This is a genomic window from Nocardioides sp. W7, from assembly GCF_022919075.1.
Lineage (GTDB): Bacteria > Actinomycetota > Actinomycetes > Propionibacteriales > Nocardioidaceae > Nocardioides.
In genome coordinates this window covers 2097353-2153242 of record NZ_CP095078.1, presented here as the reverse complement: position 1 = coordinate 2153242, position 55890 = coordinate 2097353, and the positions used below count along the sequence as shown (strand labels likewise).

Here is a 55890-nt window from a genome sequence, read left to right as displayed (position 1 = left end):
GTTCCAGCGCATCAACAACCCGCGAGACCCGTCGTACGCCGTGGCGATGCGGCTCAACCTGCCCCCGCAGTACCTGCTCATCCACCGCACCTGGCTCGGCGGCATCGGGGTCCTGTGCCAGCTCGGCGCCGAGGCGCCGTTCCGGGCCATCCTGACCGAGATGCTGCCCGGATTCGCCGACTGACCCACGTCAACGGCAGCGCTCTGCCACGCTCCTCACGGGGAACGAAGGGAGTGCCATGACGCGTGGGGTCCGCACGGCCGTGATCGGCCTGCTCGGTGTGGCTGTGCTGCTCGTGCTGCTCGCCGGGGTGCTGGTCCTCCGTGCCCCCGACGACACCGTGCGGGGCGAGGTGGTCGCCTCGGGCGGCAACGTCGACGGCTGCTACCCGACGGCGGCGTACCGGGTGGACGGCACGACCTATCGCACCACCGCCCCCAAGCGGACTCGGTGGTGCGACCTCGCCCTGGACGGTCCGGCCACCGTCTTCTACGACCCGGACTCGCCGCAGGACGGCCGACTCGACCGGTACGGCACCGCGCCGACCCGGCTCGTCGCCGGCGCCGTCGGCGTGCTCGTGCTCGCCGGTCTGGCCCTGGTCCTGGGTCGCGCCGCCGCCCGGCGGAGGGCGGAGCCCCCTCTGGATCCGGGCCCGCTCCCCGTCTCCGCCTGGCTGCTCGCGCTCTCCTGCCTGCTCACGCAAGTCTGGGACCTGCTCGACCGTGGCCCGCGGACCGCAGACGACGTTTCCCTCTGGGGCAGCATGCTGCTCGGGGCCCTGGTCGTCGGCTGGCTCTCCCTCGGGGTGCTCCTGGCCCGCCCGCTCCGCAGCGCCCTCGTCGTGGTCGTGCTCCTCACCACCGTCCTCGTCCAGGTCGAGCCACTGCTGAAGGCGGTGACCGCCGCCGACCTGGCCCGGGCGCTCGCGGCGGTCACCGCCGCGCTGTTCCCGCTGGGTGCGCTCGCGTGGTACCGCACGACGAGCCGCTTCGCCTGGCATCGGCAGCACCCCCGGGCCAGGACCCACGACGTCGCGGCGCTGGCCATGGTCGGCGTGCTGGTCGGAGTCCTCGGTGGCTTGGCCACCCCGGACCCGACCGCCTCGTTCTCGGTGCAGCTGAACCTGTAGACGTCCGGGGGCTCAGCCCACCTGGCCGTCGATCGACTCGCGGATCAGGTCGGCATGGCCGTTGTGGCGGGCGTACTCCTCGACGAGGTGCACCAGGATCCAGCGCAGGTTGGCCCGGCCCGCGGCCGCATGGTGGTGCGTGCGCACCGCCAGGTCGTCGAGCCGCGCCGCCGCGTAGACCCGGTCGCCGGCCGCGACCTCGGCGTCGTACAGCGCCCAGAGCTGCTCGGGGCTGTCGTCCTTGGCGCTGTGCCAGTCCCAGTCGGCGTCGGCCCGCCAGTCGACGCTCGCCCAGGGCTCGCCCGGCTCCTGGCCCAGGAGCACCCCGACGCTCCACCAGTTCTCGACGTAGGCGAGATGCTTGATCATCCCGCCGAGGGTCATCGACGCCGGCGGGTGCGGCGTGTCGAGCTGCTCGGCGCTCAGGCCGGCGCACTTGCGGCGGAACGTCTCGCGGTGCCGCTGGAGGAAGAACAGCAGGGTGGCGCGCTCGTCGCCGGACTGGGTCATCCGGTGACCCTAGACGGGTCGCGATCGGTGATGCAGTACGGCGGACCTGCCGTCGGGCGCAGCACGGTCCACCGGTCGTGCACCGACAGCACCTCGGCCCCGAGCTCGACGTGCCGCTGCGTCTCGGCGGCCCGGTCGGTGCTGGCGAGGTCGAGGTGGCCGGTCACGCTCGGCTGCGGGTCGTCGAGGCGCTGGAGCAGGATCCGCACCGCCATCCCGGGCGGGCGCACCAGGCTCACGAACTCGGCGCCACCGCTCCGCGTCTCCCACCCGGTCAGGTCCCGCCAGAACGCGACCTCGGCGTCCCACCGGGCGGGCGGGACGTCGAGGCAGACCTGGTCGACCGAGGACCGGTGTCCACCCGGCCAGGTGGCCGGCTCGGCCAGGACCGCGCTCCGCTCGGTGACGAGGCAGAACACGAAGCCGCCCGGCGACGACAGCGCGGCGTACTCGCGCGTGGCCACGACCGTCGCCCCGAGCCGGACCGCGTCCTCGACCGCGGGCGCCAGCTCGGGCACGTGCAGGTCGAGGTGGACCTTCGACGGCCCGGCCGCGAGGCGCTGGACCTTGAAGTGGACGTCGCCGTCGGGCGGGAGGAACGACGCGAACTCGCCGTGGTCGCCGCGGGGCGTCGACAGCCCGTGGCCGGTGACACCGCGCCAGTGCTCGACGGCGCGCCCGTGGTCCTCGGGTGCGAGGTCGAGGAAGGCGGTCACCCAGGTGGGGACGGGTCCGGACATGGCGGAAGGCTAACTGGGCCCGGCGGTGAGCCGTCCACCACTTTTCGATCGCAGACGGTGGTTGTCGCACCGCCGGCTCGGCGAGTCGAGCCCGACACGCGAGTCGCCGGTGAGTGGTCCACCTCCGACCGCCCAGCAACGGTGGACCACTCACCGCTCCCCGCGCCGCCCCGGTCCGCCGAGGTCCTTAGGGCGGGGTGTCGTCCACCCACCGCTCACCGACCGGCACGAGCTCGCCGCGGCCCGAGGTCAGCTCGGCGACCAGCGCGTGCAGGCGCTCCTCGCGCTCGGGAGGTACGCCGAGCAGCAGCGTCGCGCGGACGTCGTACGACGTGCCGAGGACGCCGACGCCGCGGGTGCGGAGCTCGGTCTCGACCCGGCCGGCGTCGGCGTGGTCGACCTCCAGCAGGTGCTCGCGCACGAGCGAGCGGCGCAGCGTGCCGGCGGCGGCGAGGCCGGCGCGGACCGCGTCGCCGTACGCCCGGACCAGCCCGCCGACGCCGAGGAGGGTGCCGCCGAACCAGCGGGTGACGACCGCGACCGTGTCGCTGACCCCGGCACCGCGGAGCACCTCCAGCATGGGCGCGCCGGCGGTGCCGGCCGGCTCGCCGTCGTCGCTGGAGCGCTCGACGGGCATCGGCATCGGACCCGGGACGCTCTGCCGGATCCTGAAGGCCGTGCAGTGGTGCCGCGCGTCCCAGTGCTGGGAGCGGAGCCGCTCCACGACGGCGCGGGCCGCGGGCTCGTCCTCGACCCGCACCAGCGTCGCGAGGAACCGCGATCGCTTGACCTCGATCTCGGCCTCGGCGTCGCGTGCGAGCGTGAGGTAGGAGCTCACCAGATCCCCAGCACGTCGCCGCCGATCCGGACGACGAACGCGGAGACGACCACGATGAAGAACACCCGCACGAACCGGGCGCCGCGCGAGACGGCGACCCGGGCGCCGACGTACCCGCCCACGAGGTTGCAGAGGCCGAGGACCAGACCGGTCTTCCACAGCACCGCACCCTGCGGGACGAAGAGCAGCAGCGCGCCCAGGTTGGTCGCCCAGTTGGCGAGTCGGGCCTTGGCGGAGGCCTCGAGGAAGCCGTAGCCGAGCAGGCCGACCAGGGCGAAGACGAAGAAGCTGCCGGTGCCCGGGCCGAGCGCGCCGTCGTAGAACCCGATCGCCACGCCGACGACCATCGCCGCGAGCAGGTGGCGATGGCCCGAGAACCGCAGCGCGGTCGCCTCGCCGAGCCTCGGCTTGAGCAGGACGTAGACGCCGACCACGACCAGCACGACGAGCACGATCGGCTCGAACGCCGACCGCGGGATCCGGCTCGCGACCAGCGCACCCCCGAACGAGCCGACCAGCGCGAGCAGCATCATCGGGAGGAAGGTGCGCGGGTCGGGGCGGACGCGCCGGTAGTACGTCGCCGAGCTCACCGTCGTACCGCAGATGCTGGCGAGCTTGTTGGTGGCCAGGACCTGCACCGGGCTGGCGTGCGGCAGCCCGATCAGCAGCGCCGGCAGCTGGATCAGCCCGCCACCTCCGACCACGGCGTCCACGAACCCCGCCGTCACCGCCGCCAGCCCGAGCAGGGCGAGCACGGTCAGGGTCGGGTCGTCCACCCGACCGATTGTCCGCGAGTGGCGTCGTACGCCCGAACCGGGCCCGAGGTTGCCCGCGATCCGACTTGGTACGGCCCGGTCCGGGAATGTCCGAGCGAACCGGACCGGCCTGCGGTTACGGTCTGTTCCAACTATCCCCACCACTCGGAAACCGGAGCACCACCATGTCTTCTCGTCGGCTGACCCGCGCGCTCGTCGCGCTCGCCGTACCCGTCCTCACCGTCTCCGCCCTCAGCGCCCCCGCCAACGCGGCCGCCAAGGGCCCGGCTGTCCCGTCCGTCGCGAAGGTCGCGAAGATCTACCCGCACCTCGCGGGCGGCACGTCCGAGCCGACCAGCTCGAAGCTCAACTGGCCCGGCAAGAAGTGCAACAAGCCGGGCAAGGTCATCAAGGGCGCGAAGGCCACCTTCACGTCGTACGTCTCGGCCGACCCGGCGGACTACGCCGCCACCGCGGCCAAGCCGATGACCTACGTCTCGGCGATGAAGTTCCGCAACGCCAAGGACGCGATCAAGTACCTGCACGGCACCTCGAAGGGCGCCAAGTGCCCGGTCAAGGACCCCACGACCGGCGGGAACGTGAAGGTCAAGATGAAGAAGATCAAGTTCCGCCTCGGCGACGAGCGCTGGGGCTACACGATCACCGCGTCCATCGCGGGACAGAAGTCGGTCAGCCACTCGCTCCTGGTCCGGGACGGCAAGTACATCGTCTCCGCCGGTGCGATGTCGCTGGACGGCAAGGCGCCCAACACCAAGAAGGCGATCAAGCTCACCGCGCTGGTCCTGAAGACCGCCAGCTGACTCCTCGCTCGATCACGACCCCCGGAGCTCACCTGCTCCGGGGGTCGTGGCGCGTCCGGAGATGGGTACCGTCGTCCCGTGCGGATCGTGTCCCTGCTGCCGTCCACCACCGAGATCCTCTTCGCGCTCGGCGCGGGTGAGGACGTCGTCGGCGTGACCTTCGAGTGCGACACCCCCGCCGAGGCGCGGCAGCGGCAGATCGTGTCGACCTCCACCATCCCGGCGGGCCTCTCCCCCGCCGAGATCGACGAGTACGTCGGCGCCGCACTGGCCACCGGCGAGGACCTGTACCACCTCGCCGACGGCGCGCTCCGCGACCTCGACCCGACCCACGTGGTCACCCAGGACCTCTGTGCGGTCTGCGCGGTCGAGGTCTCGGCGGTCGACGACGCGCTCGAGCGCCTCGGCTGCAACGCCTCCGTGCTGACCTACGACCCGCACACCGTCGACGAGGTGCTCGCCTCGATCATCTCGCTGGGAGCCGCGATCGGCCGGACCGGACCCGCCGACGCGCTCGTGGCCTCGATGTGCGCGCGGCTGGACGCGGTCGCCGCCCGGGTCGACGGCCGGCCCCGGCCGCGGGTGGTGGTGCTGGAGTGGACCCACCCGCCGTACGCCCCCGGGCACTGGATCCCCGAGATGGTGCAGCTCGCCGGCGGCGAGCCGGTGCTCGGCACGGCCGGGGCGAAGTCCGTCCGCGTCGACTGGTCGGCCGTGCACGACGCCCGCCCCGACCTGGTCGTGGTCGCCCCGTGCGGCTACGACCGGGCCGGCGCGCAGGTCCAGGCCGACGAGCTGGTGGCTGCCGGCCTGCTACCCGGCGTACCCGTGCACGCCGTGGACGCCGACGGCTGCTGGGCCCGCCCCGGTCCGCGGATCGTGGACGGCGTCGAGGAGCTCGCCGGGGTCCTGCACGGCGTGGCCGTCGGTGGCTCGGCGGTCGGTGGCTCGGCGGTCGGTGGCTCGGCGTAGTTCTGCGTGCATCGGCGGGGGCGCATCAGCAGTCACTCAGGTCACACGGCTCGGGCAAAGCCGGACGTTCTGGGGGGAAATTTCGGCGCAGAACGTCCGAATTCACCGGTTAACCGGTGAATTCGCGCACCGGCCCCATCCCGACTCAGTCCCCCACCCAGAACCCGCGCCCGCCGAACCAGTCGCCGTACGCCGACCCGGCGGGACCCGAGCCCTGCTCGCGCGAGCCGAGGTAGGAGCCGACGACGGCCGCGCCGAGGTCGTCGAGCTCGGGCGCGACGACCCGGCCCTCGACCCGCTGCGCCATCGAGTCGACGAAGCGGGCCAGGCCCGGGTCCTCGCCGAGCCGGAAGAACGTCGTCTGGGCGCCCAGCCGGCGCGAGTTGTCGAGCTCGCGCACGGCGTGCGCGATGGTGAGCGGGTGCGGCGGGTAGCTGAAGAACACCTCGCCGTCGGCCTCCAGGTGCGAGGTCGGCTCCCCGTCGGTGACGACCAGCAGCACCGGCTGGGCGTTGGGGTGCTTGCGGAAGTGCCGGTTGGCGAGCAGCAGCCCGTGGTGCAGGTTGGTGCCCTTCTCCCACATCGCGTCGAGCGCGGTGAGCTGCTCGATGTCCATCACCTCGGCGTGCCGGCCGAAGCCGATCAGCTGCAGGTGGTCGCCGCGGAAGCGGGACTTGATCAGCGTGTGCAGCGCCAGCGCGGTGCGCTTCATCGGCACCCAGCGACCGTCCATGGCCATCGAGAACGACGTGTCGACGAGCAGCGCGACGGCGGCCTGGGTGCGGGCCTCGGTCTCCTGCACCTCGACGTCGCCGATCTCCATCAGCGGACCCCCGGGAGAACCGGCCCGGCGGAGGGTGCCGTTGAGGACGGTGCGCGGGATGTCCCACGGCTCGGTGTCGCCGAACGCCCACTCGCGGGTCGACCCCGACAGGTCGCCCGCGGCGCCGGCCCGGCGCAGGTCGCGCTGACCCTGCCGGCCCGACATCTTGTCGGCGACGTCCTTCAGCAGGGCCTTGCCGAGCTGACGCATCGCCTTCGGGGTCAGCTGCAGCTGGCCGGTGGAGTCGCGGCGCATCGTGCCCTGCTCGCGCAGCGCCTTCTCCAGCTGCTGCAGCGTCTTCGCGTCGACGGCCGCCTGGTCGCCCAGCTGGCGGGACAGCTTGTCGAGGTCGAGGTCGTCCATCCGCGCGCCGCCGTACGACTGGGAGAGCTGCTCGGACAGCTCGTCGAGGTCGGCCAGGTCCTGGAAGACGCCGGTGCCGTCGCCGAGGCCCAGCCCCTGATCGCCGTCCATCCGCTCCGAGCCGCCCCAGTCCTCGCCGGGGCGCAGTGACTGCAGGTTGCCGTCGAGCCGCGACAGTCCCTCCATCAGCTGCGGCGAGCCGAAGGCCTGCGCCGAGAGCTCCATCAGCTCCTGGCGCTGCTCGGGCGTCATCGAGTTCAGCATCCGCTGGGCGGCAGCCGCGCGCTGGGCCATGGCGTCGAGGAGCTCGTCGAGGTTCTGCGGGTTCTCGGGGAAGAAGTCGCCGTGCTTGTCCATGAAGGACGCGAAGTCCTCGGGGGTGTCGATCCCCTGCTGCCGCTTCTCCAGCAGCTCGTTGAGGTCGCCGAGCATCTCATTGATCGCCGCTCGGTCCTCGTCGGTGGCGTTCTCGAGCGCGCTCTTCATGCCCGCGAACCGCTGGTCGAGCAGCTCCCGGCCGAGGAGGTCCTTGATCTTCTCGTAGTCCTCGCGGGCCTGCCGGCTCTGCCAGTCGTACGACGACAGCTCGCTCACCGCCGCCGCGGGGCTCGGCGGCAGTCCCTCCAGCTGCATCTCGCGGAAGGCGCGGTCGGCGTCGTCCATCATCGCGTCGCGCGCCAGCTGCTTGCGCTCCTCCAGCACGGCGCGCTCCAGCAGCTCCTTGACCTCCTGGAGGGTGCCGTCGAGGTTGTGCCGCTGGAGCAGCTCCCGGCGCTTCTCGGCCACCCGGCGGGCCAGCTCGTCGAGGCCGGCCTGGTCGCGGCCGCCCCGGCGCAAGAACTCCCGCATCGCCCGCTCCGGGCTGTAGCCGGCCATCACGTCCTCGCCGATGGCGTCCAGGGCCTCGGCGAGGTCGACCGGCGGCGCGAGCGGGTCACCGCCCTCGTAGCGCTTGAAGCGGGATCTCGACAAGCTCGATCGACGGAATCGGTCAGCCATAGACGGTCTCCGTGCCGGCGGAGTCCTTGCCGATCTTGCGGGCGAGGTAGAGCCCCTCCAGCGCGAGCTCGATCGCGGCCGCGCGCTCGCCGTCGTTGGTGGCGCCGAGCCGGTCGCAGACCTCGTCGTACAGCTCCGACTCCCCGAGCACGGGCAGCCCGGTGAGGAAGTCGCGGGCCGTGACCCGCTCGCCGGTCGAGACCATCTGGCCGGACTCGAGCGCGTCGACCAGCAGCGCGAAGTCGATGCCGCGGAAGTGCTGGCGCACGGTCTCTGCCGTCGCCGTGCGGAGCAGGTGGGTGAGAATCTCGGTCTCGCGGCCCTCCTCGCCGGACTCGAACTCGATCTTGCCGCCGAGGACGTCGACCGCGGTCTCCAGGTCGACGACCCGGGCCACCGCCACGTCCTCGTGGCAGACGCTGGCGCGGTGGATGGCCGCGGCGGCGATGGTCTCGGCGCCGGCGATCGCGAACCGCGCCGAGACGCCGCTGCGCTGGTCGACCGAGCTCGACTCGCGCAGGTTGCGGGTGAACCGGGCCAGGACCTCGACCAGGAAGTCCGGGACCTCGGCGACCAGGTCGGCCTCCTGGCGGATCACCGCGACCTCGTCCTCGAGCTCGAGCGGGTAGTGGGTGCGGATCTCGGCGCCGAAGCGGTCCTTGAGCGGCGTGATGATCCGGCCGCGGTTGGTGTAGTCCTCGGGGTTGGCGCTGGCCACGACGAGCACGTCGAGCGGGAGGCGTACGACGTACCCGCGGATCTGGATGTCGCGCTCCTCCATCACGTTGAGCATCGCCACCTGGATGCGCTCCGCCAGGTCGGGCAGCTCGTTGATCGCGACGATGCCGCGGTGGCTGCGCGGGATCAGGCCGTAGTGGATGGTCTCCGGGTCGCCGAGCGAGCGCCCCTCGGCCACCTTCATCGGGTCGACGTCGCCGATCAGGTCGGCCACCGAGGTGTCGGGGGTGGCCAGCTTCTCGGCGTACCGCTCGTCACGGTGCCGCCACTCGACCGGCAGCGCGTCGCCGAGCTCGGTGGCCCGGCGTCGCGAGGCGTGGGTGATCGGCTCGAAGGGGTGCTCGCCGAGCTCGGAGCCGGCGATCACCGGCGTCCACTCGTCGAGCAGGCCGATCATGGTCCGCAGCAGCCGGGTCTTGCCCTGACCGCGCTCGCCGAGGAGTACGACGTCGTGGCCCGCGATCAGGGCACGCTCCAGCTGCGGGATCACCGTGCTCTCCAGGCCGTGCAGGCCCGGCCACGGGTCCACGCCCGCGCGGAGCATGGCGAGCAGGTTGTCACGGATCTCGGTGCGCAGCGGCTTCAGGACGTGGCCCGAGGCCCGGAGGTCGCCGACAGTGCTGATGGTGGGAGCGGAGGTCACCCGCCCAACGTACTCAGCATCTCAACCGATGGGTTACGCGTCCGTTTCGGCGTCGTGCGGCACGACGGCCACCGCGCCGTCGGCACGCTCCACGACGGTCGGTGCGACGGGCACCCGGATCAGGCTGCGCAGCGCGGTGGTGCGGCGCAGACCGATCACCGTGAGGTCGCGTCCACGGGAGGCCGCGACGAGCGCCTCGTCGACCAGCCCGCGCCACAGCGCACGCTCGACCTCTACGTCGGGGTACTTCTCCCGCAGCCCGCTCATCGACTCCGCGATCATCAGCTCGAGGTCGGCGTACGCGGCCATGCCGTCGGCGGGGACCCGGTGGGCCGGGAGGGTCGCGGACTGCGCGTCCCAGAAGCAGTGCACGACCGTGAGCGGCAGCCCCCGCAGCGAGGCCTCGCGGAAGGCCAGCTCCAGGGCCGGCTGCGACGCCGGGGTGCCGTCGACCCCGACCAGGATGCCGCCGGTCGCCTCCTCGGCGCCGGGCCGCACCACCACGACCGGGCAGTGCGACTGCCGGGACACGGCCACGCTCACCGACCCGAGCAGCAGGCTGCGGACCGGTCCGCGGCCGCGGGACCCGACGACGATCATGGTCGCCGTGCGGGACAGCTCCTCGAACGCCTCGCGCGCGTCGGCCTCCACCAACAGCCGGTGCACCTCGAGCCCGGGCCGTACGGCGAGCACCTCGTCGCGGACCGTGTTCAGCAGCTCGGCGGCCTCGTCCTGGATCGCGGTCGCGACGGCGCGGTGGTCGATGCCGGCCTGGTCCAGCCAGTTCCCGCCCTGCAGGGTCCAGGCGTGCACGAGGACGAGCGGTCGCTGACTCAGGCCCGCCTCGGTGGCGGCCCACCGCACGGCACGCTCGGCGCCCTCCGATCCGTCGACACCGACGACGACGGTGCCGGCAGGAACGGCGCTGATGCTGGTAAAAGTCTCCATGGCCCCATTGTGCCGTCGGCGGAATCCGCCCGTCAGAGGCGGTCGGCCTCCACGAGACCGGACCTTGGTCCTCGACCGATAGCGTCGCCGTCATGCAGCTCCAGCGACCCTGCCCGTGCGGCTCCGACACGACGTACGACGGCTGCTGCGGCCGCCTGCACCGAGGGTCCGCCCAGGCGGCCAGCGCCGAGGAGCTGATGCGCTCGCGGTACTCGGCGTACGCCGTCGGCGACCTCGATCACGTCTTCCGCACCTGGCACCCGCGGACCCGCCCGACCGACCTCGAGCCGGACCCGACCCTCACCTGGACCGGGCTGCGGATCCTCGGCGCGGGCGAGGACTGGGTGGAGTTCGTCGCCGCCTACGAGCGCGGCGGCGTGCCCGGCGAGCAGCACGAGCGCTCGCTGTTCGAGCGCCGGGCCGGCCGCTGGGTCTACGTCGCCGAGACCCCGACGGACGGTCCGTCGTGACGACGGTCCGCACCCGGACGGCCGCGGACCTGCCGGCGCTGGTGGACCTCCTCGCGCGGCAGCAGGCGGGGTCGCACTACCCGTTGCGGTGGCCGCTGCCGTTCCCGGTCGAGCAGTTCGTCGTCCGCGACACCGAGGAGGCCGCGTGGGTGGCCGAGGTCGACGGTGAGGTCGTCGGGCACGTCACCGTCGCGCGGGTGGCCGACCCCTCGGCCTTCCGGACCGAGGGGAAGCTGGCCGCGGTCTCGGTGCTCTTCGTCGCCGACGAGGTCCGGGGCGAAGGCGTCGGTGCCCGCCTGCTCGACACGGCGGTGGACTGGATCCGCGCGCGCGGGCGGGTCCCGGTGCTCGACGTCGTACCCCGCCACTCGCGGGCGGTCGAGGTCTACCGCCGGCGCGGATGGGTCGAGGTCGCGCGCCAGCGGCCGGACTGGCTGCCCGCCGCCGAGGCCGACCTGATCCTCATGGTGCTGCCGGCGCCCGCCGCGGGGTGAGCCGCACCGTCCTCAGACGCTGAGGATGACCGCCGAGCCGTGGCCGAAGAGACCCTGGTTGGCGGTGATGCCGACCCGCGCACCCTCGACCTGACGGCCGGTCGCCTGACCGCGCAGCTGCCAGGTGAGCTCGCACACCTGGGCCAGCGCCTGGGCGGGGACGGCCTCGCCGAAGCAGGCCAGCCCACCCGAGGGGTTGACCGGGATCCGCCCGCCGATGGTCGTGTCGCCGGCGCGGAGCAGCTGCTCGGCCTCGCCGCGCTTGCACAGCCCGAGGTCCTCGATCCAGTCCAGCTCCAGCGCGGTCGACAGGTCGTAGACCTCGGCCACGTCGACGTCCTCGGGGCTGATGCCGGCCTCCTCGTAGGCGGCGAACGCGATCGACTCCTTGAAGGTCCGCTCGGGGTCGCCGGTGGCCGCACTGGAGTCGGTGGACAGGTTGGGCATGTCCATCACGGTGTTCGGGAAGGTCGGGGTGACGGTCGAGACGGCGGCGACCCGCACCGACGAGTCCAGGCCGTGGCGTGCGGCGTAGTCGGCGCTGGTCAGGACCACCGCGGCCGCACCGTCGGAGGTCGCGCAGATGTCGAGCAGGTGCAGCGGGTCGCTCACGACCGCGCTCGACATGACGTTCTCGACGGTGACCTCCTTGCGGTACCGCGCGTTCGGGTTCTCCAGGCCGTGGCGGGCGTTCTTCACCTTGACCTGCGCGAAGTCCTCCTGCGTGGCGCCGTACAGGTCCATGCGGCGGCGGGCGTAGAGCGCGAAGTAGGCCGGGTTGGTCATCCCGAGCAGCCGGAACCGCAGCCAGTCCGGGTCGTCCCACCGCTCGCCGGCGTTCGGGGCGAGGAAGCCCTTCGGGGTGGTGTCCGCACCGACGACGAGCGCCACGTCGCACAGCCCCGCGAGGATCCGGGCGCGGGCGGTGTCGAGGGCCTGGGCGCCGGTGGCGCAGGCGGCGTACGACGTCGCGACCCGCGCGCCGTTCCAGCCGAGCGCCTGGGCGAACGTCGCGCCGGCGACGTACCCGCCGTAGCCGTTGCGGACGGTCTCGCCGCCCACGATGAAGTCGACGTCGCTCCACGCGACCCCGGCGTCGGCGAGCGCGGCGCGGGCGGCGTGCACGCCGTAGGTGACGAAGTTCTTGCCCCACTTGCCCCACGGGTGCATGCCCACCCCGAGGACGGCGACTGCGTTCGTGCTCACTGGTCGGCCTCCTGGCCCAACTCGACGACGGGCTTCCAACGCCAGATGCTGCGGTCGCCGCTGTCGTCGGCGTACAGCGTCTCGACCACCAGCTCGACCTCGGCGCCCACCTTCAGGTCCGCGACGCCGTAACCGGCCGCGACCTGGCCCAGCACCGTCAGCCCCTCGGCCAGCTCGACCGCCGCGAGGGCGAACGGCTCGAACGGGTCGGTGACGGGCACGTACGGCGGCGGCGGCTGGTACTGCGCGTCGGTGTAGGACCACACCCGACCGCGCCGCGACAGCTCGGTCTCGGCGAACTCCTCGCCGTCACAGGCCGGGTTGCGGCAGTACGCCCCGGCGGTCAGCGGCGGGAAGTACACCGTGGTGCAGGTCGTGCACCGCGACCCCACCAGCGCAGGCTCGGGCCCCGTCGTGAACCATCCCTCGACCGCGGGTGTCGCCGTCATCCGTCGCCTCCTGAGAGCTGCCGATTGAAACGCGTGTTGAGGATAGTCATCCTCCCCCGGGCCGAGTCCTCCTGGACGACCAGTCCCAGTGACTGGCAGTGGATTCGGCCTCGACCGACGCCGCCCCTCGACACACCGGGTTTCGAGGCTCCTCGCTGACGCTCGTCACACCTCAACCAACGTCAACCAACGCTGGTTGAGGCGCGAAGCCGCGCTAGCGGGTGAGCCTCGAAGCCCCGTACGCCGACCAGCAGCCGTCATCACCGACCGACTCCTGTCCACAGCCGCACGATCGCGCGGTTGCGACTCACGCAGCCCCGGGCGAGGCTCGCTCATGCCCTTCACCTACCTCCTCCGCTGTGCCGACGAGACCTTCTACGCCGGCAGCACCTGGGACCTGGACGCGCGGTTGTGGCAGCACAACCACAGTCCCGATGAAGGCGCGGCGTACACCCGCCGTCGCCGTCCGGTGCAGCTCGTGTGGAGCGCGTGGTTCGACTCCATCGAGCAGGCCTACGCCTTCGAGAAGCACATCCAGGGCTGGAGCCGCCGCAAGCGCGAGGCGCTGATCCGAGGTGAGTACGACGCGCTCCCCGACCTGTCGCGGAGGGCGTCCGTGCAGCGGCGGCTGCGCGAGCAGGGCGGCTGATCACCCGATCGATGCCGACGCTCGGCTCACCGGGTTTCGAGGCTCCTCGCTAGCGCTCGTCACACCTCAACCAGCGTCAGGGGCGGGCGTCGTACCTCGTCACAGCTCAACCAGCGTCCGGCGCGGGCGTCGTACCCCAGCCCCCCCGCACCCGACGCCGACGCTCGACTCACCGGGTTTCGAGGCTCCTCGCCAGCGCTCGTCACACCTCAACCAGCGTCTGGCGCGGGCGGTGTACCTCAACCAGCGTGGGTGTCAGGTGCCGGCGAGAAATCCGAGGAGGTCCTGGCGGGTGAGGACGCCGACGGGCTTGCCGTCCTCGTGGACGAGCACCGCGTCGGCGGTCTCGAGGAGGGCGACGGCGGCCGAGGCGTCCTCGCCGGACCCGATGGTCGGGAGCGGGGCCGACATGTGGTCGGAGACCGGGTCGGCCAGCTTGGCGGAGCCGGCGTACAGCGAGTCGAGCAGCGCCCGGTCGGAGACCGAGCCGACGACCTCGGCGGCCACGACCGGCGGCTCGGCGCGGACGACGGGCATCTGCGAGACGCCGTACTCCTGCAGGATCGCGACCGCCTCCGCGATGGTCTCGCCGGGGTGGGTGTGCACGAGGTCGGGCAGCCGACCGTCCTTGCCGCGCAGCACCTCGCCGACGGTGCGGACGGCGGGGGCGTGGCCGCTGGGGAAGCCGTACTGCGCGAGCCACCCGTCGTTGAAGATCTTGCCGAGGTAGCCGCGGCCGGAGTCGGGCAGCAGCACCACGATCACGGCGTCGGTGCGGCCCTCGGCGGCGAGCTCCTCGGCGAGCTGCTTCGCGGCGTACGCCGCCATCCCCGAGGACCCGCCCACCAGCAGCGCCTCCTCGCGGGCCAGCCGCCGGGTGTAGGCGAAGGAGTCGGCGTCGGAGACCTCGATGACCCGGTCGGCGATGTCGCGGTCGTAGGCCTCGGGCCAGAAGTCCTCCCCCACGCCCTCCACGAGGTACGGCCGCCCGCTGCCACCGGAGTAGACCGAGCCCTCCGGGTCGGCGCCGACCACCTTGATCTCGGGGTTCTGCTCCTTCAGGTAGCGCCCCACGCCGCTGATCGTGCCGCCGGTGCCCATGCCGGTGACGAAGTGCGTGATCCGCCCGTCGGTCTGCGCCCAGATCTCGGGCCCGGTGGTCTCGTAGTGCGAGCGCGGGTTGTGCGGGTTGGAGTACTGGTCGGGCTTCCAGGCACCGGGCTGCGAGGCGAGCCGGTCGCTGACGTTGTAGTAGGAGTCGGGGTGCTCGGGTTCGACCGCGGTCGGGCAGACGACGACCTCGGCGCCGTACGCCTTCAGGACGTTGCGCTTGTCCTCGCTGACCTTGTCGGGGCACACGAAGATGCACTTGTAGCCCTTGGCCTGGGCGACCATCGCGAGCCCGACGCCGGTGTTGCCGGACGTCGGCTCGACGATCGTGCCGCCCGGCTGCAGCGCCCCGGACGCCTCGGCGGCCTCGATCATCCGGGTGGCGATCCGGTCCTTCACGGAGCCGCCGGGATTGAGGTACTCGATCTTGGCCAGCACCAGCGGACCCTCGGCGCCCGCGAGCGCGTCGAGCGACCGCGAGAGCCGCAGCAGCGGGGTGTTGCCGATCAGGTCCAGGAGCGAGTTGGCGTACTGCACCCTCTCAACATAGGGCCGAACCACCGCCCCACGGCAAACCTCTCGGTGTGGGGCCCGTCGCGGTGACTCGTCAGTAGCCCTCCGTAGACTCGTGCCGTGGGCAAAGCGGGAGCAGCACGCAAGCTCGCCTCCGCTGCCGCGTACGGCGGAGGCGGCCTCTCCGTGCTCGGCGGAGCGCTGTACGGCGTCCTGACCGCCGAGGCGCGGCTGGCCCGCCGGACCATCGGCACCATCCGCAAGGACTCGGTCCCCGACCCCACCGGCTGGTACGGCCGCGGGCGCCCCGGCCCCGCGATCAAGCTGGTCGTGCTCGGTGACTCCAGTGCCGCAGGCTACGGCGTCGAGCGGGTCGAGCAGACGCCCGGGGCGATGCTGGCCAGCGGGATCGCCGAGCACGCCGACCGCCGCGTCTACCTGCGCGACTTCGCCGTCGTGGGCGCCAAGTCCTCCGACCTGGCCGAGCAGGTCGACCGCGCGCTGCCGATCGAGCCGGACATCGCGATCATCCTGATCGGCGGCAACGACGTCACCCACACCGTGGCCCCCTCCGCCTCGGTGCGCTATCTCCAGGAGGCCGTCCGGCGACTGCGCGGGACCGGCATCGAGGTCGTCGTCGGCACCTGCCCCGACCTCGGCACGATCAAGCCGATCGCCCCGCCGCTGAAGCAGGTCGCCCGCGCCTGGTCCCGCCGGCTCGCGGCCGGCCAGACCATCGGCGTCATCGAGGAGGGCGGGCGGACCGTCTCCATCGGCTCCATCCTGGGCCCGGAGTTCGCGGCGGCACCGGCGATCCTCTTCGGGCCGGACCAGTTCCACCCGTCTGCCCAGGGCTACCGCGCAGCGGCGGGCATCCTGCTGCCCTCGGCACTGGCTGCGCTCGGGGTGATCCCCGACGACGAGGAGCACCTGGAGGGCCTCCGCGGCGAGGCGATCATGCCGATCAGCGCCGCCGCCGTACGCGCCGTGAACACCCCCGGCACCGAGCTCGACGGTACCGAGGTCGGCGGCAACCGGCTCGGCGTCCGCGGCCTGTGGGTCGAGCTGCGACACCGCCGCCACCGGCCGCAGACCGAGGGCGAGTCGCCCGAGGAGTCCGACCAGCAGCCCGGAGAACACCCCGGAGAACGATCCGGCGACCAGCCGGACGAGCTCGAGCACGCGGAAGGGTAGGCCTAGACCCACCCCTCCTGGCGGTCCAGCACCATCGAGACCGCCGTCGCACGCTCCTAGCGTCGGGATCACCGAACCGATCCCACCCAGGAGCTCCCGATGAACCAGCACCCGCCCGCCCTCGAGGTCCACGACCTCGTGCACACCTACGGCGCGGGGGCCGCCGCCGTACGCGCCCTCGCCGGCGTCGACCTCACCTTCGAGCGGGGCACCTTCACCGCCGTGATGGGCCCCTCCGGCTCCGGCAAGTCGACCCTGCTGACCTGCGCGGCCGGCTTGGAGCGCCCGAGCGGCGGTCGGGTCGTCGTGGCCGGTCGCGACATCACCGGCTGGGACGAGGACGACCGCACCCGCTTCCGGCGCGAGCAGGTCGGCTTCGTCTTCCAGGGCTTCCACCTGATGCCCTACCTCACCGCCGAGCAGAACGTCGGGCTCCCCCAGCGCCTCGCCGGCGGCCGCCCCGACCGGGCCCGGGTGGCCGAGCTGCTGGAGCGGGTCGGACTGGCCGACCGCGCCGGCCATCTCCCGAGCGCACTCTCCGGCGGCCAGCAGCAGCGGGTCGCCATCGCCCGGGCGCTGCTCACCGACCCCGCCGTCGTACTGGCGGACGAGCCGACGGGCGCGCTCGACTCGCGTACCGCCGCCGACGTTCTCGACCTGCTCCGCTCCTGCGTGCGGGACCTGCGCCAGACGGTCGTGATGGTCACCCACGACCCGGTGGCGGCGTCGTACGCCGACCGCGTCGTGTTCCTCGTCGACGGCCGAGTGGCGGGCCACATGGACGCACCGACCGCGGACGCCGTCGCCGGCCAGCTGGCCCATCTCGACGAGCTGGTGGCGTGATGACCGCCCTCGCCCTGCGCTCGCTGCGCCACCGGGCACCCGCCTCGGCGGCGACCTTCCTGACCGTGCTGCTCGGCACCGCCCTGATGGGCTCCTTCGCCACCCTCCTGGAGACCTCCCGCGGAGCCGAGGTCTCCACCTCCGACGCCGAGGCCCTCGGCACCATGGCCGTGGTGGTCGGGGCGTGGGGCACGCTCATCGTGCTGTTCTCCGTGGCCTCCACGCTCGGGATCACCGTGCGGCAGCGGGTCGCCGAGATCGGGCTGCTGCGCACCATCGGCGCGACCCCACGACAGGCCCGGCGGCTCATCGGCCGCGAGGTCCTCGTGGTCGCCACCGTCGGCGCGCTGCTCGGCGCCCTGCTCGCCGCCGTCGGCGGTCGGGCCCTGCTCGCCCTGTTGACCGGTCCGCTGGTCGCCGACGACGTCGCGTACGACGCCGGACCGCTCTCCCTGGGCGTGACCGCGCTGGTGGTGGTCGGGACCAGCCTGCTCGCGGCGGCCGTCGCCGGGCGCCGCGCCACCCGTGCCCCGGCCGCGGTGGTGATCCGGGACAGCACGACCGAGACCGGCGGGATGCGGTGGTACCGGGTGCTCGCCGCCGTCGTCCTGATCGGCTACGGCATCGGCATGGGCGTCGTCACCGTGACGATCAGCGCCGACTCGGAGGACCCGATGACCGCGATGGCGACCTCCGGCTCCGCCTCCATCCTGGTCGCGGTGGGGCTCGCCCTGCTGGCCCCGCTGCTGCTGCGGTGGCTCGCACGCCCGGCGGCCCTGCTCCGCGGCCCGACCGGCCAGCTGGCGGCGTCGACCACCTCCCGCAGGTCGCACCTGCTCGCCGGCGTGCTCGCGCCGGTGATCGTGCTGACCGCGACGACGACCGGGGTCCTGATGCTGGTCGGCACCGACGGCCGGACCATCGACGACTTCGGCTACGTCAATCCGGAGGCCGACACGATCAACCTGCTCAACAACGTCGTGGTCGGGATGATCTCGCTGTTCGCGGCGATCATGGTGGTCAACGCCTTCGCCGCGGTGGTCAGTCACCGACGGACGGAGCTGCACCGGCTCTGGCTGCTGGGGGCGACGCCGCGTCAGGTCGAGCGCTCGATCCTGGTCGAGGCCGGCATCGTGGCAGCCGTCGGCGTCGTACTCGGGACGATCGCGGCACTCGCCACGGTGGTGCCGTTCGGCATCGCGCGCGACGAGGGTGTGCTCCCCGACGGCCAGCTGTGGCTGCCGCCGCTGGTGGTGCTCGGCGTCGTCGCCCTCACCCTGGCTGCGGCCCGCGGCGCGGTCGCCCGAGTGGCCCCGACTGCGGTCGTACGGTGACAGACTCGCTCGCGATGAAGCTCCCCGCGATCACCAGCATCCGGCCCGGGCCGGTCGACGAGCGCGGCCTCGTCGACCGGCTGCGGCTGACCCTGGTCGCGGCGGGGACGTTCTTCCTCGGCTTTCCGGCGTTGATCCTCGCCATCCTCACCCTGCTGTCGGTCGCGCTCGGCCCGCTGGGGGTCGGCTTCGTCCTCGCGAACGCCGTCGTCCCCGCGACCGAGGTGCTGGCCCGGCTGCACCGCCGGCTCAGCAGCGCGCTGCTGGGCGAGCAGGTCGAGGCGTCGTACGCCGCCACCGCAGACCGCGGGTTCCTCAGCCGGCCGCCGGTCTGGCTGCGCGACGGGAACCGCTGGCGCGACTTCGGCTTCCTCGCCTTCTCCGGCACCGGAGGGTTCGTGCTGTCGGGGGTGCCCGCGCTGCTGCTCGTCACCCCGTTCGTCCACCTCGGCGGCCTGATCATCGACGGCAGCCTGATCTGGCTGCTGACCCTCGTCATCAGCTCGGTCTGCCCGCTCGTCTGGTGGGTCGTCACCCCGCCGCTGGTCCGCGCCCGGGCGCGGACCGAGCGCGGACTGCTCGGCCACTCGCGGGTCGCTGACCTCGAGCGCCGGGTCGAGCAGGTCGAGGAGACCCGGGCCGAGACCCTGGACCACTCCGCGGCCGAGGTGCGCCGGATCGAGCGCGACCTGCACGACGGCGCCCAGGCCCGGATCGCGGCCGTCGGCATGAACGTCGGTCTCGCCGAGAAGCTGCTCGTCTCCGACCCCGCGGCCGCCGCCGAGCTGCTCCGCGAGGCGCGCGAGACCACGGTCTCGGCGCTGGAGGACCTGCGCTCGGTGGTCCGCGGCATCCATCCGCCGGTGCTCGCCGACCGCGGGCTCGCCGGGGCGCTCGAGGCGCTCGCGCTGCCGTTCCCGATCCCGGTCACCCTCCGGCTCCAGCTGCCGGCCGGGCTCCCGGCGCCGGTCGAGTCGGCGGCGTACTTCGCCGTCGCCGAGTGCCTGGCCAACACCGTGAAGCACTCCGGCGCCGCTCGCGCCTGGATCACCGGCGAGCACCGCGACGGAAGGCTGCGCCTTGTCGTCGGCGACGACGGCCGCGGCGGCGCCGATCCCACCTCCTCCGGTCTCGGCGGGGTGGGCCGGCGGCTCGCCGCCTTCGACGGCACGATGACGGTGCTCAGCCCCTCGGGCGGACCCACCGTGGTGACGATGGAGGTGCCGTGCCGGACGACCTGAGGGCCGTGCTCGCCGAGGACCAGGCGCTGCTGCGGGTCGGGCTGACCCGGATCCTGGAGACCTGCGGCATCCGCGTCGTCGAGGCCGTCGACAACGCCGCCGCGCTCGCCCGCGCGCTGGCGCGCGACGACTTCGACGTCGCGGTCGTCGACGTGCGGATGCCCCCGTCGTACACGAACGAGGGCCTGCTCGCCGCGGTCGAGGCGCGCGCGGCCCGGCCGGGGCTGCCCGTCCTGGTGCTGAGCCAGTACGTCGAGTCGCTCTACGCCCGCGACCTGCTGGCCGGCGGCGAGGGCGCGGTGGGCTACCTGCTGAAGGACCGGGTCGCCGACGTCGACGGCTTCGTCGGCGCCGTGCGCCAGGTCGCCGGCGGCGGCACGGTGCTGGATCCCGAGGTGGTCGCCGCGCTGGTCAGCGCCGCCGGGCGCGACCGGCCCCTGGCGCGACTCACCCCGCGCGAGCGGGAGGTGCTGACGCTGATGGCCGAGGGGCGCTCCAACGCCGCCGTCGCGGCCCGCCTCTTCCTGTCGGAAAAGGCCGTCGGCAAACACACCACCAGCATCTTCACCAAGCTCGACCTGCCTCCCGACACCGACGACAACCGCCGGGTCCTCGCCGTGCTGGCCTGGCTGCAGGGCTGAGGCGGGTCGGGTTTCAGGCGCACCCCGGGACAAGCCGAGGGGCCCCGGGCGGATCGCCCGGGGCCCCTCGTGGTGAAGCGGTGCTGCGTCAGTCCTGGCTGAAGATCGCCAGCAGGCGCAGCAGGTTGGTGTAGATCCAGACCAGGCTCACGGTCATCGCGAACGCCGCGCGCCACGACTCCCGCTCGGGGATCTGGTTGGCGACGCCCTGCTCGACGAAGTCGAAGTCGAGGATCAGCATGAACACGCCGAGCACCAGGCCGGCGATGGCGGTCAGCATGCCGAGGCCGCCGAAGCCGAACAGGCCGATGCTCTGGCCGAACATGCTGAGCACGAGCTCCATCAGGCTGAGCGCGACCATGCCGAACATGGCCGCCACCACGAAGGTGCGGAACTTGGCGCCGACCTTGATGTTGAGGATCTTGTACGCCGCGAGCGTGCCGGCGAAGGCCGCGAAGGTGCCGATCACCGCGCCCTGGACGACGCCCTCACCGAACTGGACGTTGAACAGCTTGCTCAGCGCACCGAGCGCGACACCCTCCAGGAGGGCGAACCCGATCACGAGGCCGGGGCTGATCACCCGCTTGAACGAGTTGACCATCGACAGCGCGAACGCGCCGAGGCTGCCGATCGTCAGCGCCGCGATCAGCGGGCTGAGGTCGTCGGCGTTCGAGGCGGGGGTGATCTCGGGCGTCAGGATCCAGGTCGCCATCGCCGCGACGATCACGACGCCGATGGAGATGCCGGTCTTCTGGACGACCGAGTCGATCGTCATCGGCGCGCCGGAGCGCGCGGGGGTCTCGACGGAGCCGGGCTCGCCCGTGCCCCACGTGGACGGGTCGGAACCGTAGCCCTGGTAGTTGGCTCCGTTCCCGGCGTACGTCTGGTTGCCGTAGGCGTTCGCGCCGGAGCGGGAGAACTCCTCCGAGCGGCGGAACACCGGGTTGTTGCTCTGCATGGTCTCCTCCTTGGAGGCCGGGGGGCGCCCGTCGCTCTGACGGGACACCGATACGGGGTCAGCCTAGTGACCTCACTGGACACAACGCACGGTGCGGGCCGTGCGTTCCCTGTCCAGGAGCCGAATAAGGACCACTCTCCTCCCCGTCGCGCGGATCGACAACCGCCTGCGGACAGGTGCGGCTACGCCCGGCGGACCGCCCGCACCACGGTGTCGGTCACGGTCGCGGTCCGGCCGTCGCGGGTCTCCTCACGGGTGGGCGCGTCGGCGACCTGCACGTCCCAGTCGGCGGGGTCGAGCAGCGCGGTCACCTTCTCCGGGCCGAAGAGCAGGTGGGCGAGCCGATCGTTGCGCAGGCCGGTGCCGATGTCGGCGGGGTGGTGGGCCGAGACGAGCAGGGTGCCGCCGGGTCGTACGGCGGCCGCTGCGGCGGCGTACGTCTGCGCGAACGCCGGGTCGGGCAGGTGCAGGAAGTGCACCGAGACCAGGTCCGCGCTCGGCAGCGGGTCGCCGGCGAGCAGGTCCACCCGCTGCCAACTGCAGTGCCGGGCGACGCCGTTCTGCTCGGCGTGCTCGGCGGCGCGATCGAGGGCGACCTGCGAGACGTCCACCCCGACGGCCTGCCAGCCGTGCCGCGCCAGCCAGACCACGTCGGCGCCCTCGCCGCAGCCGACGTCCAGGGCGGTGCCCGGCCGCAGACCCGCGACCTGCTCGACCAGGCGGCGATTGGGGTTGCCCGACCAGATCCGGTCGGAGCCGGCGTACCTCTCGTCCCAGAACTGCTGGGTGAACATCTGCTCCTCAGTCATGGGACAAGACTGCCGCTTCAGGTCCACCTGAACGCAAGTCCTCCCCGCGATTGTCGGCGGGCCCTGGCAGGGTCAGACCCGCTCGGCCCGTCGCCCCCGGACGACGGGCGTCCGTGACACATGATGGGATCAGCAACGTGGCAGCGACGTCGGCGGAGGTGAGCGTGTCGGAGGCTCTCTCGACCGGCATGCTCCTCGACGAGCGGAAGGCGTACGGCGCGTTCTACACGCCCACCGACGCCGCCCACTACCTCGCGTCCTGGGCCATGCGCCACGAGGGCGAGGTGCTGCTGGAGCCGAGCATCGGCGACGGCTCGTTCCTCGCCGCGGCCCACGAGGTCGCCGCCGCCCGCGGGTGGAGCCGGCCGTCCTTCGTCGCCTCCGAGCTGAACCCGCGCACGGCCGCCGAGATGGCCGGCCGCGGCCTGGTCGGCGCCGACGAGCTAGCCCTGGGCGACTTCCTCACCACCCCGGTCCGGAGCGTCGACGCCGCGATCGGGAACCCGCCGTACGTCCGACTCCGCGCGCTGCCCGACGACCAGGCCCGCTCGGCCCTCGACGCCAGCCGCGTCGACGTGGGCGAGCAGATGGCGACCAGCGGCAGCGTGTGGATGCCGTTCGTGTCCCGCGCCGCGCGGTTCCTGCGCCCGGGCGGCCGGCTCGCGCTGGTGCTGCCCTGGGACTTCACCTACGTCCGCTACGCCCGGCCGCTGTGGCGCCACCTGGGCGGGACCTTCTCCTCGCTGCGGGTCGTGCGCGTCCGCGAGCGGCTCTTCCCCGACATCAGCCAGGACGTCCTGCTGCTGCTCGCCGACGGCAAGGGCGGCCGCACCGACCACGTCGCGTTCGAGGCGCACCGCACCGTCGCCGACCTGGTCGCCGACACGCCCGAGATCTCCACCGCCGTGCCGATCGAGCGGGTCGTCGCCGGCGACCGCGCCTTCCAGGAGGCACTGCTGCCGCCGGGGGTGCTCGACGTGCTGGAGCAGACCCGGTCGCTGACCGTCCCGGCCCGCGAGCTCGCGACGTTCAACATCGGCTACGTCTCCGGCGACAAGGACTACTTCCATCCCGGTCCCGGCGCGGGCCTGCCCGTCACCAGCCTCCGCCCGGCGCTCACCAACGCCCGACGACTGCGCGGCGGTGGCCTCTACACCTCCGGCCTCGACGCGGCCGCGCAGTCACAGCTGTGGCTGCCCGGTGCCGAGCTGACGCCCGCCGAGGAGCGGTACGAGCGCCGCGGCCGCCGGCTCGGCGTGCACCGGCGCTACAAGTGCCGGGTCCGCTCGCCGTGGTTCTCGGTGCCGGGGGTGAAGGTGCCCGACCTGGTCCTCTCGGTGTTCTCCCAGCGGCCGATCCTGATGGTCAACGACGGCGGCCACGTCGCCTCCAACAGCCTGCTGTGCGGCTACCTGCGCACCGACGGCCCGCACAGCGTGGACGGCTCCCAGCCTGCCGCGTCCTTCGCCGCCGGCTGGTACACCTCGCTCACCCTGCTGCACGCCGAGCTGGAGGTGCACTCACTCGGTGGCGGCGTGTTCGTGCTGGTGCCGACCGAGGCCGGCAACGTCCGGGTGCCGGTGCCGGGCACCGTCCCGACCTCGGTGCTGCCCGTCGCCGCGGAGGCGCTCGCCCGCGGCGACCTCGACGGCGCCTACCGGGCCGGCGACCACGCGCTGGCCGGCCGGATCGGGACCGACGGCGTCCGGCTGGTCCAGGACGGCATCGCCACGCTCGAGGCCTGGCGCACCGCGCGCCCGCCGGTCAGCTGATCGCGGGCTCGAAGACGTCGAGCCAGATGTTGCGCTCGGTGAAGGTCGTGATCAGCCGTTCGACGAACGTCTCGATCCGCAGGTCGGCCTTGTCCAGCGACACCCCGGCCTGCACCACCTCGTCGCGGATGCCGGGCAGCGGGACCTGGTCGAAGTCGACGACCAGGTAGGCGAACTGGTCGTAGATGCCACGCAGGTCCTTGTACGCCTTGCCGTCGCGACCGGTGACCGCTGCGTACATCCGGGCGTAGCGCGGGTGGTCGGGGTGCTCGGCGCGCAGCACCTTCTCCCCCTTGACCGTGCCCCACTTCTTGCTCAGCAGCGGGTGCAGGTAGACGTAGCCGTAGACCGCCATCGGGAACCGGTCCTGCAGGCTGATGCACTCGCCGATGATGCCCTGGTAGTACTCCAGGACGTTGTTGCCGATCGAGGTCATCTGGCTGCGCACGCCGACGCTCAGCAGGATCCCGTTGTCCGGGTGCACCACCGCCACGTCGACGTCCTTCGGCTTGTGCGAGCCGAAGACCCGGACCTCCTCCTTGACCACGATCCCCTGCCGCCGGGCGTCGTCGGTGAGCCGGTCGCGCAGCCCGTCGGCGACGTACTTGTGCAGCATCTTGATGAAGCCCTGGCTGCGTACGGCGGCGACCGGGTCGGCGTCGTACCGGACCTTCATGTCGGACAGCACGTCCTCGAGGGTCGGCTTGCTGAAGGGCAGCTGCGCATCGGTCATGTGCCCCCGGTGGGACTCGAACCCACACCACGCCGCTTTTAAGGCGGCTTCCTCTACCGGTTGGGATACGGGGGCCGGCGGACGTCATGCGTTGCGAACCAGCGGAGGCTCGGTTCGCATGACGTCCGGCTGAGGCTACAAGTAGGTCTTGCGCGGGTGGATGGCGTGCGCCCCGGCGGCCCGGTCGAGGAAGAGCAGACCCGAGCAGTGGTCGATCTCGTGCTGGAGGGCGCGGGCCTCGAAGGCGTCCGTGGTGATGACGACCTCCTGCCCCGTGCCGGGGAGCCGGCCGCGTACGACGACCCGCGTCGCGCGCTTCACGTCACCGGTGAGGTCGGGGACGCTCATGCAGCCCTCGCGGGCCTTCTCGTTGCGGCTCGCCTCGACCACCTCCGCGTTGCACAGGACGAAGGTGCCGTGGTGGGTCCGGGCCTTGGGGTGCGCGGACACGTCGACGCAGAAGACGCGGGCCGAGACGCCGACCTGCGGGGCGGCCAGGCCCACGCAGCCGGGGCTGACCCGCATGGTGGCCACCAGGTCGGCGGCCAGCTGGACGGTGGCCGGCGCGGCCGGGTCGACGACCTCGCCGAGGGTGGACAGCACGGGGCGGGGCGCTCGCACCACGTCGAGGACCCGGCCCTCGACGCGGAGGCCGGTCTCCGTCCAGGCCGAGACCAGCTCGTCGTCGGAGCCACTCACAGCTCGTCGGCCTCCGCCGGGCGCAGCGTCGCCCCCACTCCGAGGGCGGCGGCAGCCGCCCGGATCGCGGTGGCGACGGACTCGACGTCGGTGTCGGCCGGCAGGTCGATCTCGGCGATCAGCAGGTAGAGGTCACCGGCCAGCCGGGTGGTGAGGTCGGTGATGTTGCCGCCGACGGCCGCGACCTCGCCGACCACTGCGGAGACGATGCCCGGCCGGTCGCCGCCGTGCACGGTGAGCACCCAGGAGCTGCCCTCCGTCGCCGGCGCGGCCTCCGGCGGGATCTCGCGGACCGTGACGGTCAGGGTGCCGTCGGCGGTCAGCGGCGCGAGCGCCGTACGCACCTCGTCGGCGGGCACGTCGCCGGCGCAGACCAGCGTCATCGCGAAGTGCCCGCGCAGCAGGGTCATCGTCGAGTCCTCGAGATTGAGCCCGAGGTCGGCGAGCACCCCCGTGGTCTGGGCGATGATGCCGGGCCGGTCGTGCCCGAGGACGGTGATGGCGTGCAGGGTGGTCACGGCGCCATTCTCGCAGCGGACGCCGCGCGACCGAGTACGTCGTCCAGCATCGCCTCGGTGAGCCGGCCGGTGAAGGTGTTCTGCTGGCTGGGGTGGTAGCAGCCGAGCAGCAGCACGTCGTGCGCCGGACCTACCCCAGGCGAGCGCAGCAGCGCCTCGGCCCCGTGCCCGAACCGCGGCTTGGGCCGCGGCACCTCCCAGCCGAGCGAGCGGAAGGTGCGCAGCGTCGCGTCCCAGCCGATCGACCCGAGCGCGACCGCCACCCGGACCGTCCCGGCGAGCAGTCCGACCTCGGCCTCGATCCACGGCGCACAGGTGTCCCGCTCGGCGGTGGTGGGCCTGTTCAGCGGCGGGGCGCACCGGACGGTCGCCACCATCCGGGTCCCGACCAGCTCGAGACCGTCGGCCGCGTGCTGGCTGGTCCCCCGGGTCGCCAGCCCGACCCGGTGCAGACCGGCGACGAGCCAGTCCCCCGAGCGGTCCCCGGTGAAGATCCGGCCGGTGCGGTTGCCGCCGTGCGCGGCGGGTGCCAGCCCGACGACGAGCACCCGGGCCGCGGGGTCGCCCCAGCCGGGGATCGGCCGACCCCAGTACGGCTCATCGGCGTACGACGCCCGCTTGGCCACCGCCACGTCCTCGCGCCAGCGGACCAGCCGGGGGCAGGCCCGGCAGACACTCACCCGGGCGTCGACCTCCGTGAGGTCCACGCCCCGGGCGAGGCGTCGTACGGCGGCCGGGGTGCGCGCCTGCGGGGTGTCCGGACGCGCCGGATCGCCGGGCCATCCCGAACCGGGCGGCACCGGCGATCCGAAGAGCTCCCCGGTTGCGGGGTGCGGCTGCAGGCTCAGGGCGCGGGCTGGATCGAGGCGTCGCGTCGTACCTTGTCGGCGGCCGTGGACGCGACGTCGCCGACCTTCTCCTTCACGACCCCGGCCGCGGCCGTGGCCTGGGTGGCCGCCGTGTCCTGCGCCTTGTGGGCGGCGTCCTGGACCTTGGGGTTGCGGGCGACCTTCTGCGCCTGGGCCTTGATCTGCTCGTAGCGCTCGCGTCCGGCGCGGGCGCCGAGAACGTAGCCGGTGGCAGCGGCGGCCAGCAGGGTCAGCTTGCTCATGTGGTGCTCCTCTTGGTGGTGTGATCAGTGGGAACGGCGCCGGTACAGGAGCGCCCCGACCAGCAGCAGGGCGCCGCCGGCGACGCCGATCACTGCCGGGGTGGGCTTGCCGGAGTCGTCGGTCGCGCGGTCCTGGAGCTCGGCGACCTTGGCCTTGGCGCGGGCCTTCACGTCCAGGCGGGCCTGGAGCTGGTCGACGGTGCCGGCGAGCGCCTCGCGCTGCCGGGCGATGTCGGCCTCGATCTCGGCTGGGGTCTGGCTCATCACTGGTGCCCGCCCTTCACGGTCGCGACGTCCTCCTTGAGGCCGGCGACCGCGCGCTCGGGCATCGCCGGCGTGGCCTGCTGGACCTCCTTCTTGCCGAACATCGCGATGCCGCCGGCCAGCAGGAAGATCACCGCCGCGACGATCAGCGCCGCGGCCCAGACCGGGAGCGCCAGCGCGAGGGCCGCGATCGCGGCGGTGAACACCGCTCCGAGGCCGTAGAGGGCCAGTACGCCGGCGGCGCCGAACGCGCCGAGGCCGACGCCGGCCGCCTTGCCCTTCTGGGTCAGTTCGGCCTGGGCGAGGCGTACCTCGCTGCGCACGAGCTCCGGCACCTGCTCGGAGAGCCGGTGGACGACTGCTCCGAGCGGCTCGTCCGTGGGGGTCCTGACGGGATCGCTCATAGCGGTCCGGTGACCCGACGCCATTCGGCGCAAACGCCGGATCAGCGAGCGATCGACCAGGCGATCCCGTCCAGGATGTCGGCCTCGGACACGACCAGCTCGTCGACGCTCGCGCGCAGCAGCACCCGGGAGAGGATCAGCGCCCCCGCGTCGATCACGTCGGCGCGCCCGGGGTGCATCCAGGGCAGCTCGAGCCGCTCCGACACGGTCATCCCGACCAGGCGGCCCACCATCGCGTGCACGTCGTCGAAGGAGAGCCGTACCTGGTCGATCGCGTCCCGGTCGTACGCCGGGAGGCCGAGCACCCCGGCGGCGATCGTGGTCACCGTGCCGGCGACGCCGACGACGGACGCCGCCGCGGCGATGTCGACCGGAGCGGACTCCAGCGCCGTGTCGATGTCGCGGACGCAGGCGTGCACCTCGTCCATCGACGCCGGGTCCGAGCGGACGTGCCGCTCGTGCAGCCGGACCGAGCCGATGTCGAGCGAGCAGGCCACCTGGGGCGAGGTGTCGCCGAGGATCAGCTCGGTCGAGCCGCCCCCGATGTCGACGACGAGCACCGGCTCGACCGGTCGGGTACGCAGCTCCCGGACGGCGCCCGCGAAGGAGAGCGCCGCCTCCTCCACGCCGCTGAGCACCTCGGGGTCGACCCCGAGCCGCTCGCGCACGCCCGCCGCGAACACCGCCGCGTTGGCCGCGTCGCGGGTGGCCGAGGTCGCGCAGAACCGGATGTTCTCGACCGGGACGTCGTGCCGGCGGACGAGCTCGGCGTACTCGTCGAGGGCCGCGAAGGCCCGCACCAGCGCCTCGTCAGCGAGCCGGCCGGTCGCGTCGACGCCCTGGCCCAGCCGCACCATCCGGGTCTCGCGTACGGCGACCTCGGGAAGGTCCCCGACGAGCAGCTTGATCGTGTTGGTGCCGCAGTCGATCGCCGCGACCGGTCCGGCTACCGGTCCACGCACGGCCCCGCCTCCCACCACGGACCCAGGAGCTCCAGCACCTCGTCACCGAGCGGGTTGACGCCCGGGCCCTGCGCGAGCGCCTGGCCGGCGAGGACGTGCAGGCACTTCACCCGGTCGGGCATGCCGCCGGCGGAGATGCCGTCGATCTCGGGGACATCGAGCCCGGCCTCGGAACCGATGGCGGCCCGCGCGGCGAGGTAGCGCTCGTGGGCGGCGCGGTACGCCGCGGCCAGCGCCGGGTCCTCGCTCAGCCGGTCCTGCATCTCCTTCATCGTCCCCGTGCCCTCGAGGGTCCCGATCCGGGACGCCGCGCGCGGGCAGGTGAGGTAGAAGGTCGTCGGGAACGGCGTGCCGTTGGGCAGCCGCGGCTGCGTGGTCACCACGTCGGGGTTGCCGCAGGGGCAGCGGTGCCCGATCTCGTGGATGCCCCGGGGCTCCCGCCCCAGCTGGGCCGCGACCGCGTCCTGGTCGCTCGGTGAGATCACTGGTCTTGCTCCTCCGAACCGTCGATCTCCGTGAGTGGCACCGGGTCCCCCGGCTTCGGCGGGTTGCCCGCCAGCTCGACCGAGCCCCAGGCGCCGGACCACCACGCCTCGGGCTCCTCCGGGTCGACCTCGTCCGGGTCGCTGAGCGTCGAGCCCGGCTCGATCGGGTCACCGTCGGCGTCGAGGGCGACGTACGCCGTCTCGCCGGGCATGACGTAGCCGAGCCGCTTGCGGGCCTGCTGGACGACGTACGCCGGGTCCTCCCAGCGCCGCTTCTCGCGGGCCAGGTCGTCGATGTGCTCCTGGCGCTGGGAGATCTCGGCCTGCAGGTCCTGCATCTCCGAGCGCTGCTGGAGGAAGGCCCGCATCGAGGAGGCGTAGGACACCACGAGCACGGCCAGCACCAGGACCAGGATCGCGAGCCGGCCGGTGGGCCGGGTGCGGGCCCGCCCGGCACCCGCGGCCGTCCGGGCCGCGCCCGTGCGCGGCGGCTGACGACCGGTCCGCCCGGCACCCGGGGTGCGCCCGGGTCCGGTGCGGCCGCGGGGGCGAGCCCCGCGAGCCGGGCGGCGGTCGTCGGCCATCTGTCCGGTGCTCCCCTGTCCTGTGCTCCTCGCGTCTCAGCCCTGGTAGCGCGGGAACGCGCCGGCGCCGGCGTACCGCGCCGCTTCGCCGAGCTCGTCCTCGATGCGGAGCACCTGGTTGTACTTCGCGACCCGCTCGGACCGGGCCGGGGCGCCGGTCTTGATCTGGCCGCAGTTCGTCGCGACGGCGAGGTCGGCGATCGTGGTGTCCTCGGTCTCGCCGGAGCGGTGGCTCATCATGCAGCGGTAGCCGCTGCGGTGCGCCAGCTCGACGGAGTCGAGGGTCTCGGTGAGCGAGCCGATCTGGTTCACCTTCACCAGCAGCGCGTTCGCCTGGCCGCCGGTGATGCCGCGCTGCAGCCGCTCGACGTTGGTGACGAACAGGTCGTCGCCGACGAGCTGGGTCTTGGTGCCGAGCTGGTCGGTGATGGCCTTCCAGCCGTCCCAGTCGTCCTCGTCGAGGGGGTCCTCGATCGAGACGATGGGGTACGACGCGACGAGCTCGGCGTAGTAGGCCGTCATCTCCTGGGCCGACTTCGAGCCGCCCTCGAAGGCGTAGGCGCCGTTGTCGCAGAACTCGCTGGCGGCCACGTCGAGCGCGAGGGCGATGTCGCGGCCCAGGGTCAGGCCGGTGGCGCTGACCGCCTCGGCGATCAGGTCGAGCGCGGCGCGGTTGGAGTCGAGGTTGGGCGCGAAGCCGCCCTCGTCGCCGAGGCCGGTGGCCAGGCCCTTCTTCTTCAGCACCGACTTCAGTGCGTGGTAGACCTCCGTGCCCTGGCGCAGCGCCTCGCGGAAGGTCGGGGCGCCGATCGGCGCGATCATGAACTCCTGGATGTCGACGTTGGAGTCGGCGTGCGACCCACCGTTGAGGATGTTCATCATCGGCACCGGCAGCACGTGGGCGTTGGGGCCGCCGACGTAGCGGTAGAGCGGGAGCTCCGCGGAGTCGGCCGCGGCGCGGGCGACGGCCAGCGAGACGCCGAGGATCGCGTTGGCGCCGAGCTGGGCCTTGTTGGGGGTGCCGTCGAGCGACAGCATCGTCTGGTCGACGAGCCGCTGGTCGGCGGCGTCGAGGCCCTCGATCGCGGGGCCGATCTTGTCGATCACGCCGCCGACGGCGTTCTGGACGCCCTTGCCGAGGTAGCGGTCGCCGCCGTCGCGCAGCTCGACCGCCTCGAACGCGCCGGTGGAGGCGCCGCTGGGGACCGCCGCGCGGGCGAACGAGCCGTCATCGAGGACGACCTCGACCTCGACGGTGGGGTTGCCGCGTGAGTCGAGGATCTCGCGCGCGCCGACAGCTTCGATGGATGCCAAGGGACCTGCTCCTGAGGAAGACGGGTGGGTGCCCGGCCAGCCTAGACCTCCGCCGCCGGGCTTCCGCGCAGGCCGCGCCCGCGCTGGACAGGGCGCCGAGTCAGCATCAGTGGTGCTGACTCGGCCCGCTACTTCTGCTGACTCGGCGAACGGAGGGGGGTCAGAGGAGGAGGCGGCGTACGACGTCGCGCAGCGCCTGCTCGGGGTCGACACCCGCGGCGCGGGCCTCGACGACCAGGGCGAGCAGCCGCTCGCCGAGCCCGTCCCCCTCGGGGACGACCGGACGCCCCGACCGCGCGAGGCGGTCGAGGACCTTGTCGGCGTACAGCAGGGCGGGCAGCGACGCCGGCAGGCCCTCGGTGACGGAGGCCCGGTCCTTCTCGGCCGCCTTGATGGCCTGCCAGGCGTCGTTGATCTCGGCCGAGGTGCCGCTCGCGGCGTCGCCGAAGACGTGCGGGTTGCGCCGGACCATCTTGGCGTTGACGTCGCGGGCGACGTCGTCGATGGTGAACCCGCCGGCCTGCTCGGCGATCGCGGCGTGGAGGTAGACCTGCAGCAGCAGGTCGCCGAGCTCCTCGCGCAGGTGGTCGGGATCGCCGGACTCGATGGCCTCGACGGTCTCGTGGGCCTCCTCGAGGAGGTAGCGGACCAGCGAACGGTGCGTCTGCTCGGCCTTCCAGGGGCACTCCGCGCGCAGCCGCCGCATCACCTCGCGGAACTCCAGGAGCGGCTCGTCGGTCATCGGGAGGTCACCGGGCAGGTCGACGGGGACGTCAGCCGCCGCAGCGCTGCGACTCCGGAAGCTCGGCGGCGAAGCCCTCCGGGGTCTCGGCGGTGCTCGCCTGGACGGCGAACTCGCTGGTCGCCACCGAGAGGTCGTCGCGGGTGCTGAGGATCTGGGTCTCGCCGATCTCGACCGCCTCGAACAGCGGGTTGGTCACGATGTCGGCGTCGGCCTGCCAGGCACGCACCTTCTCGACGCCGGCCGTGATGATCGCGTCGTCGCCGGCATCGGCCCCGACCTCGTCGGTGCCGACGGCGACCAGGACGTTGCTCAAGTGCTGGTCGGCGGTGAACACGGGCTCCGCGGCCTCGACGTCGGCGGGGTCGGCGCTGCCGTAGGCGGAGCGATAGGCGTCGGCGCCGTCGGAGGCGGTGGCGGGCAGGGTGAGGTCGAGGTCCTCCAGGACCTGGTCGGCCATCGTCCTCAGGGCGAGGCTGCGCTGGGCGGCATTACGCACCGCGGTGCCGGTGATCACCTGGCCCTCGAACTCCGGATTGGACCGGAGCACCGCGCACGCGCTGCCGGCGACGTCGTCGACCTCGGCGACCGAGATCGTCTCGCCGTTGATGCTGGCCGCCTGGCCCGGGTGCACGCCGGTGGCGGTGACGCCGCACCCGGTGAGCGCGAGCACCGAGACGGCGAGGACGGCGGCGAGCGGACGGCGCAGGCTCACGAGGGCTCCTGATCAGGAAGGGGGCGAGGCAGGTGGGGGCGGGTCGATGATGTCGTCGATCACATTGCGGGCCCATTGAAGCAGGGCCACCCCGTCGATGGGGCGCCCGCCCACGACCGCGGTCTGCGGGCGCGGCACCAGGATCGTGTCGACCTGGGTCTTGACGATCGACTTGGGGTAGACCCGCATCAGGCGTACGACGCGCGACTCCGGCAGGCTCACCGGCGCGAACCGGACGTTCTTGCCCGCGATCGTCACCTCGCCGACCCCGGCCGCGCGGGCCCGGGCCCGGAACCGGGCGACGAGCAGCAGCGACTCGACGACCTGGGGCGGGTTGCCGTACCGGTCGAGCATCTCCTCGCGGATCGAGTCGACGTCCTCGTCGAGGCGGACCTCGGCCAGCCGCTTGTACATCTCCAGGCGCAGCCGCTCCGAGGAGATGTAGTCGTGCGGGAGGTGGGCGTCGACCGGCAGCTCGATGCGGACCTCGTTGAGCTCGGGCTCGGTCTCGCCCTTGAACTCGTTGACCGCCTCGCCGACCAGCCGGACGTAGAGGTCGAAGCCGACGTCGGCGATGTGGCCGGACTGCTCGCCGCCGAGCAGGTTGCCCGCGCCGCGGATCTCGAGGTCCTTCATGGCGATGGCCATGCCGCCGCCGAGGTCGGAGTGCTGGGCCAGCGTCGCGAGCCGCTCGTGGGCGGTCTCGGTCATCGGCTTCTCGCCCGGGTAGAGGAAGTACGCGTACGCCCGCTCGCGGGACCGGCCCACCCGGCCGCGCAGCTGGTGCAGCTGGCTGAGGCCGAGGGTGTCGGAGCGCTCGATGATCATCGTGTTGGCGTTGGACACGTCGAGGCCGGACTCGACCAGCGTCGTGCAGACCAGGACGTCGAAGCGCTTCTCCCAGAAGTCGAGCATCACCTGCTCCAGCTGCTTCTCGTTCATCTGCCCGTGGGCGGTCGCGACCCGCGCCTCGGGGACCAGCTCCTTGATCCTGCCGGCGGCCTTCTCGATCGAGTTGACCCGGTTGTGGATGTAGAAGACCTGGCCCTCGCGGAGCAGCTCGCGCCGGATCGCCGCGATCACCTGCCGGTCCTCGTAGGCGCCGACGTAGGTCAGCACCGGGTGCCGCTCCTCGGGCGGGGTGGTGATCGTCGACATCTCGCGGATGCCGGTGATCGCCATCTCGAGCGTGCGCGGGATCGGCGTCGCACTCATCGACAGCACGTCGACGGAGGTGCGCAGCCGCTTCATCTGCTCCTTGTGCTCGACGCCGAAGCGCTGCTCCTCGTCGACGATGATCAGGCCGAGGTCCTTGAACCGCATGTCGGGGTTCAGCAGCCGGTGGGTGCCGACGACGATGTCGATGGAACCCTCGGCGGCGCCCGCCATCACCTCCTTGGCCTCCTTGTCGGACTGGAAGCGGCTCAGCGCCTTCAGCACGACCGGGAAGCCGCTCATCCGCTCCGCGAAGGTGGAGAGGTGCTGGGTGACCAGCAGCGTCGTCGGCACGAGTACGGCGACCTGCTTGCCGTCCTGGACCGCCTTGAAGGCCGCGCGCACCGCGATCTCGGTCTTGCCGTAGCCGACGTCGCCGCAGACCAGCCGGTCCATCGGGACGACCTGGCGCATGTCGGCCTTGACCTCCTCGACCGTCGTGAGCTGGTCCGGCGTCTCGTGGAACGGGAAGGCGTCCTCGAGCTCGCGCTGCCAGGGGGTGTCCGGCCCGAAGGCGTAGCCCTTGGTGGCCTGGCGCGCGGCGTACAGCTTGATCAGCTCGGCGGCGATCTCGCGGACCGCCTTGCGGGCCCGGTTCTTCCGCTTGCTCCAGTCGGCGCCGCCGAGCCGGTCGAGGCTGGGCTGCTCGCCACCGACGTAGCGGGTGACCTGGTCGAGCGCGTCCGCCGGGACGTAGAGCCGGTCGGGCGGGCCGCCGCGCTTGGAGGCGCCGTACTCGAGGACGAGGTACTCGCGCACCGCTCCCCCGGCCTCGCGCTGCTTCATCTCCACGAACCGGCCGACGCCGTGCTGCTCGTGGACGACGTAGTCGCCGGCCGACAGCTCCAGGGGGTCGATCTGCTTCTTGCGCCGCGCCGGCATCTTGCGCATGTCGCGGGTGGAGGCGCGCTGTCCGGAGATGTCCTCGCCGGTGAGCAGCACCAGCCGGTTGGTGTCGTCGACGAAGCCCTGGGTCAGCGAGCCGCACGTGACGGTGACCGTGCCGAGGGTGGGCTCCCCGTCGAGGGCGGCCGGTACGTCGTGCTCACCGAGCACCTCGACCATCCGCTCCGCGGGTCCGTGGCCGAGGTGCAGCACGACCGTGCGGTAGCCGTCGCCACGCCAGGCGTCGAGGTCCTTGATGGCCTTCTCGACGTCGCCGCGGTAGGCGTCGACCGGGCTCATCGGGAGACTCCGGCTCGGCACGCCGGCCGGACCGTCCGCGACCGCATCGTCGGTCTCGATGCCGAACGGGCTCACCGTCCACCAGGCCTGCGACCGGCCCAGCGCGTGGTCGCGCACGTCACCGAGGCTGCGGTACGACGCGGCGCCCAGGTCGATCGGGGAGGTGCCGCCACCGGCGGCCGCGGCCCAGCTGGCGCCGAGGAACTCGTCGCTGGTCGCCACCAGGTCGTGGGCGCGGCTGCGCGCCCGCTCGGGGTCGAGGACCAGGACGTGGGTGTCCGTGGGCATCAGGTCGACGAGCAGCTCCATCTCGTCGACCAGCGCCGGCGCCAGCGACTCCATGCCCTCCACGGCGATGCCGTTCGAGATCTTGTCGGTGAGCTCGAGGAGCTGCGGGTGGGAGCGCCCGAGCTCGGCCGCCCGCGCGCGCACCTCGTCGGTGAGGAGCAGCTCGCGACACGGCGGCGCCCAGAGTCGCTCGACCTGCTCGTGGGTGCGCTGGTCGGCGACCGAGAAGGAGCGGATCTCCTCGACGTCGTCCCCCCAGAACTCCACCCGGAGCGGGTGCTCCTCGGTCGGCGGGAAGACGTCGACGATGCCGCCGCGGACCGCGAACTCGCCGCGCTTCTCGACCAGGTCCACGCGGGAGTACGCCGCGTCCGCGAGGCGTCGTACGACGTCGTCGAGCGAAGCGGTCTGGCCGGGCACCAGCTCGACCGGCTCCAGGTCGCCCAGGCCCTTGACCTGCGGCTGCAGGATCGAGCGGACCGGAGCGACGACGACCTTCAGCGGGCCGTTGACCGGCCCGGCGGTCGAGCCGGTCGCGACCCCGGGGTGGCAGAGCCGGCGCAGCACGGCCAGCCGGCGACCGACGGTGTCGCTGCGGGGGCTGAGCCGCTCGTGGGGCAGCGTCTCCCAGCTCGGGAAGTAGGCGACGGTGTCGGGGTCGACCAGGTCGGCGAGCGCGGCGGTCAGGTCCTCGGCCTCGCGCGACGTAGCGGTCACCGCGAGGACCGCGCGACCGGCCCGGACCAGCCCCGCGACCACGAACGGTCGCATCGCCTCGGGGGCGGTGAGGTCGAGCGTGGAGACGAGGGCACCACGGGCGTCGTCGAGGGCACCGCTGAGCGTGGCGTCGGCCAGGACCGCGTCGGCCAGGCCCGCGAGTGCGGGCGAGCGGGGAGGGGACACGACGCTGGACACGGGGGATGCTCCTCGGGGCGACACAACACGGAAGCCCCCGGTCACGGATGACAGGGGGTGGTCGACGCCGATTCTACGGGTCGCGGAAGCGGAGATCCCCGGGCCCGATCCCCAGCCTGGGTGACGACGCCCCACGAACTGCTCGCGACGACCACGCAATTTGGGGATGCCTCTTAGTCCGCTCGGGCGGATGCTGATATCCGGACGTCCAGACCGGCTTGGCGTGTCGCGTCTCTCAGGCCTAATCAAATTGTGGTATCCGCCATCGAATGGCTGTCGGCCTCCCCTACCCCGTCCTACGTTCCTTGTCGTGGCACGGATCGGGACGTCCACGGGGATACGGAGGGTCGAGCACGCGGCCCCCCGAGGGAGGTCTAGGAGTCGCACGGCTCCCGGATCAGGTGGGTTCCGGGCACCCGGAACGCAAGAGGTCTTGCGAGGGGACAAATGGCCACGATGCGGTACCCCGGAGAAAGTTGGAACTGGCGCGGAAGCGCCCTCGTCTTCGCTCTGGCGGCCACGCCGCCGGCACTCATGTGGTGCCTGGACCCGGAGGTCCGCTCCTGGAGCGCGGCGGCCACGGCCAGTCAGCTGACCATCGCACCGTTGGTGCTCCTGGCCGCGGCAGCGCTCTACATCCAGTACAAGGTCGTCGGCGACCGGATCTACGCCTGGCTCAGTCTCGGCATCGCCCTGGTGGGCGTACAGAGCCTCAGCCTGGCGATCATCCGACTCGGCGGCCCGGACGCCTTCCTGAAGCGGGGCAGCCTGGTCGAGCTGGCCGACATCGCGCTCGCCCTGCTCCTGCTCTCGCTGGCCCGCGCGCCGTTCCGGGAGCGGTGGCGGATCGACCCCCTGGGCGTGGGGCTGCTGGCCGGCCTGGTCCTGACGGTGCTGCACCTGCGGCTCCTCGAGCAGATCCCCGCACTGGACCTCTCCGGTCGGCTGATGCTCGTGCTGCACGCGGGCACTGCGGTGGTCGGCGTCGTGGTCGCGCTCCGACTGGCCCGGACGCGAGGGCTGCCCGCCTGGGCGACGGCCCGGCTGACCTTCGCCGTACTGCTCTTCGTGCTCAACCGGGCGGCCACCTGCCAACCGACGGACACTGCGGTCGCCGGACTGATCACGGTCGGCAGCGGCATCGCCGCGACGGTCCTGCTCGTCGGGGTCACGGCCGGCTCCCTGCGCCTGAGCATCTGGGCCCAGATCGCCCGCCTGGAGCGGGTCAGCGACCAGCTCGCCGACGCCGAGGGGCGGCTGCGCGAGCAGCGGGCCCGGCTGCACGAGATCACCAACAGCATCGCCGGCATCGCGTCCGCCTCCAGCCTGATCCGGCGCCGGGTCGACCTCACGCCACCCCACCAGGTCCGCCTGGAGCAGATGCTCGAGCGCGAGTCGGCACGACTGGCCAGGCTGCTCATGAAGCAGCGCGAACAGCAGCCGGAAGCGGTGCCGCCGCTCTCACCCCCGGCGCCGCCGCCCACCCGGTCGGCCCGGACGGCCCGTGCGGTCGTCGACCTCGACGACACCCTGACGCCGCTGGTGGTCGCCCAGGAGGCGGTGGGCCATCCGGTGGCCTGGGTCCCGAGCGGACTGCGTGCCTCCGGCAACCCCGACGACGTGGCCGAGGCGGTGAACATCCTCCTGGACAACGCCCGCAAGCACGCCCCGTCGGCGGCCGCCCGGCTCGGGGTGCGCGCCGTGGAGGACCGGGTCGAGATCATCGTCTCCGACGACGGACCCGGGGTCGCACCGGAGGTCCGGGGCGACCTCTTCACCTGGGGCCGGCACGGCAACGACTCACGCGGGCAGGGCATCGGACTCCATCTCGCCCGCCGGCTGCTCAACGATGCCGGCGCCTCCCTGGTGCTGGCGCCCTCGGCCGTCGGCACGACGTTCGTCATCACCCTCCCGGCGCTCGAACGGCTCGCGTCGTGACCCGCGGCAGCACGGGCACCCGGACCCTCATCGTCGAGGACCACACCCTCTTCGCGGAGTCCCTGGAGATCGCCCTGTCGATCGAGGGGTACGACGTCCAGCGCCTGGCCGTTCCCTCCTCGGCCACCACGACCGCGAGCCTGCTGGCCAGCGTCGCCCGGGTGCGCCCGCGCATCGTCCTGCTCGACCTCGACCTCGGGTCCTTCGGGGACGGCACCCGGCTGATCAACCCGATCGCCCGGATGGGCGCCAACGTCGTGGTCGTCACCGCGTCCCTCGACCGGGCCCGCTGGGGCGAGTGCGTGCGCTACGGGGCGCGCAAGACCATGTCGAAGGCCCAGCCGCTCCAGGAGATCCTCGCCGTGGTGCGCCGGATCAACCACGGACTGCCGGTGATGGACGTCCAGGAGCGCGAGGACCTGCTCGCGCTGTGGCACCACGAGCGGCAGGACCGTCAGGAGCGCCGGCGTCGGCTCGAGGAGCTCACGGCGCGGGAGCGGGAGGTGCTCGGGCACCTGATGGCGGGACACCCCGTCCGCGACATCGCCCGGCTCAGCGTCGTCTCCGAGGCGACCGTGCGGACCCAGGTGAAGTCGATCCTGGCCAAGCTGGAGGTGAGCTCCCAGCTGGCCGCGGTCGGCCTGGCCTTCAGCCTGGAGTGGCAGCCTCCGACGGTGCACCGGGTGTCCTGAGGTGCCTGCCCCCCTCGACCTCCGTCGGCTCCCCGATTTCGGGGAACCCGGCGGCCGCGGACCCCTCGTGGCCTTCAGGTGCGCTGTGCTGGAGGCACGGAGAGGGATCCGGCCGGACCGGCCGGGAAGCTGCCCCGGCCGGGTCCCCTCCGTCCAGCTCCGTCCCGGGTCCCGGTGACCGGCCGTGTATCTCTCGCTGCGGGACCGGCCCGCGGCCGGTCCGACCGTTCCCGCTGACACCTCCGAGCCCGACGCCCGTCCGTCCGGCCGGCCGGTGGGCCGCACGGTCGTCGTACTCGGGTTCGTCAGCCTGCTGACCGACATCTCCTCGGAGTCGGTCTCGGCGATCCTGCCGCTCTACCTCGCCGTCGTCGTGGGGCTCTCCCCCGCGGCGTACGGCGTGGTCGAGGGGCTCTACCAGGGGGTCAGCGCCCTCGTCCGCGTCGGCGCCGGGTGGGCCGCCGACCGCACCGGCCGGCCGAAGTGGGTGGCCCTGAGCGGGTACGCCGCCTCGGCCGCCGCCCGCGTGTTGCTGCCCTTCGCCTCCGGTCTGGGGGCGATCTCCGCCGTGATCACGGCCGACCGGGTCGGCAAGGGGATCCGCACCGCGCCGCGCGACGCCATGATCGCCGCCGACGCGGATCCCGAGCACCTCGGGCGGGCCTTCGGCGTACACCGCTCCCTGGACGCCGTCGGCGCCTTCATCGGACCGGTGCTCGCGTTCGTCGTGCTCTGGCTGATCCCCGGCGGCTACCGCTCGGTGATGGTCCTCTCGCTCGCGTTCGCCGTGCTCGGCGTCGCGCTGCTCGCGCTGTTCGTGCCCGCCGGCGCCGGCGCCGTGGCCCGCCCGCCGGTGCCCGTCGCCGAGAAGCCCGCCCGGGTGCGCTGGCGCGACGTGCCCACCCCGGAGCTGCTCCGGGTGACGGCGGTGGCCGGCGCGCTCGGCCTGCTGACGGTCGGCGACGGCTTCGTCTACCTGGTGCTGCTGGAGTCGGGCGGGTTCGCCGCACACTGGTTCCCGGTGCTGTACGTCGCGACCAGCGCGTCGTACCTCGTGCTCGCGCTGCCGCTCGGTCGCCTGGCCGACCGGTTCGGACGGGCCCGGGTGCTGGTCCTGGGACATCTCGCCCTCGCCGCCGCCTACGTCTGCGCGAGCCTGCTCGCCGGTGGGTCCGTGGTCGTCGGCACGCTCGCGACGGTGCTGCTGCTCGGCCTGTTCTACGCCGCCACCGACGGGGTGCTCGCCGCGGTCGCCGGGCAGTCCGTGCCGGCCCGGGTGCGCGCGAGCGGGATCGCCCTCGCCCAGACCGCGGTCGCGCTGGCCCGGCTCGTGGCGGCCGTGGGCTTCGGCGTGCTCTGGCTCCTGGCCGGGCCGACCGCCGCGCTGCTCGGGGTGGCGGCCGCCCTGGTCCTGGTGGTCCCGGTCGCGCTGCGGGTGCTGACGCCGGTGCCGGCCCGATGAGCAGCCGCATCCGCCTGGCCGGGTTCGTCGGGCTCTGCGCGGCGGTGCTCGGGGGCAGCACGGCGTACGCCTTCCACGAGCGCGCCGACAGCGAGGCCCGCGAGCGCACGCCCCCGAGCGTCCCGACCGCGGTCCCCAGCCCGACCGACGGTCCGCTCGTCGCCTTCCGGCACACCGGCGTCGACCGGGAGTACGGCGTCGTCGCCACGGTCCCGCTGGCCGACGCGTCGGGGCCGCGCGCGTTCACCGACGTCGTGTGCGACCGGATCGACGTCACCGCCACCGCCCGCTCCTGCCTGCGGACCGGCCGCGGCGTCGTGACGTCGTACGACGCCTTCGAGCTCGACACCGCCTGGGCCGAGACCGGGTCCGCGCCGCTGCCCGGCCTGCCGAGCCGGACCCGGCTCTCACCCGACGGCAGCCTGGTCGCGACGACGGCGTTCGTCAGCGGCCACTCCTACCTCTCGCACGGCTTCTCGACCGCCACCGAGATCCGCCGGGTCGGTGGGGACGATCTCGGCAACCTCGAGGACTTCGCCCTGGAGATCGACGGCGAGAAGGCCGCCCCGCGCGACCGCAACCTGTGGGGTGTCACGTTCGCCGACGACGACCGCACCTTCTACGTCACCGTCGGCACCCGCGGACGCACCTACCTGGCCCGCGGCGACCTCGAGGACCGCACCATCGAGACCGTCGCCGCCGACGTCGAGTGCCCGTCCCTCTCTCCCGACGGCACCCGGGTCGCGTTCAAGCAGGCCGACCGTCGTGGCGAGGGCCGCAGCTGGACCCCCGCCGTCCTCGACCTCGCCACCGGGAAGCGCACCGTGCTGACCGGCGAGGAGCGCAGCATCGACGACCAGCTGGAGTGGCTCGACGACGACACCGTGCTCTACGGCGTGCCCCGCGACGACGAGGCAGGCGTCACCGACGTGTGGTCCCTCGACGTCGCCGCCGACGCCGAGCCCGCGGTCTTCATCGAGCAGGCCTGGTCCCCGAGCGTGGTCCGCTGAGGTCGCGCAGTGAGTACGGAGTCGGACGGGTCGAAGCCAGTCGCCTCGGCGCAGCTCAGGCGGTAGGGCACCCGGCGTGGAGGACTTCCACCCGTCCGGCTACGCACGCCTCGGCCGGTGGTGCGCCCTGTGGAGGGCCGGTCGCGCCGGGTCCGCTCAGCATCGACCATGGTCGGGTGTCGGTCGTCGAGGTGCTGGTCGAGCTCGGAGGGGTCGCGACTCGCGGATCGCTGATCGCCGCGACCTCGCGGGGCGAGGTCGACCGGGCGCTCGCGGCAGGCGGCGTGGTCAGGCTGGGTCGCGGACGCTACGCGCTCCCGGCGGTCGAGGAGGCAGTGGCCGCCGCCCACCGGCTGACCGGAGTGGTCTCGCGGCTCAGCGCCGCCCAGCACTGGGGATGGGCGGTCCAGACGGTGCCGGAGCGGCCGCACGTGACCGTCAGGTCGAGCCGAAGACTTCGGCCCGGGCAGGGCGACGGTGTCGTGCTGCACTACGTCGACCTCGGTCCCGACGACGTGGACGGCATCGCGACGAGCAAGGACCGGACTCTGCTGGACTGCCTGCGCACCGAGCCGTTCGACAGTGCGCTGGCCGTCGCCGACTCGGCGTTGCGCGCGGGGTTTCCACCCGCGCGGCTGCGCGCGATCGGGCGCGACGCGCGGGGGCCCGGGGCTCCCCAGGTGCTCGCGGTCGCTCGCGCGGCCGACGGGCGAGCCGCGAACCCGTTCGAGTCGGTGCTGCGCGGGATCGCGAGCCGGGTCCCGGGCCTGGCCGTCCAACCCCAGATCAGCATCCGGGACCCGGACTTCCTCGGCCGACCCGACCTGGTCGACGAGCGGCTGAGGGTCATCATGGAGGCGGACTCCTTCGAGTGGCACGGTGGCCGCGACGCCCTGGCCCGCGACGCGCGCCGCTACAACGCCTTCGTGGTCGCCGGCTGGCTGGTGCTGCGCTTCTCCTGGGACGACGTGATGTTTCACCCCCTGGAGGTGCAGACCGTGATCGAAGCGGCCGTAGCCGGACGGGTGGAAGTCCTCTGCCCGGGGTGCCGTGCCGCCTGAGCTGCCCCGAGGCGACGAGCGTCCACCCGTCCGGCTACGCGCTCAGGCGCCGAGGGCGTGGTCGCGGTGGACGGCGGGGAGCGGGCCCCGGGCGAGGACGAAGCGGGCCAGCTCCTCGTCGGAGTCGACGTCGACGAACGCGGTGGCACCGTCGTCGCGGGGGATCTGCTGGAGGTCGCGGCCGGTCAGCTGGTCGTAGACCCCGACGTACGCCGCCGCCTGGGGCCGCCAGTCGAGCTCCTCGCTGACGCGGGTGCGGGCCGTCCGGGCCATCCGGCAGCGCAGCTCGGGGTCGTCGAGGATCCGCTCCACGGCGTCGGCGAAGGCCGCGACGTCGCCGGAGGGCACGTAGAGGCAGGCGTCCGCGCCGGAGACCCTGGTCTCGGCGAGGTCGAAGGCCACGGACGGGAGCGCGTAGGCCATGTACTCCATCGTCTTGTTCATGGTCGAGAGGTCGTTGAGCGGCGTCTTGCGGTCGGGGCACAACCCCACGGCGGAGGCGCTCAGCTGCTCGGCGATGGCCGGCAGGCCGACCCGGCCGGTGAAGGTCACCACGTCGTCGAGCCCGAGCTCGCCGCTGCGGCGTACCAGGTCGTCGTAGCAGTCGCCGAAGCCCATCAGCACGGCCTCGACGTCGGACCGGCCGCGGCCGTGCACCAGCTCGTGGACGACCTCCAGGACCACCTCGACGTTGTCCTGCGGACCCATGATCCCGAGGTAGGCCAGCCGGTGTCGCTCCCCCTGGCGGGCGTCCGGCCGGGGCAGCACCGGGCGCATCGTGCGGGTGTCCGGACCGCTGCGCACGACGGTGACGTCCGAGGCGCTGCGCCGACCGCGCTCCATCGCGATGCGCTGGTAGGAGCGGTTGGTGGACACGACGTGGTCGGCGGTGCGGTACGTCATCCACTCCAGCCACCGCAGCAGGCCGAGCTGGGCGCGGCCGGCGCCCCCGCTGGGCTCGCCGAACCGGGAGAGGAACAGCTCCGGGTTCAGGTCGTGCTGGTCGTAGACGAACCGGACCCCGCGACGCTTCCACAGCCGGGCCAGCGCCCAGTAGGTGTCCGGCGGGTTGCAGGCCTGGAGGAGCTGGAAGGGCTGCTCGCGCCAGACCTTGCGCGACAGCAGCGCGGTGCGCACCCAGCTGTAGACGAACTCGACGAGGTAGCCCAGCGCCCCCGAGGCCTCGGGGGCCGGGCGGTACTTGAACACCCGTACGCCGTCGATCCGCTCGCGGGCGGGATCGCCGGGGCCCTTCGGGCAGATCACCGAGACGTCGTACCCGGCCGCCCGCAGTGCCTGGCACTCGAGCCACACCCGGCGGTCGAGAGGGACCGGCAGGTTCTGGACGATGATCAGGACGTGCGGCGGGCCCGCAGGGGTGGTCGTGTGTGCCATGGCCACACCCTGCGAGCCCGCCCGACCCGCTCAGCTGGAGCGGGATCGACTTTCCCCAAAACTGGTCAGGGGCGGATCTGACCCCCGTCCTGCCACACGTTGTTGGACCACACGTTGCCCGGCGCCGAGCTGTTGAAGTCCATGATCGGGGCCCAGTAACCGCACTTCCCGCCCGATCCCTTGACGAACACGTTGTCGAGGAAGCGGATGTTCGCGGCCTGGCTGGAGTACGGCTTGCCGCCCGAGGACCCGCCGTAGGCGCAGGTGCCGCCGGTGGAGGGCGGGAACAGGTTGCCCTGCACCAGCACGTCCCGGACCGCGGCGAAGTCGCCGTACCCGGTCAGGCCCGCGGAGCAGCCCGCGTCCGGTGGCACGGTCGGCGCGTCGCAGACGATCGTGTTGCCGGTGATCGTCGAGCCGGCGCCCATCCGGATCCCGGACTCGTGGTAGGTCCCGGTGGCGTCCCGGAACTGACCGTGCACGTACGAGTCACGGATCGTGCAGTTCATCCAGCAGTTCACCGAGCGGTTGCCGCCGGTGACCTCGACCCGGGTGGCGACGAAGTCGCGCGAGCCGATGCCGGTGCCGGCGCGGCTGCCGACCCGTACCTCACTGTCGGTGATCGTGAACGAACGACCCGAGGTGTTCTCGTCGTTGCCGACCGTCCCCTCGATCACCGAGCTCTTGATCTGCACCCCCGTGGTGCGGATCTCGAGACTGCAGTTGACGGTCTTCTTGTCGATGACCGTGTTGGCCGCCGTGATCGTGCAGGGGCCGGTGTAGGCCGTGAGCGCGGTGCCGGCCGGTACGCCCGTGTTGGCCGCGTCCGGGAAGCCGTCCGGGTCCGGTGTGGTCGTGGGGTTCGGCGTGGCCGACCCGGACGGGGTGGGAGTCGACGTCGGGGACGTCGGCGTCGAGGTCGGCGTCGAGGTCGGCGTGGACGACGGCGGCGTGGTCGGGGACGTCGGTCCCGTGGTCGGCGTGGTCGGCCCCGTGGTCGGCGTGGTCGGCCTGGCGGTCGGCGACGTCGTCGGCTTCTTGCTCGGCTCGTCGGTCGGATCCGTCGGGCTCGGACCCGGGGTGCCGGAGTCCTCGTCGGGCGCGAACAGCACGTCCACGTAGTAGTTCGAGTCGCGGTAGGTCTGCCTCGGCACCGCACCGTCGCGGCCGTAGACGCCCTGCCACGCGGTGAGGGCCCGGTTCACGACCGGCGCGTCGGGGTCGAGTCGCCAGTTGTCGCCGGCGTACCCGCCCCGGGGGGCGTCGTACGACGCGACGTAGCGACGGCCCGGCTCGAGCCGGACCGGCTCGGACAGCGTGGCTGTCACCCAGCCGGCGGTGGACGACGCGGCGAACTCGGCGCTCGCGAGCCGCGTCCCCCTCGACGACCACAGCGTGCCGTCCTCGGGGACCGCGCCGCCGCGGCCGCGATAGACCTCAACGGCCGTGACGACGCCGGGGACGCTGGTCGAGAAGCTCACCCCGAGGGTCGCGGCGTCGGTGTCGGTGTCGACCGCCGAGTCGGGCACCAGGCTCGCGGGGAAGATGCCGTACCCGGCAGGTGGGGCGGCGGACGGAGCCGCATCCTGCTGGACGACGGCCGCGTAGGCGGTGATCGTGCCGGAGACGACGAGCGCGGTCGCCAGCAGGGCGACGATCACCGGCGAGCGGCGACGACCGGCGGGCCGAGGGGCCGGGACCTTGCGGTGCGCGGCGCTCATGCCTGCACCCGCCCGCCGCCGACCCAGCGGTTGCCGGTGAAGGCATTGCCGGGTGCCGAGCGGTCGAAGTCCATGACCGCGGACCAGTAGCCGCAGTTGCCGGACCTGCCGTGCTGGAACCGGTTGCCGATGAACCGGATCCCGGAGGCGCTGTCGGAGTGCGGCTTGCCGCCGGACGATCCGCCGTAGGCGCAGGTGCCACCGGTGGTGGCGACGAACAGGTTGCGCTCGACCAGGTTGTTGCGGACCGGGCCGAAGTCGCCGTACCCGGTCAACGGGGCCGAGCAGCCGGCGTCGGGAGCGACGTTCGGCGCGTCGCAGCTGATCCGGTTGTAGAGGAACCGGCCGTTGGTACCCATCCGGATGCCGGACTCGTGGGTCTGCCCGCTGGCGTCGGTGTCCTGCCCGTGCACCCAGGTGCGCCGGATCGTGCACCGGTCCCAGCAGTTGATGCTGCGGTTGCCGCCGCGGATCTCGGAGCCGACCACGCGGAAGCGCACCTCACCCACGACGGTCACCATCCGCGACCCGGTGGGCGAGGCGTCGACGGTGGAGCGGATCAGGCGGAAGGAACTGTCGCCGCGATCGCCGCTGCTGCCGATCGTGCCGTGCACGAGCGAGCGACGGATGACGACACCGGACGCCTGGATGTCGAGGTCACAGGTGACGTGCCGCCCGACGATCCGGGTGTTGTCCCGGGTGATCGTGCAGGAGCCGCGGTAGGGCCGCAGCTTCTGGCGGGCGGGCACGCCGGTGTTCGCCGCGTTGGCGATCCGAGGACGGGCGCGTCGCTCGGCAGCGGAGGACACGGCCGCCAGTGCGGGTGCGAGAGCGGCTGCAGCGGTGGGGGTCGCGGCAGCCGCATCGGCGGGGGAATCGGCGGACGCCACGCCGGCACCCGGCAGCAGCGCGACGAGCACGACCAGTGCGACCGCGGCAAGCGCGGCCGGCAGCAGTCGGGTCCGCCTTCGGTGGATGGGGGATGTGGTTTGCATGACACTCCGGCCCGGGGCAGGCCGAGGTCAGCACGCTCCGGGCGGTGTTGGTCGGTGGAATCCGCGAGTCAGGTCGACCCACGCTCAGGGACCGGCAAAAGGTCCCTGCCTCGCGGCGGAACGTAGCCAAGGCCGGAGCCCGAGTAACTACTTACTCCCTCAAATGGGTGATGCGCCTGATGCGGGGCGGACGCTCGCCACCGTGGTGGCGAGGGTGACATTCACCATGAACGCCGTACTCGCCGGGTCCGGTACGACGGCGCCCGAGACCACCCGGTCGAGCCATTCCTCGCGGAGCAGGCCGGTGCTGCGGACCGGGTCCAGGACCTCGGGACGGTGCCGCCAGTACGCCGCGACCCCGCCCGCGAGGGCTCCCCCGCCGGCCGGTGCCCGTCGCCCACCCGACAGCCGTTGCGCCGCCTTGCGGCCCGCGGCGGCGCCGGTCGCCCGCGCGCGCGCGGCCGCGGCGCCCCAGCCGGCCTCCGCGTAGCTGCGCGGCGATGGCCGCCCGTCGAGCGGCAGGTCGGCCAGCCCCGGGTCGAGAGTGACCGAGAGCCGGCCGAGGAAGCGCGATCCGCGCTTGTCGGCCGGTGCCAGCGCGCCCACGGCTGCGACGAACCGGTCGTCGAGCATCGGGTTGGCCACGGCCGTGCGCTGGCACACGGCGGTCTCGGTCGCCCCGGCCCAGCGCTGCATGCGCTCCTCCAGGTAGAGCCGGTCGGTCGCGGCGAACCAGGGGTCCCCGGACGCGGCGAGCACCCGGTGCACCTCGTCGAGGGCGAACTGCTGCGCCCAGGCACCGAACTCGGGGGCCAGCATGTCGGGAGCGACGGCCTCGTTGACGTACATCCGCCAGCGCGCCAGCCGGTGCGCGCGCCGGGTGGTCACGGGCGCATCCGCACCGGTCCCGAGGTAGTAGAAGCCGCGGGCGACCTCGCCGCCGAGGCCGGAGAGGCGCGCGCCGGGCCGAGCCCGGCTCTCGGCCACGTCCAGCGCGGCGCGGGCCACCGGGTCCGCGGCCAGCTCGAGGGCTCCGGCCGCCGTCGCGGTCAGCGCCCAGGCCTCCTCGGGAGCGAGTACGTCGAGGCCGGTCAGGTCGAGCACCTCGTGGCGCATCCCCTCGCGCCGGGCCAGCTCGGCCGCCATCGCGACATCGGGGCTGCCGGGCACCCCGAGGGTCAGCACCCGCAGCCCGCGGCGGCGGGCCGGGTCGATCGCCGACAACAGCAGCCGGGAGTCCTGGCCGCCGGTGAGCTGGAGCACCGGGTCGGGATGGTCGTCGAGGTACGCCGCCAGGTAGTCGCGCAGCAGGTCGCGGGTCTCGGCGACCGTCGTGGCGGCGTCGGCGGGTCCGGCCGGACCGACCGGCCGGAGCTGCTCGGGCGAGCGGGTGTCGCGGCGGTGGACGGTGCCGCCGTACAGCCGCAGCAGGCTGCCGGCGGGCACCTGCTCGACGCCGGCGAACAGGGTGCGGCGGCCGAGCTGCCAGCCCAGCCGGCTCTGCACCGCGACCGCCTCCAGGTCCAATCCCACCGGCAGCAGGCCGGCGAGGACCCGCGCGGACGTCGAGACCGCCGACCACCGCGGGCCGCGGCGCACGTAGAGCTGGCGCATCCCCAGCGGGTCGACCACCGCGAGCACCGTGTCGACGCCGTCGCGGGTGACGGCCGCGAACGGAGGCAGCACCTGAGCCAGCAACGGGAGGTCGGGGGTCATCAGGGCCCGGTGCACGTGGGCGGCGGTGAGGGCCTGCTCGTGGCGGCGCGCCTCCGCGGTGAGGACGAGGGCACGCTCGGGTCCCGGCGGCCGAGCGTCGCCCCAGGTCGCGAACGCGACCGTCCCCGTGCACGAGCGGTCGGCGGGCACGTCGAGGACGTCCAGGCCGCGGTCGAGGAGACCGCCCAGCTCGTGGACTGCTCCGGGTCCGACGGTGACGGCGACGAACCCGGCCGCCGGGCCCAGGGTGGTCACGGCCCGCCGGTCCGGTCGGCGACGTAGTCGGCCAGGCTGCCGACGGTGGCGAACAGCTCGCCGGTCACGTCGGCGTCGTCGACGACGATGTCGAACTCCTCCTCGAGGGCGACGGCCAGCTCGACGACAGCGAGCGAGTCCAGCTCGGGGAGCTCGCCGAGCAGCGGGGTCGAGGCGTCGAGGAGGTGCTCGCGCTCCTCGATGCCGAGGACGCGCACCAGGACGCCGCGCACCTGCGGGACCAGGTCGGGGCGGGTGACGGGGTGGGACACGGGAGTCTCCTTCGACGACGGGACGGATCAGACCAGTACTCGGACCAGGACTCAGACCAGGACCTCGGCCGGAGCCGGGTGCCCGAGGAACTGCTGGGGGCTCGCGGTCCGGCCGTAGGCACCGGCCTGGAAGACCACGACCAGGTCGCCGACGTCGGCGACCGGGAGCTCGACCCGGTCGCCGAGGACGTCGAGCGGGGTGCACAGGCAACCGACCACGTCGACGGTCTCGCGCTCGTCGCGGTCGAGGCGGTTGCCGACCACGATCGGGTAGTTGCGGCGGATGACCTGGCCGAGGTTGCCGGATGCGGCCAGCTGGTGGTGCATGCCGCCGTCGACGACCAGGTAGGTCCGGCCCCGGGACACCTTGCGGTCCACAACGCGGGTGACGTAGACGCCGGCCTCCCCCACCAGGTAGCGACCGAGCTCCAGCACCACCCGGGCGTCGGGCTGCCGTGGCCGGACCCGCTCCTGGACCAGCCGGGCCAGCGGGCGGCCGACCTCCTCGGGGTCCAGGGGCCGGTCGCGATCGGCGTACGGGATGCCGAGGCCGCCACCGACGTTGAGGTAGCGCACCGGCTCCGGGAGCCGGTCGGCCAGGTCGAGCAGCAGGTCCACTGTCCGCTCGTGGGCCTGGCGGACCAGGTCGGCGTGCAGGTTCTGCGAGCCGGCGAAGAGGTGGAAGCCCTCCACGGCGAGGTCCAGGTCGGCGAGCAGCACCAGCAGGTGCGGCACCTCCTCGACGTCGACCCCGAACTGCTGGGGTCCGCCGCCCATCCGCATGCCCGAGCCCTTCACGGCGAAGTCCGGGTTGACGCGTACGGCGACCCGCGGCCGGACCCCGATCGCCTCGCCGGCCCGCAGCACCCGGGCCGCCTCCCGAGCCGACTCCAGCTCGATCAGCACCCCGGCGGCGACCGCCATCGCCAGCTCGGCGTCGGTCTTGCCCGGCCCGGCGAAGGTGACCCGGTCCGGCGACTTCCCGGAGTCGAGCGCCGTCGTCATCTCGCCGGCCGAGGCCACGTCGAGCCAGTCGACGACGCGGGCCAGCTGACCGACGAGCGCCGGCATCGGGTTGGCCTTGACGGCGTACCCGATCTCGACGGCGCCGTCGAGCGTGGCGCGCAGCGCGGCCACCGCGGCGATCACGGCGGACCGGTCGTAGGCGAAGTACGGCGTCGACCCGACCCGGGCGGTGAGTCGCTCCAGCTCGATCCCGCCGACGAGCAGCTGGCCCCCCGCGGTGCCGAAGCGGTTGAGGTGCCGGGCGACGGGGGCCGCCTCGGGCATGGTCTGCGCGGTCACGAGACCTCCTCCTTGAGCAGGACCCGGTCGAGCTTGCCGTTGGGCGAGCGCGGGAGCTGGGCGCGGACCCGGATCTCCGCGGGCACCATGAACAGCGGCAGCCGGCGCCGCAGCAGCGCCAGCAGCGGGCCGGTGTCCGCGAGGTCGGCGTCGGCCTCGGAGCGCGGGCTGACGATCAGCACGATCCGCTGGCCGAGCCGCTCGTCCTCGACCCCGATCGCGACCGCGTCGCCCACCATCCGGGTCTCGTACGCCGCCTCCTCCACCTCGGTCGGGCTGACCCGGTAGCCGGAGGTCTTGATCATGTCGTCGCGGCGGCCGACGAAGAACAGGAAGCCCTCCTCGTCGGCGACCACCGTGTCGCCCGACCAGACGGCGAGCTCGGGCGGCCGCCAGCCGGCGACCGTCCCGGGCAGCGGGCGGAACCGCTCGGCGCTGCGCTCGGTGTCGTTCCAGTAGCCCAGCGCGACGAGCGGGCCGCGGTGCACCAGCTCGCCCTCCTCGCCGGGCCCGGCGGGCGTCCCGTCGGGACGCAGCACCAGGATCTCGGCGTCCGGCACCGCCTTCCCGATCGAGTCGGGCCGGCGGTCGACCTCGTCGGGGTCGAGGTACGTCGAGCGGAAGGCCTCGGTGAGGCCGTACATCAGGTAGGGCCGCGCCTGCGGGAAGAGCTCGCGCAGCCGGGCCAGGGTGGCGCGCGGGAGCCGGCCCCCGGTGTTGGCGACGTAGCGCAGCCGGATCCCCTCCGCCGGCCAGCTGGCCGCGGCGAGCTGGGTCCACAGCGGCGGCACCCCGGTGAGGCCGGTGACGCCGTGCTCGACGCAGAGCCGGACGACGTCGCCGGGCAGCAGGTAGTTGACCAGCACCACGTGGGCACCCACGGCGAACGCCGTCGTCAGCTGGCTGAGGCCGGCGTCGAAGCTGAGCGGCAGCGCCGCCAGGATCACGTCCTCGGGCCCGTTGCCGAGGTAGCCGCTGACGCTCTCGGCGCCGACGATCAGGTTGCGGTGCGTGAGCACCACGCCCTTCGGGCGGCCGGTGCTGCCCGAGGTGTAGAGGATCGCGGCGAGGTCGCCCTCGACCCCGCGGTACGACGCCGGCGCGGACCCGCGCCCGGCCGCGAGCACCTCCGACCAGGGCACCAGCGCCGGACCGTGGGAGTGGGCCGGCCGGGCCTCCCCCGCGTCGTCGACGAGCAGTACCTGCTCCAGGGTCGGCGGCAGGCCCGGCTCGGCCGCGAGGGCCTGCCAGCGCTGGGTCGAGGTCACCAGCACCCGGACGCCGCAGTCCGCGAGCACGTGCCGGACCTGCGGAGGCCGCAGCAGCGGGTTGACGGGGACGAACACCCCGCCGGCCGCCGAGGTGGCGAAGAGGGACTCGACCGTCTCGATCCGCTTGTCGAGCAGCACCGCGACCCGGTCGCCGCGGTCCAGGCCGATGGCGTGCAGCCCGGCCGCGAGCTCGTGCACGCGCTCGGAGAGGTCGGCGTACCGGACCGTGCGGTTGCTGTCGGTCAGCGCCGGCCGGTTCGGGTGCCGGCGGGCCTGCTCGTCGAGCAGATCGTGGAGGTGGACACGCATGTGGGGACTCCTGAGCAGCGGCAGGGGCAGGGGCGGGTGGGCGGTCACGGGGTCACCAGGCGACGAGCACGAGCTCGCTGTAGAGGCTGTCGACGGCGTCCGGGGACACCTCGGCGCCACGGACCTGCTTGGGTCGCGGGTGGCGCAGCAGCACCGACCCGGCCGGGCGCTCGCCGACGACGCGCAGCTCGGCGAGGGTCACCGGCAGCCGACGCGCGAGAAGGTGCCGGGCCAGGTCGGGCCGGCAGCGGCGCAGCAGGCGCGGGTCCGAGACGTGCAGCAGGGTCGCGAACAGCCGCATCCCGCGGCGCCGGTCGCTGCGGTACATCACGTAGCAGTGCCCGCGCGGGCCGGCGTCGAGGAGCACGTGGTGCGCCGCCCCGGCACCGCGGTGGTCGCGGAACAGCACCCGGTCGACACCCTCGAGACGGCGGTCGATCTCGTCGAGGTCGGTGACGACCCGGGCCCGGCGCCGGCCGGGAAGGTTGGCCACCAGCGCCGTGGTCGTGTCGAGGCGCCGGAAGCGCAGCCGCTCGTTGATCGCCACGACCGAGCCGCTGGGCGAGAGGTCGGTGAACACGTGCCCGCGCTGCGCCAGGGCGGCCCGGAGCAGGCGCAGGCCGTGACCGCGGTAGGGCTCGAGGACGCACCAGGCGCCGAGGTTGCAGAAGCGCACCGGCCGCCCCGCGACCTCACGCTCGGCGTAGAACGCGAGCTGGACCCCGACCAGCCGGTCGCCCGCTCGCAGCAGGAAGCCGTGGTTGGGCGCGTCGACCCGCCAGGTGGGTACGGCGGCCACCGCCCACTCGGCCGCGCTGAGCCGGGGGTTGAGGTGGTCGTGGAGGAACGCCCCCACCTCCGGCAGGTCGGCCGGACGGATGGGCGCGACCCGGACGGTGTCGTCGTCGAGCATGTCCACGACGGTAGGGAGCGCAGCCGGGAGTAACGGGCGGCTGTGCCGGCGCGTACCCAATCCTGGGGAGCGACTCGAGAGGCCGCCCGAGGCCGCGGTGACCGCGCCCAGGCTGGCTCCATGAGCGAAGCCAGGAGCGAGCCCGCCACGCATCCGGCCACGGCGCGCGCGAGCGTGGTGGTGGCCGCCCACGACGAGGAGCAGGTGATCGGCCGCACCCTCAGCGCGCTGCTGTCCGGCTCCGGTCCCGGCGAGCTGGAGGTGGTGGTCGTCGCGAACGGCTGCACCGACCGGACCGCCGACCGGGCCCGGCAGTACGCCGGGGTCACCGTGCTCGAGTGCGAGCGGCCCAGCAAGACCGAGGCGCTGCGCGCCGGCGACCGGGTCGCGACCGCGTTCCCGCGGGTCTACCTGGACGCCGACATCCCCGCCACCGTCGCGACCGTGCGCCGGCTCTGCGAGGTCCTCGACGGGCCCGGCAGGCCGCTGGTCGCGGTGCCGTCGCGGCACGTCGAGGTAACCGGGCGACCCTGGCCGGTGCGGGCCTACACGGCGGTGCACCGGCGGCTCCCGGTCTTCGAGCGCGGCCTGTTCGGCCGGGGCATGATCGCCCTCTCGGAGGCCGGCCGGGGCCGGTTCACGACCTTCCCCGACATCGTCGCCGACGACCTCTTCCTCGACTCCCTCTTCACCGACGAGGAGCGGGTGCAGCTCCCGGACGTGGCCACCACCGTGGCGGCTCCGATGCGCACCGGCGACCTGGTCCGGCGCCTGGTCCGGGTGCGCCGCGGGAACGCCGAGCTGCGTCGTACCTCTCGCGGGCGCCAGCCCGGGGCGGGGGTACGCCGCTCCGACCGCGCGGCCTGGCTGCGCGAGGTGGTGCTCCCCCGGCCCTGGCTCGCCCCCGCGGCCGTCGTGTACGTCGCGCTCACCGGCTGGGCCGCCCTCCAGGCCCGACGAGTGCCACCGAGCGGTGCCGCGGCCTGGGGTCGCGACGCCTCGACCCGGACCGGGGTGGCCCGATGACCACCGTGCCGCCGGAGCCGTGCCTCAACCTCTGCTTCCACGGGATCGGCGCCCCGGCTCGCGAGCTCGAGCCCGGCGAGGCGCCGTACTGGATCGGCACCGAGCTGTTCCACCGGATCCTCGACGAGGTGGCCGACGACCCGCGGGTCCGGCTGAGCTTCGACGACGGCAACGCCTCCGACGCCGAGACCGGCCTGCCGGCGCTCCTCGAGCGCGGGCTGTCGGCCACCTTCTTCGTGCTCGCCGGCCGGCTCGACCAGGACGGCAGCCTGAGCCGCGACCAGGTCCTTCAGCTCCAGCAGCGCGGGATGCGGATCGGCACCCACGGGATGGACCACCGACCGTGGCGGCGGATGGACCCCGCCGTGCGGGAGCGCGAGCTCGTCACGGCCCGGGACCGGCTCGAGATCCTGCTCGGCGAGCCCGTCGAGGACGCCGCCCTGCCGCTGGGCCGCTACGACCGAGCCCTGCTGCGGCGGCTGCGCTCCCTGGGCTACCGCAGCGTGCACACCAGCGACCGCCGCTGGGCCCGCGACGGCGACTGGATCCAGCCGCGCTTCAGCCTGCGGGCCGGCGACACCCTCGACGGGCTGCGCACGAGCGTGCTGCGCCGACCGCCGCTCCCGCACCGCGCCCGCGGCGAGCTGGTCGGCCTGGCCAAGCGCCTGCGCTGAGAACGCGGCGGAGCAACCTCAGGGGCGTGGCGGCCTGATCGTGATGCGGTCGCGTCCGGCCACCTGGCCGTGGGATCGGTAGACGACGGTGACCCGATCGCCGGGCGTGAGGCGCGGCAGCCGCAGCCTGGCGACGCCGACGCTGTCGGGCCGGATGCGCAGGGTCTTCGAGCCACCCGGCCACCTGACCTTGAACCGTCCTCGCGGACACCGTGCGGCATTGGTGATCTTCAGGACGGCTCCACCCCGGGTCGCGCGCTCCGACTTCAACAGCTGAACGCGGACGCCGTAGACCTTCGTGCACGGCTCCTCGGCTGCCGAGGGCCGGGCACTCGCAGGTGCGAGCAGGGCAGGCGTGGCCAGCAGGGCCGACGTCGCGAGAATCGCTGTCGCCCTGCGTCTGATTCCGTTCGTCTCGCTCATGAGATGTTCGCCCTTCCACTCCCGACCGGACCAGCAGCACGGCTTCGTGACGGAGGCTAGGGCCGGCGGCTCGCGCCCTCAATAGCGAGGGGAAGCACTGGGACAGATCCTCGAGAACTTGTCACACGGATAGCAAAGACGGCCCACAGCTGACGCACCGGCACCCTGCCTGGTCCCTGACCTTCTGCAGGTCGCCCGCCGGCACACCGTCAGGGACCATCCCGGATCAGCGCAGCCATCCGGGACCGGCGGGCTCGCGCAGCCGGACCGGGTCGAGCAGCGCCCACAGCGCGGCCTTCGACGCGGGCCGGCCCAGGCAGGCCCGACTCCCCTCCCGCAGCACCAGGACCGCCCAGAACAGCACCGCCGGCAGCCACCCCCGGCGACGGCGGAACAGCCGCACCCGGTTGACGACCAGCAGCGGCCACAGGCGGGCCGAGCCCGCCGAGCCGCCCTCCAGGTGCACCGCGCCGGCGGTGGGCACGTAGCGGGTCGCGAACCCGGCGTCGCGGGCGCGCAGGTCGTAGTCGGCCTCCTCGGAGTAGAGGAAGTACGACTCGTCCCACGTCCCCACCCGCGCCCAGCAGGCCGCACCGATCAGCTGCGTGGACCCCTCGGCCCAGTCGGTGTCGGTGGCGCCGTCGTACGCCTCGGGGTCGGTGACGACCTCGCCGAGCCGCCCGTGCCGCCCGGCCCGCTCGGCGCCCACCACGGCGTCGGCGAGAGCACGCACCAGCGTGGGCTCGCGACGCAGCGAGTCGATCCGGACGCCGCGGGCGTCGCGCAGCCGCGGCACGGCGATCCCGACGCCGGGCTCGCGCAGCGCGGCCAGCAGGGCCGGCACGCAGCCGGGGTCGAGCCGGACGTCGGGGTTGAGCACGAGGACCGCGGTGTGCGGGCCGCCCGCGGCGACGGCGGCGTTGATGCCGGCGGAGTACCCGCCGTTGCGCCCGGTGGCCACGACGCGGGCATCGGGCGCGAGGCGCCGGACGACGTCGATGCTGTCGTCGGCGGAGTCGTTGTCGACCACGACGGTCTGCCACGGTACGCCGGCCATCGCCGCCGGCAGGCTGGCCAGCAGGCCGGGCAGCACGTCGGCGCTGTTGTAGGCCACGACGGCCACGAGCACCCGCTCCTCGGGCGTCACGGGGTCGTCTCCTTCACGGCGCCGCCGGTGCCGGCAGGGACCTCGAGGTGCTCGCGCGGGCGCTCCTCGAGCGCGAGCTGCGCGGCCGCACAGGCCAGCCCGATCAGCAGGAAGGAGCTGCCCGCAGCCATCGGGAACCCCCAGGCGTCGAAGGTCACCATGCCCACCGCGCTGCCGAGGATCGACGCGGCGAGGGCCAGGCCGAGGT

Annotated in this window: 57 protein-coding genes and 1 tRNA gene (2 of these 58 only partly in view); 20 read left to right on the top strand and 38 right to left on the bottom strand. The window is 73.3% G+C overall.

Annotation, left to right across the window (positions count from 1 at the left end):
• Both MUB56_RS10180 and MUB56_RS10175 read left to right on the top strand, forming a co-directional pair.
• On the top strand, positions 1 to 184 hold the 3' portion of the coding sequence (locus tag MUB56_RS10180; RefSeq protein ID WP_244931783.1) for an AarF/ABC1/UbiB kinase family protein. The gene continues 1148 nt to the left of window position 1, outside the view; the window shows 184 of its 1332 coding nt (coding positions 1149-1332); its start codon lies beyond the left edge, outside the window; its stop codon occupies positions 182 to 184.
• A 55-nt stretch (positions 185 to 239) separates the two neighbouring features.
• On the top strand, positions 240 to 1130 hold the full coding sequence (locus MUB56_RS10175) for a hypothetical protein (protein WP_244931782.1): 891 nt from the start codon (positions 240 to 242) through the stop codon (positions 1128 to 1130).
• Positions 1131 to 1142: 12 nt separating this feature from the next.
• Here the strand turns inward: MUB56_RS10175 and MUB56_RS10170 are convergent, their stop codons facing one another.
• The 4 genes from MUB56_RS10170 to MUB56_RS10155 form a co-directional block, all read right to left on the bottom strand.
• A complete protein-coding gene (locus tag MUB56_RS10170; RefSeq protein ID WP_244931781.1) occupies positions 1143 to 1640 on the bottom strand; it encodes a DinB family protein in 498 nt (165 codons plus the stop codon).
• Complete coding sequence (locus tag MUB56_RS10165) at positions 1637 to 2380, bottom strand: VOC family protein (protein ID WP_244931780.1); 744 nt, start codon at positions 2378 to 2380, stop codon at positions 1637 to 1639. The genes MUB56_RS10170 and MUB56_RS10165 overlap by 4 nt, the downstream gene beginning before the upstream one ends.
• 187 nt (positions 2381 to 2567) lie before the next feature.
• Positions 2568 to 3218, bottom strand: a complete 651-nt coding sequence (locus tag MUB56_RS10160; protein ID WP_244931779.1) for a YigZ family protein — start codon at positions 3216 to 3218, stop codon at positions 2568 to 2570.
• Positions 3215 to 3994, bottom strand: coding sequence for a TSUP family transporter (locus MUB56_RS10155; protein WP_244931778.1), 780 nt, complete (start codon positions 3992 to 3994; stop codon positions 3215 to 3217). The genes MUB56_RS10160 and MUB56_RS10155 overlap by 4 nt, the downstream gene beginning before the upstream one ends.
• Before the next feature lie 164 nt (positions 3995 to 4158).
• On the opposite strand from MUB56_RS10155, the gene MUB56_RS10150 reads away from it, so the two are divergent.
• Together MUB56_RS10150 and MUB56_RS10145 are read left to right on the top strand one after the other, a co-directional pair.
• Positions 4159 to 4794, top strand: a complete 636-nt coding sequence (locus MUB56_RS10150; protein WP_244931777.1) for a hypothetical protein — start codon at positions 4159 to 4161, stop codon at positions 4792 to 4794.
• Between the two features lie 78 nt (positions 4795 to 4872).
• A complete protein-coding gene (locus tag MUB56_RS10145; RefSeq protein WP_244931776.1) occupies positions 4873 to 5766 on the top strand; it encodes a cobalamin-binding protein in 894 nt (297 codons plus the stop codon).
• Positions 5767 to 5911: 145 nt separating this feature from the next.
• On the opposite strand, the gene MUB56_RS10140 is transcribed toward MUB56_RS10145, so the two are convergent.
• From MUB56_RS10140 to MUB56_RS10130, 3 genes are read right to left on the bottom strand one after another with little or no spacing between them, the layout of a single operon-like run.
• A complete protein-coding gene (locus MUB56_RS10140) occupies positions 5912 to 7951 on the bottom strand; it encodes a VWA domain-containing protein (protein WP_244931775.1) in 2040 nt (679 codons plus the stop codon).
• On the bottom strand, positions 7944 to 9332 hold the full coding sequence (locus MUB56_RS10135) for a sigma 54-interacting transcriptional regulator (RefSeq protein ID WP_244931774.1): 1389 nt from the start codon (positions 9330 to 9332) through the stop codon (positions 7944 to 7946). The genes MUB56_RS10140 and MUB56_RS10135 overlap by 8 nt, the downstream gene beginning before the upstream one ends.
• A gap of 33 nt (positions 9333 to 9365) precedes the next feature.
• Positions 9366 to 10280, bottom strand: a complete 915-nt coding sequence (locus tag MUB56_RS10130; RefSeq protein WP_244931773.1) for a universal stress protein — start codon at positions 10278 to 10280, stop codon at positions 9366 to 9368.
• A gap of 92 nt (positions 10281 to 10372) precedes the next feature.
• Between MUB56_RS10130 and MUB56_RS10125 the strand changes: the two genes are divergently transcribed.
• Positions 10373 to 10750, top strand: a complete 378-nt coding sequence (locus MUB56_RS10125) for a YchJ family metal-binding protein (RefSeq protein ID WP_244931772.1) — start codon at positions 10373 to 10375, stop codon at positions 10748 to 10750.
• A complete protein-coding gene (locus tag MUB56_RS10120) occupies positions 10747 to 11244 on the top strand; it encodes a GNAT family N-acetyltransferase (protein WP_244931771.1) in 498 nt (165 codons plus the stop codon). Before MUB56_RS10125 ends, MUB56_RS10120 begins: the two co-directional genes overlap by 4 nt.
• Before the next feature lie 12 nt (positions 11245 to 11256).
• Here MUB56_RS10120 and MUB56_RS10115 read toward each other — a convergent pair whose 3' ends face one another.
• Positions 11257 to 12450, bottom strand: a complete 1194-nt coding sequence (locus MUB56_RS10115; RefSeq protein WP_244931770.1) for a lipid-transfer protein — start codon at positions 12448 to 12450, stop codon at positions 11257 to 11259.
• A complete protein-coding gene (locus MUB56_RS10110) occupies positions 12447 to 12899 on the bottom strand; it encodes an OB-fold domain-containing protein (protein WP_244931769.1) in 453 nt (150 codons plus the stop codon). Before MUB56_RS10110 ends, MUB56_RS10115 begins: the two co-directional genes overlap by 4 nt.
• Before the next feature lie 334 nt (positions 12900 to 13233).
• On the opposite strand from MUB56_RS10110, the gene MUB56_RS10105 reads away from it, so the two are divergent.
• Complete coding sequence (locus MUB56_RS10105) at positions 13234 to 13548, top strand: GIY-YIG nuclease family protein (protein ID WP_244931768.1); 315 nt, start codon at positions 13234 to 13236, stop codon at positions 13546 to 13548.
• Between the two features lie 255 nt (positions 13549 to 13803).
• Here the strand turns inward: MUB56_RS10105 and MUB56_RS10100 are convergent, their stop codons facing one another.
• Positions 13804 to 15195 carry a cystathionine beta-synthase gene (locus MUB56_RS10100; protein ID WP_244931767.1) on the bottom strand — a complete coding sequence of 464 codons (1392 nt, stop codon included), beginning with the start codon at positions 15193 to 15195 and terminating at the stop codon, positions 13804 to 13806.
• 96 nt (positions 15196 to 15291) lie between these two features.
• Between MUB56_RS10100 and MUB56_RS10095 the strand changes: the two genes are divergently transcribed.
• The 5 genes from MUB56_RS10095 (at position 15292) to MUB56_RS10075 (ending at position 20424) form a co-directional block, all read left to right on the top strand.
• Positions 15292 to 16365: an SGNH/GDSL hydrolase family protein gene (locus MUB56_RS10095; protein ID WP_244931766.1), complete on the top strand. Its 1074-nt coding sequence runs from the start codon at positions 15292 to 15294 to the stop codon at positions 16363 to 16365.
• 99 nt (positions 16366 to 16464) lie between these two features.
• The gene (locus MUB56_RS10090; protein ID WP_244931765.1) at positions 16465 to 17208 is read left to right on the top strand and encodes an ABC transporter ATP-binding protein; all 744 of its coding nucleotides are present in this window, start codon (positions 16465 to 16467) and stop codon (positions 17206 to 17208) included.
• Positions 17208 to 18542, top strand: coding sequence for an ABC transporter permease (locus MUB56_RS10085; protein ID WP_244932380.1), 1335 nt, complete (start codon positions 17208 to 17210; stop codon positions 18540 to 18542). The genes MUB56_RS10090 and MUB56_RS10085 overlap by 1 nt, the downstream gene beginning before the upstream one ends.
• A gap of 14 nt (positions 18543 to 18556) precedes the next feature.
• Complete coding sequence (locus tag MUB56_RS10080; protein ID WP_244931764.1) at positions 18557 to 19783, top strand: histidine kinase; 1227 nt, start codon at positions 18557 to 18559, stop codon at positions 19781 to 19783.
• Entirely contained in the window at positions 19780 to 20424 is a 645-nt protein-coding gene (locus tag MUB56_RS10075; protein ID WP_244932379.1) for a response regulator transcription factor, read from the top strand. Before MUB56_RS10080 ends, MUB56_RS10075 begins: the two co-directional genes overlap by 4 nt.
• Positions 20425 to 20512: 88 nt before the next feature.
• Here MUB56_RS10075 and MUB56_RS10070 read toward each other — a convergent pair whose 3' ends face one another.
• A complete protein-coding gene (locus MUB56_RS10070; protein WP_244931763.1) occupies positions 20513 to 21382 on the bottom strand; it encodes a Bax inhibitor-1/YccA family protein in 870 nt (289 codons plus the stop codon).
• Between the two features lie 182 nt (positions 21383 to 21564).
• Entirely contained in the window at positions 21565 to 22191 is a 627-nt protein-coding gene (locus MUB56_RS10065) for a class I SAM-dependent methyltransferase (protein ID WP_244931762.1), read from the bottom strand.
• A 164-nt stretch (positions 22192 to 22355) separates the two neighbouring features.
• Here MUB56_RS10065 and MUB56_RS10060 point away from each other — a divergent pair, with 164 nt between their 5' ends.
• Positions 22356 to 23963: an N-6 DNA methylase gene (locus tag MUB56_RS10060; RefSeq protein WP_244931761.1), complete on the top strand. Its 1608-nt coding sequence runs from the start codon at positions 22356 to 22358 to the stop codon at positions 23961 to 23963.
• Here the strand turns inward: MUB56_RS10060 and MUB56_RS10055 are convergent.
• The 15 genes from MUB56_RS10055 to mfd form a co-directional block, all read right to left on the bottom strand.
• A complete protein-coding gene (locus MUB56_RS10055; protein WP_244931760.1) occupies positions 23956 to 24696 on the bottom strand; it encodes a hypothetical protein in 741 nt (246 codons plus the stop codon). The genes MUB56_RS10060 and MUB56_RS10055 overlap by 8 nt on opposite strands.
• Before the next feature lies 1 nt (position 24697).
• Positions 24698 to 24771, bottom strand: a tRNA-Leu gene (locus MUB56_RS10050).
• Positions 24772 to 24831: 60 nt separating this feature from the next.
• Entirely contained in the window at positions 24832 to 25395 is a 564-nt protein-coding gene (locus MUB56_RS10045; protein ID WP_244931759.1) for a peptide deformylase, read from the bottom strand.
• Entirely contained in the window at positions 25392 to 25913 is a 522-nt protein-coding gene (locus MUB56_RS10040) for an ACT domain-containing protein (RefSeq protein WP_244931758.1), read from the bottom strand. The genes MUB56_RS10045 and MUB56_RS10040 overlap by 4 nt, the downstream gene beginning before the upstream one ends.
• The gene (locus MUB56_RS10035; protein WP_280637392.1) at positions 25910 to 26713 is read right to left on the bottom strand and encodes a uracil-DNA glycosylase; all 804 of its coding nucleotides are present in this window, start codon (positions 26711 to 26713) and stop codon (positions 25910 to 25912) included. Before MUB56_RS10035 ends, MUB56_RS10040 begins: the two co-directional genes overlap by 4 nt.
• Positions 26714 to 26757: 44 nt before the next feature.
• Positions 26758 to 27024 (bottom strand): hypothetical protein, encoded by a 267-nt coding sequence (locus MUB56_RS10030; protein ID WP_244931757.1) that lies wholly within the window; start codon positions 27022 to 27024, stop codon positions 26758 to 26760.
• 24 nt (positions 27025 to 27048) lie between these two features.
• Complete coding sequence (locus MUB56_RS10025) at positions 27049 to 27288, bottom strand: DUF3618 domain-containing protein (protein ID WP_244931756.1); 240 nt, start codon at positions 27286 to 27288, stop codon at positions 27049 to 27051.
• Positions 27288 to 27692 (bottom strand): phage holin family protein, encoded by a 405-nt coding sequence (locus tag MUB56_RS10020; protein WP_244931755.1) that lies wholly within the window; start codon positions 27690 to 27692, stop codon positions 27288 to 27290. Before MUB56_RS10020 ends, MUB56_RS10025 begins: the two co-directional genes overlap by 1 nt.
• Positions 27693 to 27733: 41 nt before the next feature.
• Positions 27734 to 28654, bottom strand: a complete 921-nt coding sequence (locus MUB56_RS10015; protein WP_244931754.1) for an exopolyphosphatase — start codon at positions 28652 to 28654, stop codon at positions 27734 to 27736.
• On the bottom strand, positions 28639 to 29139 hold the full coding sequence (locus MUB56_RS10010; protein WP_244931753.1) for a DUF501 domain-containing protein: 501 nt from the start codon (positions 29137 to 29139) through the stop codon (positions 28639 to 28641). The genes MUB56_RS10015 and MUB56_RS10010 overlap by 16 nt, the downstream gene beginning before the upstream one ends.
• Positions 29136 to 29723 carry a septum formation initiator family protein gene (locus MUB56_RS25905; protein ID WP_280637391.1) on the bottom strand — a complete coding sequence of 196 codons (588 nt, stop codon included), beginning with the start codon at positions 29721 to 29723 and terminating at the stop codon, positions 29136 to 29138. Before MUB56_RS25905 ends, MUB56_RS10010 begins: the two co-directional genes overlap by 4 nt.
• Before the next feature lie 36 nt (positions 29724 to 29759).
• Complete coding sequence (gene eno, locus MUB56_RS10000) at positions 29760 to 31037, bottom strand: phosphopyruvate hydratase (RefSeq protein WP_244931752.1); 1278 nt, start codon at positions 31035 to 31037, stop codon at positions 29760 to 29762.
• 160 nt (positions 31038 to 31197) lie between these two features.
• Positions 31198 to 31779, bottom strand: coding sequence for a MazG family protein (locus tag MUB56_RS09995; protein WP_244931751.1), 582 nt, complete (start codon positions 31777 to 31779; stop codon positions 31198 to 31200).
• Between the two features lie 31 nt (positions 31780 to 31810).
• Entirely contained in the window at positions 31811 to 32494 is a 684-nt protein-coding gene (locus MUB56_RS09990; RefSeq protein ID WP_244931750.1) for a hypothetical protein, read from the bottom strand.
• A gap of 12 nt (positions 32495 to 32506) precedes the next feature.
• Positions 32507 to 36097 (bottom strand): transcription-repair coupling factor, encoded by a 3591-nt coding sequence (mfd, locus tag MUB56_RS09985; protein ID WP_244931749.1) that lies wholly within the window; start codon positions 36095 to 36097, stop codon positions 32507 to 32509.
• Positions 36098 to 36544: 447 nt separating this feature from the next.
• Here mfd and MUB56_RS09980 point away from each other — a divergent pair, with 447 nt between their 5' ends.
• The 5 genes from MUB56_RS09980 to MUB56_RS09960 all read left to right on the top strand — a co-directional run bounded on the left by MUB56_RS09980 (position 36545) and on the right by MUB56_RS09960 (position 42260).
• Positions 36545 to 38035 (top strand): sensor histidine kinase, encoded by a 1491-nt coding sequence (locus MUB56_RS09980; protein ID WP_244931748.1) that lies wholly within the window; start codon positions 36545 to 36547, stop codon positions 38033 to 38035.
• Positions 38032 to 38727: a response regulator transcription factor gene (locus tag MUB56_RS09975; RefSeq protein WP_244931747.1), complete on the top strand. Its 696-nt coding sequence runs from the start codon at positions 38032 to 38034 to the stop codon at positions 38725 to 38727. The genes MUB56_RS09980 and MUB56_RS09975 overlap by 4 nt, the downstream gene beginning before the upstream one ends.
• Before the next feature lie 184 nt (positions 38728 to 38911).
• Positions 38912 to 40189, top strand: coding sequence for an MFS transporter (locus MUB56_RS09970; protein WP_244931746.1), 1278 nt, complete (start codon positions 38912 to 38914; stop codon positions 40187 to 40189).
• On the top strand, positions 40186 to 41199 hold the full coding sequence (locus MUB56_RS09965) for a hypothetical protein (protein WP_244931745.1): 1014 nt from the start codon (positions 40186 to 40188) through the stop codon (positions 41197 to 41199). Before MUB56_RS09970 ends, MUB56_RS09965 begins: the two co-directional genes overlap by 4 nt.
• Before the next feature lie 176 nt (positions 41200 to 41375).
• On the top strand, positions 41376 to 42260 hold the full coding sequence (locus MUB56_RS09960) for a DUF559 domain-containing protein (protein WP_244931744.1): 885 nt from the start codon (positions 41376 to 41378) through the stop codon (positions 42258 to 42260).
• A 42-nt stretch (positions 42261 to 42302) separates the two neighbouring features.
• Here MUB56_RS09960 and MUB56_RS09955 read toward each other — a convergent pair whose 3' ends face one another.
• The 8 genes from MUB56_RS09955 to MUB56_RS09920 all read right to left on the bottom strand — a co-directional run bounded on the left by MUB56_RS09955 (position 42303) and on the right by MUB56_RS09920 (position 52412).
• Positions 42303 to 43655: a glycosyltransferase family 4 protein gene (locus tag MUB56_RS09955; RefSeq protein ID WP_244931743.1), complete on the bottom strand. Its 1353-nt coding sequence runs from the start codon at positions 43653 to 43655 to the stop codon at positions 42303 to 42305.
• 65 nt (positions 43656 to 43720) lie between these two features.
• The gene (locus MUB56_RS09950; protein WP_244931742.1) at positions 43721 to 45376 is read right to left on the bottom strand and encodes a DUF4082 domain-containing protein; all 1656 of its coding nucleotides are present in this window, start codon (positions 45374 to 45376) and stop codon (positions 43721 to 43723) included.
• Positions 45373 to 46371: a hypothetical protein gene (locus MUB56_RS09945; RefSeq protein ID WP_244931741.1), complete on the bottom strand. Its 999-nt coding sequence runs from the start codon at positions 46369 to 46371 to the stop codon at positions 45373 to 45375. Before MUB56_RS09945 ends, MUB56_RS09950 begins: the two co-directional genes overlap by 4 nt.
• 159 nt (positions 46372 to 46530) lie before the next feature.
• Positions 46531 to 48342 carry an asparagine synthase-related protein gene (locus MUB56_RS09940; RefSeq protein WP_244931740.1) on the bottom strand — a complete coding sequence of 604 codons (1812 nt, stop codon included), beginning with the start codon at positions 48340 to 48342 and terminating at the stop codon, positions 46531 to 46533.
• Positions 48339 to 48614, bottom strand: coding sequence for an acyl carrier protein (locus tag MUB56_RS09935; RefSeq protein ID WP_244931739.1), 276 nt, complete (start codon positions 48612 to 48614; stop codon positions 48339 to 48341). The genes MUB56_RS09940 and MUB56_RS09935 overlap by 4 nt, the downstream gene beginning before the upstream one ends.
• Before the next feature lie 51 nt (positions 48615 to 48665).
• Positions 48666 to 49919: a pyridoxal-dependent decarboxylase, exosortase A system-associated gene (locus MUB56_RS09930; RefSeq protein ID WP_244931738.1), complete on the bottom strand. Its 1254-nt coding sequence runs from the start codon at positions 49917 to 49919 to the stop codon at positions 48666 to 48668.
• Positions 49916 to 51499: an acyl-CoA ligase (AMP-forming), exosortase A system-associated gene (locus MUB56_RS09925; protein ID WP_244931737.1), complete on the bottom strand. Its 1584-nt coding sequence runs from the start codon at positions 51497 to 51499 to the stop codon at positions 49916 to 49918. The genes MUB56_RS09930 and MUB56_RS09925 overlap by 4 nt, the downstream gene beginning before the upstream one ends.
• Before the next feature lie 52 nt (positions 51500 to 51551).
• Positions 51552 to 52412, bottom strand: coding sequence for a hypothetical protein (locus tag MUB56_RS09920; RefSeq protein ID WP_244931736.1), 861 nt, complete (start codon positions 52410 to 52412; stop codon positions 51552 to 51554).
• Between the two features lie 120 nt (positions 52413 to 52532).
• Between MUB56_RS09920 and MUB56_RS09915 the strand changes: the two genes are divergently transcribed.
• A complete protein-coding gene (locus tag MUB56_RS09915) occupies positions 52533 to 53438 on the top strand; it encodes a glycosyltransferase (RefSeq protein WP_244931735.1) in 906 nt (301 codons plus the stop codon).
• Entirely contained in the window at positions 53435 to 54112 is a 678-nt protein-coding gene (locus MUB56_RS09910; protein ID WP_244931734.1) for a polysaccharide deacetylase family protein, read from the top strand. The genes MUB56_RS09915 and MUB56_RS09910 overlap by 4 nt, the downstream gene beginning before the upstream one ends.
• Before the next feature lie 18 nt (positions 54113 to 54130).
• On the opposite strand, the gene MUB56_RS09905 is transcribed toward MUB56_RS09910, so the two are convergent.
• The 3 genes from MUB56_RS09905 to MUB56_RS09895 all read right to left on the bottom strand — a co-directional run.
• On the bottom strand, positions 54131 to 54535 hold the full coding sequence (locus MUB56_RS09905) for a hypothetical protein (protein ID WP_244931733.1): 405 nt from the start codon (positions 54533 to 54535) through the stop codon (positions 54131 to 54133).
• Between the two features lie 226 nt (positions 54536 to 54761).
• The gene (locus MUB56_RS09900; RefSeq protein WP_244931732.1) at positions 54762 to 55682 is read right to left on the bottom strand and encodes a glycosyltransferase family 2 protein; all 921 of its coding nucleotides are present in this window, start codon (positions 55680 to 55682) and stop codon (positions 54762 to 54764) included.
• Positions 55679 to 55890, bottom strand: the end of a protein-coding gene (locus MUB56_RS09895) for an O-antigen ligase family protein (protein ID WP_244931731.1). It continues 1213 nt past the right edge of the window; the window shows 212 of its 1425 coding nt (coding positions 1214-1425); the start codon falls outside the window, past its right edge — the gene reads right to left on this strand; the stop codon is at positions 55679 to 55681. Before MUB56_RS09895 ends, MUB56_RS09900 begins: the two co-directional genes overlap by 4 nt.

Coding starts and splice junctions, on each gene's coding strand:
- MUB56_RS10175 (WP_244931782.1), top strand. CDS start 240: ATGACGCGTGGGGTCCGCACGGCCGTGATCGGCCTGCTCGGTGTGGCT.
- MUB56_RS10170 (WP_244931781.1), bottom strand. CDS start 1,640: ATGACCCAGTCCGGCGACGAGCGCGCCACCCTGCTGTTCTTCCTCCAG.
- MUB56_RS10165 (WP_244931780.1), bottom strand. CDS start 2,380: ATGTCCGGACCCGTCCCCACCTGGGTGACCGCCTTCCTCGACCTCGCA.
- MUB56_RS10150 (WP_244931777.1), top strand. CDS start 4,159: ATGTCTTCTCGTCGGCTGACCCGCGCGCTCGTCGCGCTCGCCGTACCC.
- MUB56_RS10140 (WP_244931775.1), bottom strand. CDS start 7,951: ATGGCTGACCGATTCCGTCGATCGAGCTTGTCGAGATCCCGCTTCAAG.
- MUB56_RS10130 (WP_244931773.1), bottom strand. CDS start 10,280: ATGGAGACTTTTACCAGCATCAGCGCCGTTCCTGCCGGCACCGTCGTC.
- MUB56_RS10125 (WP_244931772.1), top strand. CDS start 10,373: ATGCAGCTCCAGCGACCCTGCCCGTGCGGCTCCGACACGACGTACGAC.
- MUB56_RS10110 (WP_244931769.1), bottom strand. CDS start 12,899: ATGACGGCGACACCCGCGGTCGAGGGATGGTTCACGACGGGGCCCGAG.
- MUB56_RS10105 (WP_244931768.1), top strand. CDS start 13,234: ATGCCCTTCACCTACCTCCTCCGCTGTGCCGACGAGACCTTCTACGCC.
- MUB56_RS10090 (WP_244931765.1), top strand. CDS start 16,465: ATGAACCAGCACCCGCCCGCCCTCGAGGTCCACGACCTCGTGCACACC.
- MUB56_RS10085 (WP_244932380.1), top strand. CDS start 17,208: ATGACCGCCCTCGCCCTGCGCTCGCTGCGCCACCGGGCACCCGCCTCG.
- MUB56_RS10080 (WP_244931764.1), top strand. CDS start 18,557: ATGAAGCTCCCCGCGATCACCAGCATCCGGCCCGGGCCGGTCGACGAG.
- MUB56_RS10070 (WP_244931763.1), bottom strand. CDS start 21,382: ATGCAGAGCAACAACCCGGTGTTCCGCCGCTCGGAGGAGTTCTCCCGC.
- MUB56_RS10065 (WP_244931762.1), bottom strand. CDS start 22,191: ATGACTGAGGAGCAGATGTTCACCCAGCAGTTCTGGGACGAGAGGTAC.
- MUB56_RS10055 (WP_244931760.1), bottom strand. CDS start 24,696: ATGACCGATGCGCAGCTGCCCTTCAGCAAGCCGACCCTCGAGGACGTG.
- MUB56_RS10030 (WP_244931757.1), bottom strand. CDS start 27,024: ATGAGCAAGCTGACCCTGCTGGCCGCCGCTGCCACCGGCTACGTTCTC.
- MUB56_RS10025 (WP_244931756.1), bottom strand. CDS start 27,288: ATGAGCCAGACCCCAGCCGAGATCGAGGCCGACATCGCCCGGCAGCGC.
- MUB56_RS10020 (WP_244931755.1), bottom strand. CDS start 27,692: ATGAGCGATCCCGTCAGGACCCCCACGGACGAGCCGCTCGGAGCAGTC.
- MUB56_RS25905 (WP_280637391.1), bottom strand. CDS start 29,723: ATGGCCGACGACCGCCGCCCGGCTCGCGGGGCTCGCCCCCGCGGCCGC.
- MUB56_RS09995 (WP_244931751.1), bottom strand. CDS start 31,779: ATGACCGACGAGCCGCTCCTGGAGTTCCGCGAGGTGATGCGGCGGCTG.
- MUB56_RS09980 (WP_244931748.1), top strand. CDS start 36,545: ATGGCCACGATGCGGTACCCCGGAGAAAGTTGGAACTGGCGCGGAAGC.
- MUB56_RS09965 (WP_244931745.1), top strand. CDS start 40,186: ATGAGCAGCCGCATCCGCCTGGCCGGGTTCGTCGGGCTCTGCGCGGCG.
- MUB56_RS09955 (WP_244931743.1), bottom strand. CDS start 43,655: ATGGCACACACGACCACCCCTGCGGGCCCGCCGCACGTCCTGATCATC.
- MUB56_RS09950 (WP_244931742.1), bottom strand. CDS start 45,376: ATGAGCGCCGCGCACCGCAAGGTCCCGGCCCCTCGGCCCGCCGGTCGT.
- MUB56_RS09945 (WP_244931741.1), bottom strand. CDS start 46,371: ATGCAAACCACATCCCCCATCCACCGAAGGCGGACCCGACTGCTGCCG.
- MUB56_RS09925 (WP_244931737.1), bottom strand. CDS start 51,499: ATGCGTGTCCACCTCCACGATCTGCTCGACGAGCAGGCCCGCCGGCAC.
- MUB56_RS09920 (WP_244931736.1), bottom strand. CDS start 52,412: ATGCTCGACGACGACACCGTCCGGGTCGCGCCCATCCGTCCGGCCGAC.
- MUB56_RS09915 (WP_244931735.1), top strand. CDS start 52,533: ATGAGCGAAGCCAGGAGCGAGCCCGCCACGCATCCGGCCACGGCGCGC.
- MUB56_RS09910 (WP_244931734.1), top strand. CDS start 53,435: ATGACCACCGTGCCGCCGGAGCCGTGCCTCAACCTCTGCTTCCACGGG.
- MUB56_RS09905 (WP_244931733.1), bottom strand. CDS start 54,535: ATGAGCGAGACGAACGGAATCAGACGCAGGGCGACAGCGATTCTCGCG.